Annotated in this window: 55 protein-coding genes (1 of these 55 only partly in view); 19 read left to right on the top strand and 36 right to left on the bottom strand. The window is 61.4% G+C overall.

Translation table 11 applies throughout. From position 1 onward, the window contains the following. The 8 genes from NJC38_RS25855 to ppsA form a co-directional block, all read right to left on the bottom strand. Positions 1-152 carry the beginning of an OmpA family protein gene (locus NJC38_RS25855; protein WP_253117765.1) on the bottom strand. Its footprint begins 886 nt before the window's first position, so 152 of the gene's 1,038 nt are visible here — the first part of the coding sequence; its start codon is at positions 150-152; its stop codon lies off the left edge, out of view. Between the two features lie 108 nt (positions 153-260). Then, positions 261-851: an RNA polymerase sigma factor SigX gene (gene sigX / locus NJC38_RS25850; protein ID WP_144403324.1), complete on the bottom strand. Its 591-nt coding sequence runs from the start codon at positions 849-851 to the stop codon at positions 261-263. A gap of 91 nt (positions 852-942) precedes the next feature. Continuing rightward, a complete protein-coding gene (locus tag NJC38_RS25845; RefSeq protein ID WP_045491921.1) occupies positions 943-1,767 on the bottom strand; it encodes a mechanosensitive ion channel domain-containing protein in 825 nt (274 codons plus the stop codon). A gap of 2 nt (positions 1,768-1,769) precedes the next feature. Then, a complete protein-coding gene (locus NJC38_RS25840) occupies positions 1,770-2,018 on the bottom strand; it encodes a hypothetical protein (protein WP_045491924.1) in 249 nt (82 codons plus the stop codon). A 156-nt stretch (positions 2,019-2,174) separates the two neighbouring features. Next, positions 2,175-3,170, bottom strand: coding sequence for a zinc transporter ZntB (locus NJC38_RS25835; protein ID WP_253117763.1), 996 nt, complete (start codon positions 3,168-3,170; stop codon positions 2,175-2,177). Positions 3,171-3,180: 10 nt separating this feature from the next. Continuing rightward, the gene (gene rraA / locus NJC38_RS25830) at positions 3,181-3,669 is read right to left on the bottom strand and encodes a ribonuclease E activity regulator RraA (RefSeq protein ID WP_253117761.1); all 489 of its coding nucleotides are present in this window, start codon (positions 3,667-3,669) and stop codon (positions 3,181-3,183) included. A 249-nt stretch (positions 3,670-3,918) separates the two neighbouring features. Then, positions 3,919-4,917, bottom strand: a complete 999-nt coding sequence (locus NJC38_RS25825; protein WP_253117759.1) for an alpha/beta fold hydrolase — start codon at positions 4,915-4,917, stop codon at positions 3,919-3,921. 130 nt (positions 4,918-5,047) lie between these two features. Continuing rightward, the gene (gene ppsA / locus NJC38_RS25820) at positions 5,048-7,423 is read right to left on the bottom strand and encodes a phosphoenolpyruvate synthase (RefSeq protein ID WP_253117758.1); all 2,376 of its coding nucleotides are present in this window, start codon (positions 7,421-7,423) and stop codon (positions 5,048-5,050) included. Between the two features lie 159 nt (positions 7,424-7,582). Here ppsA and NJC38_RS25815 point away from each other — a divergent pair, with 159 nt between their 5' ends. Both NJC38_RS25815 and yfcF read left to right on the top strand, forming a co-directional pair. Continuing rightward, positions 7,583-8,401 (top strand): pyruvate, water dikinase regulatory protein, encoded by an 819-nt coding sequence (locus NJC38_RS25815; protein ID WP_045491931.1) that lies wholly within the window; start codon positions 7,583-7,585, stop codon positions 8,399-8,401. A gap of 137 nt (positions 8,402-8,538) precedes the next feature. Continuing rightward, a complete protein-coding gene (gene yfcF, locus NJC38_RS25810; protein ID WP_253117757.1) occupies positions 8,539-9,174 on the top strand; it encodes a glutathione transferase in 636 nt (211 codons plus the stop codon). A gap of 21 nt (positions 9,175-9,195) precedes the next feature. On the opposite strand, the gene prpF is transcribed toward yfcF, so the two are convergent. The 5 genes from prpF to NJC38_RS25785 all read right to left on the bottom strand — a co-directional run bounded on the left by prpF (position 9,196) and on the right by NJC38_RS25785 (position 16,199). After that, positions 9,196-10,386, bottom strand: a complete 1,191-nt coding sequence (prpF, locus tag NJC38_RS25805) for a 2-methylaconitate cis-trans isomerase PrpF (RefSeq protein ID WP_253117755.1) — start codon at positions 10,384-10,386, stop codon at positions 9,196-9,198. A gap of 55 nt (positions 10,387-10,441) precedes the next feature. After that, positions 10,442-13,027, bottom strand: a complete 2,586-nt coding sequence (gene acnD, locus NJC38_RS25800; RefSeq protein ID WP_253117754.1) for a Fe/S-dependent 2-methylisocitrate dehydratase AcnD — start codon at positions 13,025-13,027, stop codon at positions 10,442-10,444. A 65-nt stretch (positions 13,028-13,092) separates the two neighbouring features. Then, on the bottom strand, positions 13,093-14,220 hold the full coding sequence (prpC, locus tag NJC38_RS25795) for a 2-methylcitrate synthase (RefSeq protein WP_253117751.1): 1,128 nt from the start codon (positions 14,218-14,220) through the stop codon (positions 13,093-13,095). A gap of 369 nt (positions 14,221-14,589) precedes the next feature. Continuing rightward, positions 14,590-15,483 carry a methylisocitrate lyase gene (prpB, locus tag NJC38_RS25790; RefSeq protein ID WP_253117749.1) on the bottom strand — a complete coding sequence of 298 codons (894 nt, stop codon included), beginning with the start codon at positions 15,481-15,483 and terminating at the stop codon, positions 14,590-14,592. Beyond that, on the bottom strand, positions 15,480-16,199 hold the full coding sequence (locus NJC38_RS25785) for a GntR family transcriptional regulator (RefSeq protein ID WP_253117748.1): 720 nt from the start codon (positions 16,197-16,199) through the stop codon (positions 15,480-15,482). The genes prpB and NJC38_RS25785 overlap by 4 nt, the downstream gene beginning before the upstream one ends. 252 nt (positions 16,200-16,451) lie before the next feature. Here NJC38_RS25785 and NJC38_RS25780 point away from each other — a divergent pair, with 252 nt between their 5' ends. The 4 genes from NJC38_RS25780 (at position 16,452) to pabB (ending at position 20,944) form a co-directional block, all read left to right on the top strand. Next, positions 16,452-16,982 (top strand): ATP-dependent zinc protease, encoded by a 531-nt coding sequence (locus tag NJC38_RS25780; protein WP_144403325.1) that lies wholly within the window; start codon positions 16,452-16,454, stop codon positions 16,980-16,982. Positions 16,983-16,986: 4 nt separating this feature from the next. Further along, a complete protein-coding gene (locus NJC38_RS25775; RefSeq protein ID WP_253117746.1) occupies positions 16,987-18,525 on the top strand; it encodes an inactive transglutaminase family protein in 1,539 nt (512 codons plus the stop codon). Further along, a complete protein-coding gene (locus NJC38_RS25770; RefSeq protein WP_162484360.1) occupies positions 18,525-19,499 on the top strand; it encodes an alpha-L-glutamate ligase-like protein in 975 nt (324 codons plus the stop codon). Before NJC38_RS25775 ends, NJC38_RS25770 begins: the two co-directional genes overlap by 1 nt. 101 nt (positions 19,500-19,600) lie before the next feature. After that, the gene (pabB, locus tag NJC38_RS25765) at positions 19,601-20,944 is read left to right on the top strand and encodes an aminodeoxychorismate synthase component I (protein ID WP_253117744.1); all 1,344 of its coding nucleotides are present in this window, start codon (positions 19,601-19,603) and stop codon (positions 20,942-20,944) included. Positions 20,945-20,999: 55 nt separating this feature from the next. Here the strand turns inward: pabB and thrH are convergent, their stop codons facing one another. Beyond that, positions 21,000-21,617: a bifunctional phosphoserine phosphatase/homoserine phosphotransferase ThrH gene (gene thrH, locus NJC38_RS25760; RefSeq protein ID WP_045491954.1), complete on the bottom strand. Its 618-nt coding sequence runs from the start codon at positions 21,615-21,617 to the stop codon at positions 21,000-21,002. Positions 21,618-21,819: 202 nt separating this feature from the next. Between thrH and NJC38_RS25755 the strand changes: the two genes are divergently transcribed. Continuing rightward, positions 21,820-22,554, top strand: coding sequence for a phosphoadenylyl-sulfate reductase (locus NJC38_RS25755; RefSeq protein WP_253117743.1), 735 nt, complete (start codon positions 21,820-21,822; stop codon positions 22,552-22,554). Between the two features lie 118 nt (positions 22,555-22,672). On the opposite strand, the gene cysB is transcribed toward NJC38_RS25755, so the two are convergent. The 4 genes from cysB to NJC38_RS25735 all read right to left on the bottom strand — a co-directional run bounded on the left by cysB (position 22,673) and on the right by NJC38_RS25735 (position 25,742). Continuing rightward, positions 22,673-23,647 carry an HTH-type transcriptional regulator CysB gene (gene cysB, locus NJC38_RS25750; RefSeq protein WP_045491959.1) on the bottom strand — a complete coding sequence of 325 codons (975 nt, stop codon included), beginning with the start codon at positions 23,645-23,647 and terminating at the stop codon, positions 22,673-22,675. A 135-nt stretch (positions 23,648-23,782) separates the two neighbouring features. Continuing rightward, on the bottom strand, positions 23,783-24,271 hold the full coding sequence (locus NJC38_RS25745; protein WP_253117741.1) for a universal stress protein: 489 nt from the start codon (positions 24,269-24,271) through the stop codon (positions 23,783-23,785). Between the two features lie 103 nt (positions 24,272-24,374). Further along, positions 24,375-25,355 (bottom strand): putative 2-dehydropantoate 2-reductase, encoded by a 981-nt coding sequence (locus NJC38_RS25740; protein WP_253117739.1) that lies wholly within the window; start codon positions 25,353-25,355, stop codon positions 24,375-24,377. Positions 25,356-25,379: 24 nt separating this feature from the next. After that, positions 25,380-25,742, bottom strand: coding sequence for a thioredoxin (locus NJC38_RS25735; RefSeq protein WP_144403405.1), 363 nt, complete (start codon positions 25,740-25,742; stop codon positions 25,380-25,382). A 181-nt stretch (positions 25,743-25,923) separates the two neighbouring features. Here NJC38_RS25735 and NJC38_RS25730 point away from each other — a divergent pair, with 181 nt between their 5' ends. Then, positions 25,924-27,000 (top strand): 3-deoxy-7-phosphoheptulonate synthase, encoded by a 1,077-nt coding sequence (locus NJC38_RS25730; protein ID WP_253117738.1) that lies wholly within the window; start codon positions 25,924-25,926, stop codon positions 26,998-27,000. Positions 27,001-27,067: 67 nt separating this feature from the next. Here the strand turns inward: NJC38_RS25730 and NJC38_RS25725 are convergent, their stop codons facing one another. Then, the gene (locus NJC38_RS25725) at positions 27,068-27,361 is read right to left on the bottom strand and encodes a GNAT family N-acetyltransferase (RefSeq protein WP_253117736.1); all 294 of its coding nucleotides are present in this window, start codon (positions 27,359-27,361) and stop codon (positions 27,068-27,070) included. Between the two features lie 182 nt (positions 27,362-27,543). Continuing rightward, on the bottom strand, positions 27,544-27,726 hold the full coding sequence (locus tag NJC38_RS25720; protein WP_253117735.1) for a hypothetical protein: 183 nt from the start codon (positions 27,724-27,726) through the stop codon (positions 27,544-27,546). A 167-nt stretch (positions 27,727-27,893) separates the two neighbouring features. Between NJC38_RS25720 and oprI the strand changes: the two genes are divergently transcribed. Continuing rightward, positions 27,894-28,145, top strand: a complete 252-nt coding sequence (oprI, locus tag NJC38_RS25715) for an outer membrane lipoprotei OprI (protein WP_045491971.1) — start codon at positions 27,894-27,896, stop codon at positions 28,143-28,145. Positions 28,146-28,289: 144 nt separating this feature from the next. Here the strand turns inward: oprI and NJC38_RS25710 are convergent, their stop codons facing one another. The 3 genes from NJC38_RS25710 to NJC38_RS25700 all read right to left on the bottom strand — a co-directional run bounded on the left by NJC38_RS25710 (position 28,290) and on the right by NJC38_RS25700 (position 30,300). Then, complete coding sequence (locus NJC38_RS25710; protein WP_045491974.1) at positions 28,290-29,267, bottom strand: L,D-transpeptidase family protein; 978 nt, start codon at positions 29,265-29,267, stop codon at positions 28,290-28,292. A gap of 85 nt (positions 29,268-29,352) precedes the next feature. Then, entirely contained in the window at positions 29,353-29,634 is a 282-nt protein-coding gene (locus tag NJC38_RS25705) for a hypothetical protein (protein WP_045491976.1), read from the bottom strand. Between the two features lie 57 nt (positions 29,635-29,691). Further along, positions 29,692-30,300 carry an arylesterase gene (locus NJC38_RS25700; RefSeq protein ID WP_045491979.1) on the bottom strand — a complete coding sequence of 203 codons (609 nt, stop codon included), beginning with the start codon at positions 30,298-30,300 and terminating at the stop codon, positions 29,692-29,694. Between the two features lie 10 nt (positions 30,301-30,310). Here NJC38_RS25700 and NJC38_RS25695 point away from each other — a divergent pair, with 10 nt between their 5' ends. Then, the gene (locus NJC38_RS25695; RefSeq protein WP_253117734.1) at positions 30,311-30,994 is read left to right on the top strand and encodes an ABC transporter ATP-binding protein; all 684 of its coding nucleotides are present in this window, start codon (positions 30,311-30,313) and stop codon (positions 30,992-30,994) included. Next, complete coding sequence (locus NJC38_RS25690; protein ID WP_253117733.1) at positions 30,994-33,510, top strand: ABC transporter permease; 2,517 nt, start codon at positions 30,994-30,996, stop codon at positions 33,508-33,510. Before NJC38_RS25695 ends, NJC38_RS25690 begins: the two co-directional genes overlap by 1 nt. A 48-nt stretch (positions 33,511-33,558) precedes the next feature. On the opposite strand, the gene NJC38_RS25685 is transcribed toward NJC38_RS25690, so the two are convergent. After that, on the bottom strand, positions 33,559-34,116 hold the full coding sequence (locus NJC38_RS25685; protein ID WP_253117732.1) for a thioredoxin: 558 nt from the start codon (positions 34,114-34,116) through the stop codon (positions 33,559-33,561). 57 nt (positions 34,117-34,173) lie between these two features. After that, on the bottom strand, positions 34,174-34,926 hold the full coding sequence (locus NJC38_RS25680; RefSeq protein ID WP_045491985.1) for an SDR family NAD(P)-dependent oxidoreductase: 753 nt from the start codon (positions 34,924-34,926) through the stop codon (positions 34,174-34,176). 92 nt (positions 34,927-35,018) lie between these two features. On the opposite strand from NJC38_RS25680, the gene NJC38_RS25675 reads away from it, so the two are divergent. After that, complete coding sequence (locus tag NJC38_RS25675; protein ID WP_257106648.1) at positions 35,019-35,768, top strand: helix-turn-helix domain-containing protein; 750 nt, start codon at positions 35,019-35,021, stop codon at positions 35,766-35,768. A 27-nt stretch (positions 35,769-35,795) separates the two neighbouring features. Here NJC38_RS25675 and NJC38_RS25670 read toward each other — a convergent pair whose 3' ends face one another. Further along, the gene (locus NJC38_RS25670) at positions 35,796-37,679 is read right to left on the bottom strand and encodes a methyl-accepting chemotaxis protein (RefSeq protein ID WP_253117729.1); all 1,884 of its coding nucleotides are present in this window, start codon (positions 37,677-37,679) and stop codon (positions 35,796-35,798) included. 254 nt (positions 37,680-37,933) lie between these two features. Here NJC38_RS25670 and greB point away from each other — a divergent pair, with 254 nt between their 5' ends. Then, positions 37,934-38,422 carry a transcription elongation factor GreB gene (gene greB, locus NJC38_RS25665; RefSeq protein ID WP_045491992.1) on the top strand — a complete coding sequence of 163 codons (489 nt, stop codon included), beginning with the start codon at positions 37,934-37,936 and terminating at the stop codon, positions 38,420-38,422. 16 nt (positions 38,423-38,438) lie between these two features. Here the strand turns inward: greB and NJC38_RS25660 are convergent, their stop codons facing one another. The 3 genes from NJC38_RS25660 to NJC38_RS25650 all read right to left on the bottom strand — a co-directional run bounded on the left by NJC38_RS25660 (position 38,439) and on the right by NJC38_RS25650 (position 40,941). Next, positions 38,439-38,750: a hypothetical protein gene (locus tag NJC38_RS25660; protein WP_045491994.1), complete on the bottom strand. Its 312-nt coding sequence runs from the start codon at positions 38,748-38,750 to the stop codon at positions 38,439-38,441. A gap of 219 nt (positions 38,751-38,969) precedes the next feature. Continuing rightward, complete coding sequence (locus NJC38_RS25655) at positions 38,970-39,410, bottom strand: DoxX family protein (RefSeq protein WP_253117728.1); 441 nt, start codon at positions 39,408-39,410, stop codon at positions 38,970-38,972. A 103-nt stretch (positions 39,411-39,513) separates the two neighbouring features. Then, positions 39,514-40,941: a transglycosylase SLT domain-containing protein gene (locus NJC38_RS25650; RefSeq protein ID WP_253117727.1), complete on the bottom strand. Its 1,428-nt coding sequence runs from the start codon at positions 40,939-40,941 to the stop codon at positions 39,514-39,516. A gap of 209 nt (positions 40,942-41,150) precedes the next feature. Between NJC38_RS25650 and NJC38_RS25645 the strand changes: the two genes are divergently transcribed. The 3 genes from NJC38_RS25645 (at position 41,151) to NJC38_RS25635 (ending at position 44,043) form a co-directional block, all read left to right on the top strand. Further along, a complete protein-coding gene (locus tag NJC38_RS25645; protein WP_253117726.1) occupies positions 41,151-42,005 on the top strand; it encodes a TatD family hydrolase in 855 nt (284 codons plus the stop codon). Between the two features lie 62 nt (positions 42,006-42,067). Continuing rightward, a complete protein-coding gene (locus tag NJC38_RS25640) occupies positions 42,068-43,543 on the top strand; it encodes a methyl-accepting chemotaxis protein (RefSeq protein WP_253117724.1) in 1,476 nt (491 codons plus the stop codon). A gap of 137 nt (positions 43,544-43,680) precedes the next feature. Then, entirely contained in the window at positions 43,681-44,043 is a 363-nt protein-coding gene (locus tag NJC38_RS25635; RefSeq protein ID WP_253117723.1) for an Mpo1-like protein, read from the top strand. A 165-nt stretch (positions 44,044-44,208) separates the two neighbouring features. Here the strand turns inward: NJC38_RS25635 and NJC38_RS25630 are convergent, their stop codons facing one another. From NJC38_RS25630 to NJC38_RS25605, 6 genes are all read right to left on the bottom strand, one after another. Continuing rightward, positions 44,209-45,006, bottom strand: coding sequence for a thioesterase family protein (locus NJC38_RS25630; RefSeq protein ID WP_045492006.1), 798 nt, complete (start codon positions 45,004-45,006; stop codon positions 44,209-44,211). 187 nt (positions 45,007-45,193) lie between these two features. Next, a complete protein-coding gene (locus tag NJC38_RS25625; RefSeq protein ID WP_253117722.1) occupies positions 45,194-45,961 on the bottom strand; it encodes a CHAD domain-containing protein in 768 nt (255 codons plus the stop codon). Between the two features lie 15 nt (positions 45,962-45,976). Beyond that, complete coding sequence (locus NJC38_RS25620) at positions 45,977-47,977, bottom strand: DUF3488 and transglutaminase-like domain-containing protein (protein ID WP_253117720.1); 2,001 nt, start codon at positions 47,975-47,977, stop codon at positions 45,977-45,979. Then, positions 47,974-48,930: a DUF58 domain-containing protein gene (locus NJC38_RS25615; RefSeq protein ID WP_253117719.1), complete on the bottom strand. Its 957-nt coding sequence runs from the start codon at positions 48,928-48,930 to the stop codon at positions 47,974-47,976. The genes NJC38_RS25620 and NJC38_RS25615 overlap by 4 nt, the downstream gene beginning before the upstream one ends. Further along, entirely contained in the window at positions 48,927-49,844 is a 918-nt protein-coding gene (locus NJC38_RS25610) for an AAA family ATPase (protein ID WP_045492016.1), read from the bottom strand. Before NJC38_RS25610 ends, NJC38_RS25615 begins: the two co-directional genes overlap by 4 nt. Positions 49,845-49,966: 122 nt before the next feature. Beyond that, positions 49,967-50,245 (bottom strand): hypothetical protein, encoded by a 279-nt coding sequence (locus NJC38_RS25605; protein WP_045492018.1) that lies wholly within the window; start codon positions 50,243-50,245, stop codon positions 49,967-49,969. A gap of 124 nt (positions 50,246-50,369) precedes the next feature. On the opposite strand from NJC38_RS25605, the gene NJC38_RS25600 reads away from it, so the two are divergent. Continuing rightward, a complete protein-coding gene (locus NJC38_RS25600; RefSeq protein ID WP_253117717.1) occupies positions 50,370-51,404 on the top strand; it encodes a patatin-like phospholipase family protein in 1,035 nt (344 codons plus the stop codon). Between the two features lie 10 nt (positions 51,405-51,414). Here the strand turns inward: NJC38_RS25600 and NJC38_RS25595 are convergent, their stop codons facing one another. Then, positions 51,415-51,969: a TetR/AcrR family transcriptional regulator gene (locus NJC38_RS25595; RefSeq protein WP_045492022.1), complete on the bottom strand. Its 555-nt coding sequence runs from the start codon at positions 51,967-51,969 to the stop codon at positions 51,415-51,417. 193 nt (positions 51,970-52,162) lie between these two features. Between NJC38_RS25595 and NJC38_RS25590 the strand changes: the two genes are divergently transcribed. Both NJC38_RS25590 and NJC38_RS25585 read left to right on the top strand, forming a co-directional pair. After that, a complete protein-coding gene (locus NJC38_RS25590; protein WP_253117769.1) occupies positions 52,163-53,323 on the top strand; it encodes an efflux RND transporter periplasmic adaptor subunit in 1,161 nt (386 codons plus the stop codon). Between the two features lie 21 nt (positions 53,324-53,344). Then, entirely contained in the window at positions 53,345-56,470 is a 3,126-nt protein-coding gene (locus NJC38_RS25585; protein WP_253117716.1) for an efflux RND transporter permease subunit, read from the top strand. Positions 56,471-56,625 lie beyond the last annotated feature (155 nt).

Genomic DNA, 56,625 nt, shown 5'->3' with positions numbered 1-56,625 from the left:
CCATCGTTTTTGAAGTCACGAGCGCTGTCGTAGTATTCTTTTTTGGCAAAGCCTTCGATTTCGACTGCGCCTTGACCCTGTGCCAGCGCGCCGAACGAAGTTGCGGCAACGATAGTACCAATGGCCAAGCCCAAGGTGTTTTTCAGTTTCATCCGTTAAATCCCCATCTGGTGATGTGTGAAGCGACCCCATAAAAACGGGGACAACTCGTAGGCAAGTCTATCAGAACATGCCGGTTTGTTAGAGGTATTTGCGCCGAGTTAAGTTTCGGCAATACCTGCAAATTTTTCACGAAGCTTATCCAAAGCCCGCTTGTAGCGCATTTTCGTTGCGCTCAAGCCCATGTGCATGATGTCTGCGATCTCCTGGAACTCCAGCTCTGCGACAAAACGCAGCACCAGAATTTCCCGATCGATCGGGTTTACATGCACAAGCCAGCGATCGAGCCCGCCCTTTTCTTCGGTCTTCGGCGTCTTGTCTTCCGACGCTTCCTCGACCGGGTCCAGGCTCAAAGCGTCCATCAAGCGACGCTTACGCCGTTCCTTTCGGTACTGAGTGATGCATTCGTTATAGGTGATGCTGTAGAGCCAGGTTTTGAATTTCGATTTACCTTCGAAATTTTTCAAGCCATACAACACCTTAAGCATCACCTCCTGACAGACATCGTCCGCGTCGCGATCGTTCCCTAAATATCGTGCGCATACGTTAAAAAGTGTCCGCTGGTAGCGACGCATCAGTTCTTCGTAGGCTCGCGTCACGTGAAACAGTTCATCATGGGCGCGCGCGACCAGCTCCTCGTCGGAGAGATCCCGTGGTTCATAGCGCAGCGATAGCGGAGAGGGTGTATTCAAAACGAGTCGTGCCGACAGTCAGGTCATAGGCCGCCATCGCCTGCGCAGGTGCAGACGATTTTTGGGCGGCACATATTAGCAAATCAGCCGCTTAACGGCTGCTTACTCGTTGTTCAAGAAGAATACGGTTGGAGAACGACACCAGCTCGCCATCATCGGTCAGCAGGGTAGTTTTCGCGGTGCCGATTTCCTCGATTTGCCCCTCGATATCGCCGACCTGAATGAACTGGCCAACCTGATAGAGCTCACGCACATAAATACCCGCCAGGATCTGCCCGGCGATTTCCCGGCTGCCCAGGCCCATCGCCAATGCTACCGCCAGACCCACCGTGATCAACACAATGACAATCACGTGGTTGAGCAGGTCGGTTTTCACTTCCAGCTGACTGATGGCAACCGAGATACTGATGATGATCACCAGACCCTGGGCAACGCGTCCCAGCCCTGCAGCATAGTCGACACCTACGCCTTCTGCTGCGCCACGTACCAGACCATTGGCCAATTGTGCCAATAAAACCCCTACCAGCAGCACCAATGCTGCGCCAAATACCTTCGGCAAGTACAGCGCAAGCATGTCCAGTGTCGCGGAAACCCGCTGCAGGCCCAGCGATTCTGCCGCCGAAACCAGAAAAATCAACAGGACGAACCAGTAGACGATTTTGCCGATCAGGGTCGAAATCGGCACTTTTACGCCGGCCCGGCTGATCAGCTTGGTCAGCCCGGTGCCGCCCATCAGGCGATCCAGACCCAACTTGGCCAGCAGCCGTGACAGCAGCGCGTCCAGCAGTTTGGCCACCACAAAGCCCAACAGCACGACAACCAGCGCGCCGAACAGGTTAGGTATGAAGTTAGCAATTTTGGTCCACAACGCAGTCATTGCGGTCACGAGACTCTGGGTCCAGAGATCCAATTCCATGTTCAATCAGCCTTATCGACAGGGCGAGCATTAGGTTTGGCACGACGCGAAACCGGGGAAACGTGGGCACTGCCGCTGTTCACGGCAATCATCATGGCTTGCGTCCAGCGGCCCAGCAGACCGAACAGCACGCCCGCACCGACCTGGCGGTTGGCGGTTTTCAGGACACGGCCCAGACAGGCATCGTCGTCGCGCACGGAGGACGACGCCTTGAGCATGTCACGCAGTGATTCTTCGAACGGATCGTGCATCGGACACCTCATCGCAATGTCACACAGAGACGAGACCTTGGGTCAACGAGTCACAAACCGCTTGCAGGCCACATCCGGCCGCTGCAACTGGCAACTACCCTACCCCAGGCTTGCTGACCGCCGGCTGTCGGCAACGCCGATATTACCGGCTGCCCGTCACAACCAGCGAAGACGCCGGTACAGCCACCACTGCCCCACCGCCAGCGCCACGATCAGTGCGCAGGCAACCAGAAACCCCTGCGAATTGTCCGCCCCCGGAATGCCACCGACGTTGATCCCGAGCAGACCGGTCAGAAAACTCAGCGGCAGAAAGATCCCGGTGATCACCCCGAAGCGATACATGGTGCGGTTCATCCGCTCGCTCAAACGCCGGTCTTCGGCATCAAGCAGCAGCCCGACGCGCTCACGGGTCAGCTCCAGTTCTTCAAGATAGCGGGTCATGCTGTTGTTCAGCTCGTTCCAGTAGTCGGCATCGTCGTCGACGAACCACGGCAATTTGCTACGCGACAGCTGGCCGAAGATATCTCGCTGAGGGGCCAGAAAACGCCGCAAACCGGCCGCCCGACGGCGAATCTGCAACAATTTGCCGTGGTCGGGGTTATAGCACTCGTCGGCGTCGTTCTTTTCTTCTTCCTCGTCGGTCGCCTCGCTCAGGTCGGTCACCAGGTCCTGCAACTTGTCGGTCATAAACTGCGACAACCACAGAATCAGCTCTGAAGCCGTGCGCGGGCCGCGGCCCTCGAGCAACTGTTCAATCAGTTCGTCCGTGGCCCGTAGCGGTCGCAGACGCAGGGAGATGACCCGCTGAGCCGCGGCAAAAATGCGCACCGAGACCATGTCTTCCGGTTCAGCGCCAGGGTTGAGATTGACCCCGCGCAAAAACAGCAGCAACTCCTGATCCGGCAACGACAGCAGACGCGGCCGGGTGTTTTCTTCAAGTAACAGGTTGCAGTTGAACTCCGACAGGCCACTGTCCTGGCGCAACCAGGCGTGGGTCTGCGGGTGACCACGATCCCAGTGCAGCCACAGGCTTTGTTGCGGTTGTAACTGCAGGTCGTCAAGTTCGGTGCGGGCGATCAGCCGCGCACCGCCCTGACCATCCAGCACGAGGGCATGCACCAGCCCCCACTGCGCGTTGGCTTCATCAAACATGGAGGTTCGCTTACTCGGGCATTTGCAAGGCAGAGGCAGAAATGATCACGCCGTTGTTGTCGGCATAGAGATAGTGTCCTGGGTGGAAGGTCACACCAGCGAAAGTGACCGGCACATCGACATCGCCAACCCCACGGCGTGTCGACCGCATCGGATGACTGGCCAACGCCTGGACGCCCACGTCAGTCTGGGCAACCACGTCGACGTCACGAATACAGCCGTAGATCAGCAACCCTTCCCAGCCGTTTTTGGCCGCCTGCTCGGCGAGCATGTCACCCAGCAGCGCACAACGCAGCGAGCCACCACCGTCAACCACCATCACCTTGCCTTTGCCATCCTGGGCCACCAGTTCCTTGACCCGCGAGTTGTCCTCAAAGCACTTGACGGTGACAATCTGGCCGCCGAACGAATCGCGGCCGCCAAAATTACTGAACATCGGTTCCAGCGCAGTGACCTGTTCAGGGTAGGCATCGCACAGGTCGGGGGTGATGTAGTGCATGGGGTAACTCCTGTCAGTGGAACAGCTATGGGCACCTCTAAAAACTACCTGCGTTGCCATCGCTGCGTTAAAAACAGGCTCACAATGCTCATTTACAATCCGTAAACTCCGCTTGCTCGCCTGTTTTTGCCTTACGCTGGCTGCCTCGCCTACGTTTTTAGAGCCACCCTATCAGGATCAGAGCGGCAAGCTGCAGCCCTGACACGACCGTACCCAGCCGGGTGCGGTTGTGCAAGCGCCGCCAACCTTTCAGACCTGCTCTGCGACCACTTCGTGCCCTGCCACAGGCAACGACTCGCCCACCGGTTGGCGTTGCAGCCATTGCAGCGCCTGTGGCCAGACTTGCTCCTGGGCCGCCTGGCTGACAACCATGCGCACGTGATCGAAGTCTTCCGTGAACCCCTGCTCGCGGCTCAGGCACAGAAACTGCCGCTGCGCAGAACCAAAACGCTCCAGCAGCAAACGGCAGGCCCAGGGCGGATCCTGATGATCGCCAGCGGCGGCCACGGCCAGCACCGGTACGCGCACCTCAGCCAGGCCGCTCCACCAGTTATTGTCGCGTTCGCCAAAACGGCCGAACAAGCCGTGCCAGCGCATGCTTTCCAGCGCCACGCCAATTGGCTCGTCCTCCGGGCCACGCTTGAAACGCGAACCGGAAATGTGTTCGAACGGTTTGAGCAGCAGCCTTCCGGACCACTGCACCGGCGGCAGTTTGAGCGGCCAGTAAGTGCGGCTGACCTGGCTGCCGAACAGCGCCACCGAGGCCGCACTGTCCTGATCCAGATACTGCCCGCCAAGGGCCGCCGCCAGGGTCGTCCCGCCCAGCGAATGACCGATCCAGTGCGGTATCTGGCTACTGAGTTCCTTGACGAAGCTGGCGATCGCCGGCAGGTCATAGCGGGCGTAATCCGCGACCCGGTTGTAGCGGTAGCGCTGGTTGCGTACCGACAACCCGTGACCGCGCATTTCCGGAATCCACACATCAAAACCGGCCCGTGCCAGATAAGGCCCAAGACCAATCCCCTTTGGCGAATACCAGAAGCGTCGGTTGGAAAAGCTGCCGTGGAGCAGAATCACCGGCGTGCCCCGCACCTCGGGGCCATCGACCCGCCCCAGCCGGGTCACGACCAGTTCCACACTGGAGTCGGGGCTGTTGCCCGGTTTGAGCCGATAGACGTCCTCGACCAGATCGCCACGACGCTCGGCGCTCATCAGGGCAACCGGAAAAAGAGAGCTGCTGCTTTGCATAATGTTCTTGATCGGTGAGACAAAATGACGGGAAAAGCGATCGTAAAAAAAGGCGGCCTCCGAGAGCACCGCCTTTTCCCAACGAGTCCTGAACCAGATAGACGGCTCAGTGGCTCATCGCATCACATCATCAGGCCTGATCCTGACCTTCCGCGAGGAAGAACCAGGTCTCCAGCACCGAATCAGGGTTGAGCGAAACACTCTCGATGCCCTGCTCCATCAGCCAGCGGGCCAGATCCGGATGGTCCGAAGGACCCTGACCGCAGATGCCGATGTACTTGCCAGCCTTGTTACAGGCCTGGATGGCATTGGACAGCAGCTTCTTGACCGCCGGGTTGCGCTCGTCGAACAGGTGCGCGATGACGCCGGAGTCGCGGTCCAGGCCCAGGGTCAACTGGGTCAGGTCGTTGGAGCCGATCGAGAAACCATCGAAATACTCAAGGAACTCCTCGGCGAGAATGGCGTTGGATGGCAGCTCGCACATCATGATGATGCGCAGACCGTTCTCGCCACGCTTGAGGCCATTGGCCGCCAGCAGCTCGATCACCTGGCTGGCTTCGCCCAGGGTACGGACGAACGGCACCATGATCTCGACGTTGGTCAGGCCCATGTCTTCACGCACGCGCTTGAGGGCACGGCATTCCAGCTCGAAGCAGTCGCGGAAGTTTTCGCTGATGTAACGCGAAGCACCACGGAAGCCCAGCATCGGGTTCTCTTCTTCAGGCTCGTACAGCTTGCCGCCGATCAGGTTGGCGTACTCGTTGGACTTGAAGTCCGACAGGCGCACGATGACCTTTTTCGGGGTAAAGGCGGCGGCCAGGGTGCTGATGCCTTCAACCAGCTTGTCGACGTAGAAGCTCACCGGGTCGCTGTAACCGGCTACCCGCTTGTCGACGCTGTCCTTGATGTCGGCCGGCAGGTCGGCATAGTTGAGCAACGCCTTGGGGTGCACGCCGATCATGCGGTTGATGATGAACTCCAGACGCGCCAGGCCCACACCTTCGTTAGGCAACTGAGCGAAGTCAAAGGCACGGTCGGGGTTACCGACGTTCATCATGATCTTGAACGGCAGCTCAGGCATGGCATCGACCGAGTTGGTCTTGATGTCAAAGCCCAGTTCGCCTTCGAAGATAAAGCCGGTATCGCCCTCGGCGCAGGAAACGGTCACGCCCTGGCCTTCCTTGAGCAGTTGGGTCGCGTTGCCGCAACCGACCACTGCCGGAATACCCAGCTCACGAGCGATGATCGCCGCGTGGCAGGTACGGCCACCACGGTTGGTAACGATGGCGCTGGCGCGCTTCATCACAGGTTCCCAGTCCGGGTCGGTCATGTCGGAAACCAGCACGTCACCGACCTGGACCCGATCCATCTCGGAGACGTCCTTGATGATCCGCACCTTGCCGGCGCCGATGCGCTGGCCAATGGCACGGCCTTCGACCAGCACGTTGCCTTTTTCCTGAAGCAGGTAGCGCTCCATGACGTTGGCGTTGCTGCGGCTCTTCACGGTCTCGGGACGCGCCTGGACGATATACAGCTTGCCGTCGTCACCGTCCTTGGCCCACTCGATGTCCATCGGCGCCTTGTAGTGCTTCTCGATGATCACCGCCTGTTTGGCCAGCTCGGTGACTTCGGCTTCGGTCAGGCAGAAACGGGCACGATCAGCGGCATCGACGTCAACGGTTTTCACCGAACGGCCGGCCTTGGCTTCATCGCCGTAAATCATCTTGATCGCTTTGCTGCCCAGATTGCGGCGCAGCAGCGCAGGCCGACCAGCGGCCAGGGTGTCTTTGTGAACGTAGAACTCGTCGGGGTTGACCGCACCCTGCACCACGGTTTCGCCCAGGCCGTAAGCGCCGGTGATGAACACCACGTCACGGAATCCGGATTCGGTATCGAGGGTGAACATCACCCCGGCAGTGCCGGTTTCCGAGCGGACCATGCGCTGCACGCCCGCCGACAGGGCAACCAGCTTGTGGTCGAAGCCCTGGTGAACACGGTAGGAAATGGCCCGGTCGTTGAACAGCGAGGCAAAAACTTCCTTGGCCGCACGGATCACGTTGTCCACGCCACGGATGTTGAGGAAGGTTTCCTGCTGGCCGGCGAACGAGGCGTCAGGCAAGTCTTCAGCGGTGGCTGAAGAACGCACGGCCACGGCCAGGTTGGGGTTACCGGCCGACAGGGCAGCGAAAGCCTCACGGATTTCAGTGTTCAGGCGCTCGGGGAATTCGGCTTCCATGATCCATTGGCGAATCTGGGCACCAGTTTTGGCCAGGGCATTGACGTCATCGACGTCCAAAGCATCCAGAGCAGCGTGGATCTGATCGTTCAGACCACTCTGCTCAAGGAAATCACGGTAGGCCTGGGCCGTGGTGGCAAAGCCACCAGGTACCGAAACGCCAGCACCGGCGAGGTTGCTGATCATTTCGCCTAGGGATGCGTTCTTGCCTCCCACGTGCTCCACATCATGGACGCCGAGCTTATCGAGGGAAACTACGTACTCTACCAAGGTGATCTCTCCACTAACTGTTATGCGTTGTTCGGAAAAGCTCATATGCCCGGGCGCTTGTGGCCCAAGCCTGGAAAAAGCGAGAATGCGGGCCATCTGGGCCAGCAAACGCGCCTATCATATCCAAGAATCGTCATCAGCTTAAGGCTAACGTCGCAAATGAAACGATCCGCGTTCTTTATCTCCGACGGCACAGGCATCACCGCCGAGACCCTGGGGCAAAGCCTGTTGGCGCAATTTGAAAACACGCCGTTCAACAAGTTCACCCGGCCGTATATCGACAGCGTCGAAAAAGCCCGGGCCATGGTCCTGCAAATCAATCAGGCCGCTGAACGCGACGAAGCGCGGCCGATCATTTTCGACACCATCGTCAACCAGGAAATACGCGAGATCCTGGCCACCTCAAATGGCTTCATGATCGACATCTTCTCGACCTTTCTCGCCCCGCTGGAACAAGAGCTTAGTTCACACTCCTCGTACTCGGTGGGCAAGTCGCACTCCATTGGTCAACACTCCAATTACATGGAACGCATCGAGGCGGTGAACTTCGCGCTCGACAACGACGACGGCGCCCGCACGCATTATTACGACAAAGCCGACATCATTCTGGTGGGCGTGTCGCGCTGCGGCAAAACCCCGACGTGCCTGTACATGGCCATGCAGTTCGGCATCCGCGCAGCCAACTATCCGCTGACCGAAGACGACATGGAACGCCTGCAACTGCCCGCCGCACTGAAGAACCATCGCAACAAGCTGTTCGGCCTGACCATCGACCCTGACCGGCTGACTGCAATCCGCCATGAACGCAAACCCAACAGCCGTTATGCCAGCTACGCCCAGTGCGAGTTTGAAGTGCGCGAAGTCGAGAACCTGTTCCGCCGTGAAAACATCCCGAACCTCAACTCCACGCACTTCTCTGTAGAAGAGATCTCGGCCAAGGTGCTGGTAGAAAAAGGCGTTGAAAGACGCTTCAAGTAAGCAACTGGCGCGACACTATGCCGCAGCCGACGGGTCACTTTGATATTCCTGCCAGGAATGGCGGCATAGAAATTCAGAATTTTATTTATAGGTGACGCTCGCTTAGTGTGGACTCTCAATTCATAAGGAGATGCCCCGTGAGCGACGACCACCTGCTGCTACATGTCGACAGCCATTACACCAGCCCATGGGCCTTGGCCGTTTTCGTGACATTGCGTGAGAAGCACCTGCCCTTCTCGTTGCGCACACTCGACCTGGACCGCGGCGACCATCAGGCGCCAGACTACATAGACCTGTCGCTGACCCGCCGCGTCCCGACCCTGGTGCAGGGCGACTTTGCGCTCTCGGAATCCTCGGCAGTCATTGAGTACCTGGAAGACAGCTTCGCTGAACACCCGGTATTGCCCACCGATCGTCAGTTGCGTGCCAGGGCACGGCAGATTCAGGCCTGGCTGCGCAGTGACCTGCTGCCCATTCGTCAGGAGCGCTCGACCCTGGTGGTGTTCTACGGCCAGAAGGTCGCGGCCCCGTTGTCAGCCAATGCGCAGGCTGCGGCCGACAAGCTGATCAAGGCCGCCCAGAGCCTGCTGGCCGATGGCCGGGAGTATCTGTTCGGAAACTGGTCGATTGTCGACGTGGAATTGGCAGTCACCCTCAACCGCCTGATCCTTAACGGCGACCCGGTGCCTCAGGCGCTGGTGGACTACGCCAAACGCCAGTGGCAGCATCCGGCCGTACAGGAGTGGGTCAACCTGCAGCGGCCCGCGCTGTAGCCGCTGCCAGGTTTTCGCGGCTTAAGCCGCTCCTGCGGGCACCCGCACCCAGCCTTCCATCAACACCCTCGCGCTGCGGCTCATGATGGCCTTGGTCACCTGCCACTGGCCGTCGACCTCGACAGCCTCGGCACCGACCCGCAAGGTGCCGGACGGATGACCAAAACGCACCGCCTGGCGCGGCTGGCCGCCGGCGGCCAGGTTCACCAGGGTGCCGGGCACCGCCGCGGCGGTGCCGATGGCCACCGCCGCAGTGCCCATCATCGCGTGGTGCAGCTTGCCCATCGACACGGCCCGCACCAGCAGGTCGATGTCCTGGGCGCGGACGGTTTTACCACTGGAGGCGCTGTAGTCCGCCGGCGGTGCCACGAAAGCCACCTTGGGGGTGTGCTGGCGCTGCGCCGCTTCGCTGAGCTGACTGATCAGGCCCATGCGCAGCGCGCCTTGGGCACGGATGCTTTCCAGCAACGCCAGAGCCTTGGGGTCAGCGTTGATATCGACCTGCAACTCGGTGCCGCTGTAGCCCAGATCCTGAGCATTGATGAACACCGTGGGAATACCGGCGTTGATCAAGGTGGCGTTAAGACTGCCCAGCCCCGGAATCTGCAACTCGTCCACCCGGTTACCGGTGGGAAACATCGAACCGCCCTCGCCGTCTTCATCGGCGGCCGGATCGAGAAACTCCAGCTGCACCTCAGCCGCCGGGAAGGTTACCCCGTCGAGTTCGAAGTCACCGGTTTCCTGCACCAGGCCTGCGCTGATCGGAATATGGGCAATGATGGTCTTGCCAATATTGGCCTGCCAGATCCGCACGATCGCCACCCCGTCATGGGGGATGCGGCCCGGCTCGACCAGCCCGCGGCTGATCGCGAAGGCCCCCACTGCGGCAGAAAGATTGCCGCAGTTACCGCTCCAGTCGACGAAGGGTTTGTCGATCGCCACCTGACCGAACAGGTAATCGACGTCGTGGCCCTCGCGCTGGCTGCGCGAGAGGATCACCGTCTTGCTGGTGCTGGAGGTCGCCCCACCCATGCCGTCGATCTGTTTTTCATAAGGGTCGGGGCTGCCGATTACCCGCAGCAGCAGCGCGTCGCGGGCCGGCCCTGCCTCCTGCGCCGCTTGCGGCAGGTCATCAAGGACGAAAAACACCCCCTTGCTGGTACCGCCGCGCATGTAGGTGGCGGGAATTCTGAGTTGCGCCGGATGAGCCATCAACAGGTCTCCTGAAATCGTGGCGGACTTGTCCGCGAAACATTACAACCGGGCATCAAGCCACCTCGCCGGCCAGGAAATCCTGGGCAAAACGCTGCAATACCCCGCCCGCCTCGTAGATCGACACTTCTTCTGCAGTATCCAGACGACAGGTCATCGGCACCTTCAGGCGCTCGCCGTTACGCCGGGTAATCACCAGGGTAAGGGTCGCCCGCGGCGTACGCTCACCCACCACGTCGAACACTTCAGAACCGTCGATGCCCAGGGTCAGACGGGTGGTGCCGGGTTTGAACTCCAGCGGCAGTACCCCCATGCCCACCAGATTGGTGCGGTGGATACGCTCGAACCCCTCGGCGGCGATGGCTTCGACGCCAGCCAGGCGCACCCCCTTGGCGGCCCAGTCGCGGGACGAGCCCTGACCATAATCGGCGCCGGCGATGATAATCAGCGGCTGCTTGCGCTGCATGTAGGTTTCGATGGCCTCCCACATGCGGGTGACCTGGCCTTGCGGCTCGATACGCGCCAGCGAGCCTTTCTGGACCTTGCCGTCCACCACCGCCATTTCGTTGACCAGTTGCGGGTTGGCGAACGTTGCCCGCTGCGCGGTCAGGTGATCGCCGCGGTGCGTCGCATAAGAGTTGAAGTCCTCTTCCGGCAAGCCCATTTTCGCCAGATATTCACCCGCCGCGCTGCTGGCCATGATGGCGTTGGACGGCGACAGGTGGTCGGTGGTGATGTTGTCAGGCAACACCGCCAGCGGGCGCATGCCCTTGAGGGTGCGTTCGCCGGCCAGCGCCCCTTCCCAGTACGGCGGGCGACGAATATAGGTGCTCATCGGCCGCCAGTCGTACAACGGCGCGACTGCGGTTTGATCCGCCTCAATGGCGAACATCGGGATGTAGACCTGGCGGAACTGCTCGGGTTTGACCGAGGCGCGCACCACAGCGTCGATTTCCTCGTCGCTGGGCCAGATGTCCTTGAGGCGAATGTCCTTGCCGTCGGCCACCCCCAGCACGTCGTTCTCGATATCGAAACGGATCGTCCCGGCGATGGCATAGGCAACCACCAGCGGCGGCGACGCCAGAAAGGCCTGCTTTGCGTAAGGGTGGATACGCCCGTCAAAGTTGCGATTGCCGGACAACACCGCCGTGGCATACAGGTCACGGTCAATGATTTCCTGCTGGATCTGCGGCTCCAGCGCACCGGACATACCATTGCAAGTGGTGCAGGCAAACGCCACCACGCCAAAACCGAGTTGCTCCAGTTCGGATGTGAGCCCGGCCTCGTCCAGATACAGCGCCACTGTTTTGGAGCCCGGCGCCAGGGAGGATTTGACCCACGGTTTGCGGGTCAGCCCCAGCCGGTTGGCGTTACGCGCCAGCAGCCCGGCCGCGATGACATTGCGCGGGTTGCTGGTATTGGTGCAACTGGTGATCGCGGCGATGATCACCGCGCCATCGGGCATCTGCCCGGGCACTTGCTGCCAGGCACTGGCAATACCCTTGGCGGCCAGATCAGTGGTCGCGACCCGCGCATGAGGGTTGGAGGGGCCGGCCATGCTGCGCACCACACTGGACAAATCGAAGCTCAATACCCGCTCGTACTGCACCTCGGCCAGGCTGTCGGACCACAGGCCGGCAATCTTCGCGTAGTGCTCGACCAGTTGCACTTGCTGTTCTTCACGCCCCGTGAGGCGCAAATAGTCCAGCGTCTGCTGATCGATGGAGAACATCGCAGCGGTGGCGCCATATTCCGGTGCCATATTGGAGATGGTCGCGCGGTCGCCCAGCGTCAGGCTGGAGGCACCGGCGCCGTAAAATTCCAGGTACGCACCGACCACCTTTTGCTGGCGCAGGTATTGGGTCAGGGCCAGCACCACATCGGTGGCAGTAATGCCCGGCTGACGGCTGCCAGTCAGTTCGACACCGATGATGTCCGGCAAGCGCATCCATGACGCACGGCCCAGCATCACATTCTCGGCCTCCAGACCACCGACGCCAATGGCGATCACCCCCAGGGCATCGACGTGCGGCGTGTGGCTGTCGGTGCCGACCAGGGTGTCGGGGAACGCCACACCGTCAAGCACCTGCACCACCGGCGACATTTTCTCCAGATTGATCTGGTGCATGATGCCGTTGCCGGGCGGGATCACCTCGACGTTCTTGAACGCCTTTTTGGTCCAGTCAATGAAGTGGAAGCGATCCTCGTTGCGGCGGTCCTCGATGGCACGGTTCTTTTCGAACGCCTGCGGGTCATAGCCGCCGCATTCCACGGCCAGCGAATGGTCGACGATCAGTTGCACCGGCACCACCGGGTTGACACGCGCCGGGTCACCGCCCTGATCAGCGATCGCATCGCGCAGCCCGGCCAGATCCACCAGTGCGGTCTGGCCGAGAATGTCATGACACACCACCCGCGCCGGGAACCACGGGAAGTCCAGGTCGCGGCGACGCTCGATCAATTGGCTCAATGACGCACGAAGGCTGGCTGGCGCGCAGCGGCGCAGCAGGTTTTCTGCCAGCACCCGCGAGGTGTATGGCAGCCCCGCCCAGGCACCGGGGCTGATGGCCTCCACCGCTTCACGGGCATCGAAATACTCGAGCGCGGTACCAGGCAGAGGTTTGCGGTATTCAAGATTCATGGGGCGCAGACTCGGTCACGGTAGGATTTAAGGGTGGGAGGCTCATGGTTGGCCTCCCTGCCCGTTCAGCGTTGCTCCAGCGCCACGAAAGGCCGCTGCGCGACGCCGGTATATTCCGCGCTGGGGCGGATGATGCGGTTATTGGCCCGTTGTTCGAACACATGCGCGGCCCAGCCAGTCAGCCGCGAGCAGACGAAGATCGGCGTGAACAGCTTGGTCGGGATGCCCATGAAGTGGTACGCCGAGGCATGGTAGAAGTCGGCGTTGGGGAACAGCTTCTTCTCGTCCCACATGACCTTGTCAATGGCCTCGGACACCGGGAACAGCACGGTATCGCCTGCTTGCGCGGCCAGTTGCCGTGACCAGTCCTTGATCACCTCGTTGCGCGGATCCGAATCACGGTAGATCGCATGGCCAAAGCCCATGATCTTTTCTTTACGGGCCAGCATGCCGAGCGTGCCTTCAGTGGCCTCTTCTGCCGAGCCAAAGCGCTGGATCATTTCCATTGCAGCTTCGTTGGCACCGCCATGCAGCGGGCCGCGCAACGTGCCGATCGCAGCCGTGACACAGGAGAACAGGTCCGACAGGGTCGAGGCACACACCCGTGCGGTAAAGGTCGAGGCATTGAATTCGTGCTCGGCGTACAGAATCAACGAGACGTTCATCACTTTGCGATGCAGCTCGCTGGGGCTCTTGCCCGAGAGCAGACGCAGGAAATGGCTGGCCAGGTCCGGCTCATCGCTGCTGCAGTCGATGCGCTGAGCGTCGTGACTGAAGCGATACCAGTAGCACATGATCGCCGGGAAGGCCGCCAGCAGGCGGTCGGTGGCGGCGCGTTGCTGGTCGAAACTCTGCTCCGGCTCAAGGGTACCGAGCATCGACGCGCCCGTGCGCATTACGTCCATCGGATGGGTGCTGGCCGGGATACGCTCAAGCACTTCTTTCAAGGCTTGCGGCAGGTCACGCAGGGTCTTCAGGCGCTGCTGGTAATCGGCCAACTGCGCCTGAGTCGGCAGTTCACCGTCCAGCAGCAGGTAAGCGACCTCCTCGAAACTGGCGCCTGCGGCCAATTCACGTACATCGTAACCACGGTAGGTGAGTCCGGCGCCGGACTGGCCGACGGTGGACAGGGCAGTCTGGCCGGCGACCTGACCACGCAGGCCGGCGCCACTCAATACTTTTGCTTCAGCCATGACATTCTCCGGTTATCTGTTTTTTCTGGGAATGGGCAATCTTTTCGGGTTGTTCACGGTATTGCAGACAATCGCCCGTAGGAGCAGCTTTAGCTGCGAAGGCTTCCCGGCTAAAGCGGATCGCCGCCCGGCCGGTCCTACGGGGGTAATGCCAATCAGTAAAGCAATTATCAAACCTTGCTCGGTCCCGGTGGGAGCGGCCGGCCGGCGCTCCGGTTGCCGGCGAAAGGGCCAGTAAAACCGGCACATCTTCTGTGAATTTACCGCAGCATTCGTCGGCTGAGCCGACTCCCACCGGACCGCGTTGCCCTTAACTGATCCGCATTAGTCCTACGAGGTTAGCGCGAGGCCGCGGCAGCGGGCGATCTCCTAACCCTTCTTCTGGGCAAACAGCGCATCAAGCTTCTGCTCGAAGCGGTGGTAATCGATCGCGTCGTACAGCTCCATGCGGGTTTGCATGGTGTCGATCACGTTCTTCTGCGTGCCGTCGCGGCGGATGGCGTTGAATACGTTTTCTGCGGCCTTGTTCATCGCGCGGAACGCCGACAGCGGATAAAGCACCAGGCCTACGCCCACTTCACGCAACTCGTCAGTGCTGAACAGCGGCGTGGCACCGAATTCGGTGATGTTGGCCAGGATCGGCACGCCGACCCGGCTGGCGAACTGCTGATACATGGAAAGCTCGGTGATCGCCTCCGGGAACACCATGTCGGCCCCGGCTTCAATGCAGGCCGCCGCGCGTTCCAGCGCCGCGTCCAGGCCTTCAACCGCCAGTGCGTCGGTGCGTGCCATGATCACAAAGCCAGGATCGGTACGGGCATCCACTGCGGCCTTGATGCGGTCGACCATCTCCTGCTGGGAGACGATTTCCTTGTTGGGCCGGTGGCCGCAACGCTTGGCGCCGACCTGGTCCTCGATATGAATGCCGGCGGCACCGGCCTTGATCATCGAGCGTACGGTCCGCGCCACATTGAAGGCCGACGAGCCGAAGCCGGTGTCGGCATCCACCAGCAGCGGCAGATCGCAGACATCGGTGATACGCCGCACATCGATCAGCACGTCTTCAAGACCCGAAATCCCCAGATCCGGCAAGCCCAGCGAACCTGCCGCCACCCCGCCACCTGACAGATAAATGGCTTTGAACCCGGCACGCTGGGCCAACAGGGCGTGGTTGGCGTTAATGGTGCCCACCACTTGCAGGGGCTGCTCGCTGGCCACTGCATCGCGCAGGCGCTGGCCGGGACTGGTATGGACGTGACTCATGCTTCACCTCGGTCGGGGGCGGCCTGGTAATGCCGCTCGATATTGCGTCGGGAGGCGCCGATATGGCGGCGCATCAAAAGTTCGGCCAGCTCGCCATCACGGTCGGCGATCGCATCGAGAATGCGATGATGCTCGGCAAAGGCCTGGCGGGGACGATTGGGTGTCGTGGAGAACTGAATGCGGTACATGCGCACCAACTGATACAGCTCGCCGCACAGCATCTGGCTCAGGGTCTGGTTGCCGCTGCCCTGAATGATCCGGTAGTGGAAATCAAAATCGCCCTCCTGCTGGTAGTAGCCCAGCCCGGCCTGGAACGCTGCGTCGTGCTCATGGGTATGCAGCACGTCGCGCAATTGCTGGATCTGCGCCTCGCTCATCCGCTCGGCCGCCAGCCGACAAGCCAACCCTTCCAGCGACTCACGGATCTGGTACAGCTCGATCATCTGCGCATGGGTAAGCGACACTACCCGCGCCCCGACGTGCGGCACCCGCACGACCAGCCGCTGGCCTTCGAGCCGGTGAATCGCCTCACGCAGCGGACCACGACTGATGCCGTAGGTGCGCGCCAGTTCCGGTTCAGAGATTTTGCTGCCAGGGGCAATTTCGCCGCTGATAATAGCGGCCTGGATACGCCGGAACACATTCTCGGAAAGTGTTTCAGTTTCTTGCCCGGCAGGTACGCCGGCTGGCGGCAACGGCTCAACCACATCCAGCATATTGTCGACACCTTTGATTTCACATACCTGACAATCTAGCCACTGACAGAAAATACGTCAAAGCAAATCCATGGATTGTCGACAATCGTCTAATACCGGACGAAACAATGATAGCTGGCAGTTGGCTGGCGTCATAAAGGCTTCATGTTAGAATGCCCGGCGTTTTTTGCCCCTCTTTACATGACCTGCGAACCCATAGCCCCGCTGCGGGTCTGAGGCTGTCACCGTTTTTCTCCGATGTACCAGGACCCAATGACCCGCTTTTTTCTGTTCTGCCTGCTGATACTGCCCCTACCCGCACTCGCTGCCGACCGATCGGTCTACGGCCTGAACGAATACGCCCGGCTGCCGGAAATCGACCTTGATGTGCCCGCCAAGCTCGACACCGGTGCTGTCACCGCCTCACTGAGCGCCCGTGACATCTCGTATTTCACCCGTGACGGGCAACGCTGGGTGCGCTTCTACCTGGCCATCGACAAGGCTCATGCCCACCCCATCGAGAAACCGCTGCTGCGGGTCGGCCAGATCAAGCGCCGCGCCGATGATATGGGCGCCAATAAAGAACAGCAGTACAGCGCCAGGCCGGTGATCAGCCTGGACGTCTGCCTGGGTGAAGATTTACGTCACCTGGAAGTGAACTTGACCGACCGCCGCGCTTTCCAATACCCGCTTTTGATTGGCGCCGACGCGCTCAAACGCTTCAACGCGATGGTCGACCCCAGCTTGAAATACGCCGCCGGCAAACCTGCCTGTGCCGCCAAAATCGCTCAACACGCAGAGTAATCCCATGCGCGCTCTTACCCTTCACCTGAAAATCCTGATCGGCGTCCTGGTCACCTTGGGCCTGGCGATCACGGCCTGGCAGGTATTGGTGCTCGGCATCCCGATGACCGAAGACGAAACCGACGACCTGTGGAATATCGACGCCAAGATCGAATTCCTCGCCAACGCCAAAGAGTCGGTCAAAGTGCAGATGTTCGTTCCGCCGCTGAACCAGGACTACATCAGCCTCAACGAGAGCTTCATCGCCAATAACTATGGGGTCAGCGTCAATCGCGTCGACGGCAACCGCAAGGCCACCTGGTCATCGCGCCGCGCCAACGGTAACCAGACCCTGTACTACCGGCTGGTGCTGACCAAACGCTACAGCGCTGACAAACCCAAGCCCAAAGGCCCGATTTTCCGCGACAGCCTGCCGGTAGAAGGGGCCGAGAAGATCGCCGCCGACGCCCTGCTGGCCCCCATACGCCAGCACTCGGCGGATGTCGAAACCTTCGTCAGCGAGGCGATCAAGCGGGTCAACAACAGCAACGACGATAACGCCAAGTTGCTGCTCGGAGGCGATCCGTCGCCGGCCCGCAAGGCCCAGGTGGTCGACCTGCTGCTGTCGATCGCGCATGTGCCAATGGAGAAGGTACACACCATTCGCCTCGAAGCAGGCACCCCGCAGACTCCGGAACTGTGGCTGCGCAGCTTCAACGGCAAGGATTGGCTGTATTTCAACCCATTGACCGGTGAGTCCGGCCTGCCGGGCGATCGCCTGCTGTGGTGGACTGGCGACGAGCCGCTGGTCAGCGTGGATGGCGCCCGCAAGGCCACGGTGAGCTTCACCCTGAGCAACAGCGAGATGAACGCCATCCGCCTGGCCCAGCTCACCGATGAAAACACCGACGCCGACTTTCTTTCCTACTCGCTGTACGGCCTGCCGCTACAAACCCAGCAGAGCTTCATGATCATGGTCATGATTCCCATCGGCGTGCTGGTGATTCTGGTGCTGCGCAACCTGATCGGCCTGCAGACCCTGGGCACCTTCACACCGGTCCTGATCGCCCTGGCCTTTCGCGAGACCCAGCTGGACTTCGGCATCCTGCTGTTTACCGTGATCACCGCGCTGGGCCTGTCACTGCGCTCTTACCTTGAGCATCTCAAGCTACAGATGCTGCCGCGCCTGTCGGTGGTGCTGACCTTCGTGGTGGTACTGATCGCGGTCATCAGCGTGTTCAGTCACAAGCTGGGCATCGAACGCGGCCTGTCGGTATCGCTGTTCCCGATGGTGATCCTGACCATGACCATCGAACGGCTGTCGATCACCTGGGAAGAGCGCGGCGCCAGCCATGCCATGAAAGTCGGGGTGGGCACCCTGTTCGCCGCCTCGCTGGCCTACCTGATCATGACCGTGCCGGAGCTGACCTACTTTGTGTTCACCTTCCCGGCCATCCTGCTGGTGCTGGTCGGCTTCATGCTTGCCATGGGTCGCTACCGCGGTTATCGCCTGACCGAGCTGGTTCGTTTTCGCGCCTTCCTCAAAGAGGAAGACGCCAAATGATTGGCTGGTGGAAGACCTGGAAGGAACTGCAAGCGCGCGGCATCATGGGCATCAACCGGCGTAACGCCGACTACGTGCTCAAGTACAACAAGCGCAGCCTGTACCCGATTGTCGATGACAAGATCATCACCAAGGAGCGCGCCATCAGCGCCGGCATTCATGTGCCGCAGATGTACGGCGTGATCTCCACCGAGAAGGAAATCGACCGTCTGGACGAGATCATCGGTGGCCATGATGATTTCGTCATCAAGCCGGCCCAAGGTGCCGGTGGCGACGGCATCATGGTCATCGCCGACCGTTTCGAGGACAGCTTTCGCAGTGTCTCCGGGCGACTGGTCAGCCGTTCGGAGATCGAGCACCAGATTTCCAGCATCCTCACCGGCCTGTATTCGCTGGGCGGCCATCGCGACCGGGCGCTGATCGAATACCGGGTAATTCCCGACACCATCTTCAAGAGCATCAGCTATGAAGGTGTGCCCGACATTCGCATCATCGTGCTGATGGGCTATCCGGTGATGGCCATGCTGCGCCTGCCGACCCGTCAGTCCGGCGGCAAGGCCAACCTGCACCAGGGCGCCATCGGCGTGGGCGTCGACCTGGCCACCGGCATCACCCTCAAAGGCACCTGGCTGAACCGCATCATCAGCAAACACCCCGACACCGCCAATGCGGTGGATGGGGTGCAACTGCCCTACTGGGACGGGTTCATGAAGCTGGCGGCCGAATGTTACGAGCTGTGCGGCCTGGGCTATATCGGCGTCGACATGGTGCTGGACCAGGAAAAAGGCCCGTTGATTCTCGAACTCAATGCTCGCCCCGGCCTGAACATCCAGATTGCCAATGACTGCGGCCTGACCCTGCGCACCCATGCCATTGAAGCGCATCTGGAAAAGCTGGCGCTCAACGATGAACAACAAACCCCGGAGCAACGGGTAAGGTTCGTTCAGCAGCTGTTTGGCCACGTGCCCGCCTGACCCGCATACTTCGCACGCCAGCCAGACAACGACAGGGGTCTGTCCTGATAGGGCGTCGGTGATTACAATCAGCGCCTTTCCGTCGTTGATCGTAGTCACGCATGCCAACCTGCACGCTGCACCCTTTGCCGTACTCCCCTGATCCGGGTGTCTATTTCGCCAGGATTCGCCAGGCGCCCGGCGCCGTGTTGCTCGACAGTGGTCGGCCGACGGCGCAGCGCGGCCGCTTTGACCTGTGCAGCGCCTGGCCATTGGAAACCTTGCAATGCCAACAGCAGGAAACCGGCGCGGCCTTCCTGCAACGCCTGCGCCTGGCATTGACCCGACTTGGCAGCGCCAATCTGCCGACAGGCTGCGAACTGCCTTTCGCAGGCGGCTTGATGGGCTACCTGGGCTATGACTTCGGCCGTCGCCTGGAAACCCTGCCGGGCCAGTCGGTGGACGATCTGCAACTGGCAGACGCCCAATTAGGGCTGTATGCCTGGGCACTGATCAGCGACCATCAGGCCGCTACCAGCCAACTGATGTTTCATCCCGCCCTGGCCAGCACCGAGCGCCAGCGGCTGATTGAGCTATTCAGCCAACCGGGCGATAGCCGTGTCGACACCTTCCGGCTGCACAGCCCGTTTGCCGCCAACCTCAGCGCCGACCAGTACCGCGCAGCGTTCACCCGCCTGCAGCACTACATTCAGGCAGGCGACTGCTATCAGGTCAACCTGACCCAACGCTTCCAGGCCACCTGCTCAGGTGATCCGTGGGCGGCCTATACCGCTCTACGCGAAGCCTGCCCGACGCCCTTCTCGGGCTATATGCCGTTAGCCGAAGGTGCTGCGCTGCTGAGCGTATCGCCGGAGCGCTTCGTCCAGGTGCACCAGGGCCAGGTTGAAACCCGCCCCATCAAAGGCACCCGGCCACGCAGCCTGGACGCTGCCGAAGACCGGCGGCTGGCCGATGAGTTGCTGGCCAGCCCGAAGGATCGTGCAGAAAACCTGATGATCGTCGACCTGCTGCGCAACGACATGGGCCGCAACTGCCGGACCGGCTCGGTGCGGGTGCCGGAGCTGTTCAGCATCGAAAGCTACCCCAACGTGCACCACCTGGTCAGCAGCATCACCGGCGAACTGGCCGCCGACCGTGACGCCCTGGACTTGCTCGGCGGCAGCTTTCCCGGCGGTTCCATCACCGGCGCCCCCAAGATCCGGGCCATGCAGATCATCGATGAACTCGAACCACAGCGCCGCGCGCTGTACTGCGGCTCGCTGCTGTATCTGGACGTGCGCGGCGAAATGGACAGCTCGATTGCCATCCGCAGCCTGCTGGTCAAGGATGGCAAGGTGTCCTGCTGGGCCGGCGGCGGCATCGTTTCCGACTCGGAATGTGAAGCGGAATATCAGGAATGCTTCACCAAAGTCGGTGTGCTACTGCGTACCCTGGAGAGCCTGTAGGAGCCGCTTCAGCGGCGAAAGCTTGCGCCACTGAAGAAGCCCGGCGATGCCCGCCCTACAGGCTCAACTCACGATTCGACGCCTTGATGAACTCTTTCTTCAAGTCCTCAAAGCTATGCACCGCCGGGAACTGCGGGAATTCGCGAATCACGTTGTCCGGCGCATGGAACAGAATTCCGGCGTCGGCTTCCCCTAACATGGTGGTGTCGTTGTACGAATCGCCGGCCGCGATCACTCGGTAGTACAGGCTCTTGAAGGCCAGTACCGACTGGCGCTTGGGGTCTTTCTGGCGCAATTGATAGCTGATCACCCGATCCGTCTCGTCAGTGATCAGGCGATGGCACAGCAGGGTCGGGAAGCCCAGTTGACGCATCAGCGGCTGCGAGAACTCGTAGAAGGTATCCGAGAGGATAACCACCTGAAAGCGCTCGCGCAGCCAGTCGACGAACTCCACGGCGCCGTCGAGCGGCTTGAGGGTGCCGATCACTGCCTGAATATCGGACAGCTTCAGGCCATGCTCGTCAAGAATGCGCAGGCGCTGCTTCATCAGCACGTCATAGTCGGGAATGTCCCGGGTGGTTGCCCGCAGGGCTTCGATACCGGTTTTTTCGGCAAAGGCGATCCAGATTTCCGGAACCAGCACACCTTCCAGGTCGAGACAGGCAATTTCCACAGAACACTCCTTGAATGGATCTTGAGAGAAGCGGCACTTTAGAGGCTAATGTCGCCACAGCGCAAGCTGACGTCGCATCCGGAAAAAACCTCGCCACTGTGAGGCTCCACGCAGGGCGACGCGCTCACACTCAGACAGTTTTTGTTACCATGGCCGCCACCACGAGCGCTTAAGCGCCACCTCAGTACTAGGAACACACCTGATGAGCCAACCATTCGACGTTGCCGAACTGGCTGCGGCGTACGCCAACAAATCCCCCCAGGACATCCTCAAACTGGCCTTTACTCACTTCGGCGATGAACTGTGGATCTCGTTCAGCGGTGCCGAAGACGTGGTGCTGGTGGACATGGCCTGGAAGATCAACAAGAACGTCAAGGTCTTCAGCCTCGACACCGGCCGCCTGCATCCGGAAACCTACCGCTTCATCGACAAGGTGCGCGAGACCTACGCCATCGACATCGATATCGTTTCGCCGGATCACAGCAAGCTTGAGCCTTTCGTACGCGAAAAGGGCCTGTTCAGCTTCTACAAGGATGGCCACGGTGAATGCTGCGGTGTGCGCAAGATCGAACCGCTGCGCCGCAAGCTGAGCACAGTGAAAGCCTGGGCCACCGGCCAGCGCCGCGATCAGAGCCCTGGCACCCGCAGCCAGGTTGCCGCCCTGGAAATCGACGGCGCGTTCTCGACCCCAGAGCGCCCACTGTACAAGTTCAACCCGCTGGCACAGATGAGCAGTGAAGAAGTGTGGGGCTATATCCGCATGCTGGAACTGCCCTACAACAGCCTGCACGAACGCGGCTTCATCAGCATCGGCTGCGAACCCTGCACCCGCCCGGTGCTGCCGAATCAGCACGAGCGCGAAGGCCGCTGGTGGTGGGAAGAGTCGACCCAGAAAGAATGCGGGCTGCACGCTGGCAATTTGATCAGCAAGGCTTGAGCAAGCTGGCGTAGGAGCGACCTTGGTCGCGAAGATTGGCCAGACGCCGCAAATGCGGAGGCTGTATCGGCTCTTTCGCGACCGAGGTCGCTCCTGCAGTTGTTCACTTTGGTATTTGTCAGTGAACAGGCAATTCCACGCCGGCGAACAGCTCTTCAAGCTCTTGCTTGTTATGGCAATGAATGGCCTTGGCCATCATTTCACGGGTCAGGTGCGGGGCGAATTTTTCGATAAAGTCGCACATGAAGCCGCGCAGGAAGGTACCGCGACGGAAGGCGATCTTGGTCACGCTCGATTCGAACAGATGGCTGGCATCCAGCGCCACCAGATCCTTGTCCAGTTCTTCATCGACCGCCATGTGCGCGACGATCCCCACCCCCAGGTTCAGCCGTACATAGGTTTTGATGACGTCGGCGTCAGCCGCAGTGAACACAACCTTGGGCACCAGGCCACGATTGCTGAATGCTTCGTCGAGCTTTGAACGGCCAGTGAAGCCGAACACGTAGGTCACGATCGGGTACTCGGCAAGCAATTCCAGGGTCAGTTTCGGCGCCTTGGTCAGCGGATGCCCCTGCGGCACGACCACACAACGGTTCCAGCGATAGCACGGCATCATGATCAGATCACCGAACTGCTCCAGCGCTTCGGTGGCAATCGCAAAGTCCACCGTACCATCAGAAGCCATCTCGGCGATCTGTGTCGGTGACCCCTGGTGCATGTGCAAGGCCACATCCGGATACTGCTTGATGAAACTGCCAATGATCGGCGGCAAGGCATAGCGCGCCTGGGTATGGGTCGTGGCAATCGAGAGGGTGCCTTTCTTCTCGTTGGAGAATTCCTGGGCAATCTGTTTGATGCTCTCGACCTTGCGCAGAATCTCGCCTGCGGTCGTGATGATCCGCTCGCCAGCCGGGGTGACCCGGGTCAGGTGCTTGCCGCTGCGGGCAAAGACTTCCACGCCCAGCTCGTCTTCGAGCAGGCGAATCTGTTTACTGATTCCCGGCTGGGAGGTGTACAGGCTCTGGGCCGTCGCGGAAACGTTGAGGTCGTGGTGCGCCACTTCCCAGATATAGCGCAGTTGTTGAAGCTTCATAGGTATCCCTCAAGCAGATGGGCATCAGCGACGGTATATAACTGTATTAATGGTCTGAGTTAGAAAGCTAGAACTTTTTATCACCTTTACGCCGTAATGGCACGCGCGATTTCACTCAGGCCATCAATTTTTTCATCACTGCCTGCTCTGCATCATGGGCACCATGTAAACCGGTACAACCGAATACTGCAAAACCCGGGCAACGGTACGCCCGATCGGCGCGCCCTCCCCGACCATTCGGCTGTGACTGCCGATGACCAGCAGGTCAACAGCCAGTTCACGTGCCTGTTCGAGAATCACATCGCAAGGATCGCCCTGCACGACTCGCACCGTGCGGATGAAGGACAGGTCCTGATGCCCTTCGCCCAGCTCTTCACGAAACCCGTCGAGCATCCGTTGCTCTATGCCTTCCATGAATGTACTCACGCCTTTGCCGTGCAACTGCCGGAGTGCTTCATCACCCAGATAGCTCTGTAGCACCGACTCGGCGAACAGCCCCAGCGGCTCGACAACATGGATGACGTGCAGCCGCGCATTGAAGGTTCGAGCCAGTGCCAACGCATGTTGCGTCACGTAAGGCGCGTACAGACCGAGATCTGTGGCATACAGCATCGAACGAATCATACGACCTCCTGAACTGCCAGAAATGGCGGAGATTGATTGAGCTTAGCAGCGCCCTACCAATGCGGCGGCGAACCTGGCACCGGTCCGCCATGCCCGTATCAGCTTATGCCAGGGCGGCTGGCACATCCGCCCGTTGACGACGATCGATGAATGTCAGCGCCTGATACAGCATGCGCACCTGTGGCATGTCGAATCCGGCGGCACGGGCGGCGTTCAGCGGTGCTTCGTAAATGGCCTGTAGCTCCAGCGGGCGCCGCTCACGGTAATCGAGGTACATGCTCGGCCAGTAGTCGGGCATTTTTTCGGTAAAGCTGAACAGGGTCTGGGCATACTGCTCCGGCAGCATATGGCCACAGGCAGCAGCGCCCTGAATCACTTCATTCATCAGGCTGACAATCAGCTCGCGAACAGCCGGGTCATTCATCAGTGCCCCGGTGCCCGCCTGCAGCACCACCGACAACCCGTTATAAGGCACGTTCCAGACCAGCTTCTGCCAGCGCGCCTGCTGCAGATCTGCCATGGCCTGGCTGTCCACCCCGGCAGCGCGCAGTAATGCTGCGCCCTCCTCGACCACCGCCTGACGCTGCGCCGACTCGCTTGCCGGACCACTGTGATAGCCCAGATTGACCGCACCACCGGACTGATGCACGACGACCCCGGGCGCCTGGCGGTACACCGCGATGAAACACAGCCCGCCAAGAATATGCAGGGTCTCGGGCAGCAAGGCACGTAACTGGTCTTCGACACCGAGACCGTTCTGCAACAGCACAATCCGCGCGCCAGGCGCGGCGGCCTGGGCGATCAACGGAGCCAGGTCAGCGTTAGAGGTCGACTTGGCGCCGACCAGCAACCAGTCACAAGGCGGCATGTCGGCAGCGCTGCGATGGGCATTGACCGGTGCAAGCAGCAAGCGGCCGTGTACCTGGCTGTCGACCCGCAACCCCTGCCGGCACACGGCAGCGAATTCGCTACGCAGTAAAAAATGCACGTCGAAGCCGGCGCGCGCCAGCATCAAGCCATAAAAACCGCCGATCGCACCGGTACCGATGATGCCGATGCGCGGGCGTTGAGTCGTTAAGGTCATTGGCACAGATCCTTGTTGGCAGGCTCAGGGCAGCTCGTCAGGCTGCTGGGCGAAGGCCTTCTCAAGCGCCTGAGTGAGCATTACCCGGTTCAGGGAGGAACGTATCGCACCATAAAACTGGCCGTCACACACCACAAACAAGGCCGGCAAATGAAACACTTCATAACGCGCCACCGCACCGCCGTTACGTTCAGCGTCGATCCAGCACAACCGTTCAAGCGGCAAGCTCATGTGTGGCAGTTGCTCGTAAGCCCACCGGCAACTGGCACAGCCTTGTCCGGTGAACAGCAACAGTGAGCGGCCTGGCAAATCCAATAGCTGACGGTCAATATCAAGGTCAGTGAGCTGCAATTGCTCCACGCGGTACGCTCCAGAACGACAAGGCATGAGTTTATCGAGATTTGCGTCACTGTTCATATGCCGCTCATGGGCGGCGCAGATTGGCCAGCGCACGGTAACGCCAGCTTGTAGAAACACGCGCTAACGCGATAAGGTTCGGCACCCGCAACGCTCAATATGCTGGGACCGCCCGCCGGCGGCCAGCCACCGTGACCAGATGAGTAAACCGATGGCCGATTTACCGATTGACGACCTTAACGTCGCTTCCAACGAGACACTGATCACCCCGGATCAGCTCAAGCGCGAGATTCCCCTGACTGCTGCGGCGCTCAAGACCGTAAGCGAAGGCCGTGAGGTGATCCGCAACATTCTCGATGGCAAGGATCATCGCCTGTTCATCGTGATCGGCCCCTGCTCGATCCACGATCTGAAGGCAGCCAAAGAATACGCCGAGCGCCTCAAGGCGCTGTCCGCTGAAGTGTCGGACACGCTCTATCTGGTCATGCGCGTGTATTTCGAAAAGCCACGCACCACGGTGGGCTGGAAAGGCCTGATCAACGACCCGTACCTGGACGACTCGTTCAAGATCCAGGACGGCCTGCACATTGGTCGGCAACTGCTGCTGGATCTGGCCGAGATGGGCCTGCCTACCGCCACCGAGGCGCTGGACCCGATCTCGCCGCAGTACCTGCAGGACCTGATCAGCTGGTCGGCGATCGGCGCCCGCACCACCGAATCGCAGACCCACCGGGAAATGGCCTCGGGCCTGTCTTCGGCAGTGGGTTTCAAGAACGGCACCGATGGCGGCCTGACCGTAGCGATCAACGCCCTGCAGTCGGTTTCCAAGCCGCACCGCTTCCTGGGCATCAACCAGGAAGGCGGCGTGTCCATCGTCACGACCAAAGGCAATGCCTATGGCCACGTGGTGTTGCGTGGCGGCAACGGCAAGCCCAACTATGATTCGGTCAGCGTCGCACTGTGCGAGCAAGACCTCAGCAAGGCCAAGATCCGCCCGAACATCATGGTCGATTGCAGCCACGCCAACTCCAACAAGGACCCGGGCCTGCAGCCACTGGTCATGGAGAACGTGGCCAACCAGATTCTCGAAGGCAACCAGTCGATTATCGGTTTGATGGTTGAAAGCCACCTTAACTGGGGTTGCCAGTCGATTCCGAAAGACCTGGCAGAGCTGCAATACGGCGTATCGATCACCGACGCCTGCATTGACTGGTCGGCGACTGAAAAGACCCTGCGCAGCATGCATGCCAAGCTCAAGGACGTATTGCCCGCGCGTAACCGCGGCTGAGGCTCAGCGCCAGAGCACAATGCAAAACGCCGGGCAAAGCCCGGCGTTTTCAATTCTGGGTGACCGATCAGCCAATCACATCCTGGGCGCCGCTACGGCGCTGATGGCGCTCCATGTAACGCTCGACGTACGAGCACGATGGAATCACGGTATAGCCGCCCTGGTCAGCAAAGGCCAGCGCATGCTCAGTCAGCGCTGCCGCAATACCGCGACCGCGCAGGGCATCAGGCACGAAGGTGCGATAGAAATCCAGGGTCTGCTTGCCCAGGTCCATGTAGGTCAAATAGGCGCGATGGCCGTCGATCTCGACTGCAAACTGATGTTTGGCCTGATCATGTTCAATGGACAACGCCTCGCTCATCATTACTCCTAGCGGGTCTTGGAATTGGACCCCTACCTTACCGATGTTTTTCCGGCGAAGGAACCTCTATGCCGCCCTGTGTTGTACAGGTAACGACCGACACATCGCCTATCAACCTGAACAGCACTACCAAATAGTAGGCGTGATTGTCCAATCTACTCAAGCAAACCGTCCGTTAAAAATCAGACCCTGCAATCTGCTGTTTGATAATGGAACCTGACACTGTCGCAAGTTGTCCATTGAGACGCCTTGATGACCGCTAAAGTCACTGTGACATCACGCCACAGGCTGCCCAGGCTTTTGCAAAGACCCTGAACAGCAATCAACAACAGCTCGTCCGTCAGGCCGAAGTGGATAGTTTTCATACAATCCACTTGAGAAGTATGACGAAAGACTTTCAGCGACAAGAATTTTGTGGGTATCTTGCGCTTCGTCCGTTTACTTACTACAAACAATGAGTACTATGTACGCCAGTCATTTTCTCACTTTCGAGAGATGACGAATTTGAAATAAGTCCTTGAAGGGGAACACGATGAACAACGTTCTGAAATTCTCTGCTCTGGCTCTGGCCGCCGTTCTGGCCACCGGTTGCAGCAGCGTCTCCAAAGAAACCGAAGCTCGTCTGACTGCTACTGAAGATGCAGCCGCACGTGCACAAGCTCGTGCTGACGAAGCCTACCGTAAGGCTGACGAAGCTCTGGCTGCTGCTCAGAAAGCTCAGCAAACTGCCGACGAAGCCAACGAGCGTGCTCTGCGCATGCTGGACAAGGCTAGCCGCAAGTAATAGTCCCTTCGGGATTGTGAAAAGGCCGACCCGCTCGCGGGTCGGCCTTTTTTATTGCCTGGGGAACCGGCGGCGCAGGAGCGGCTTCAGCCGCGAACGGTTCAATTTAGCGCAATAGGCTTCCCTGCCCAGCGCTTTCATCAATTACTGAAACACCGCCTGCACATTGTCCTGCACAGGCACCGCCGGGGTATTGGCGGCCGGCACGGCGATTTCGGTCGGGATGCCGTCTTCCGCCGCTACGACGTCACGCACCAGATCCCAGTTGGTGCGCATGTTGTTGGCCAGGTCCTCGTGCTTGAGCAAGCTATTGATCACCGCAGTGTGCTTGTCGACGACCGAAGGGTTGCCTTGCTCATCGAGCGGGGTGTGGGCTTCAAGGTAGACCTTGCCGCCGCTGACACCGAATTTGTAAGGTTCGTTGATGATGCGCACCGAGGTGCCAACCGGGGCCATGTCAGCCAGGGTCAGGACGTCGTTGTTGTACATCCGAAAGCAGCCGTGGCTGGTGCGCATGCCGATGCCGAACTTTTTGTTCGAGCCGTGGATCAGGTAGCCAGACATACCCAGGCCGAACTTGAACGGTCCTAGCGGGTTGTCAGGGCCGGCAGGCACTACGGCGGGCAGGATATCGCCATCGGCCGCATGTTCGGCGCGGATCGACGCTGGCGGTGTCCAGGTCGGGTTCGGCGTTTTGGCAACGATGCGGGTATTGCCGATTGGCGACCCCCAGCCCTCGCGACCGATGCCCAAGGCGTAGGTGTAGACCACGTTCTTGCCCTTGGGGTAGTAATACAGGCGGTATTCGGCCAGGTTGATCACGATGCCTTCACGCGGGCCGGGTGGCAGGATGAAGCGGGTTGGCAGCGTGACCCTGGTACCGGCGCCAGGCAGCCAGGCATCGACGCCGGGGTTGGCGGCGATCATTTCCAGGTAGCCCAGGCCATAGCGGGTGCCCAGATCGGCGAAGGTGTCTTCGTACCTCGCATCGATGACCTGCACCTGGCCGACGATATCCTCGCCTGGCGGCGGCAAGGGCAGTTCGGTGGCCTGGGCAGAACAGGCGACCCACAGGGCGGCAAGCGACAGACAGCGGGCAACGACAGGAATGCGCGACAACATCCGGTGAAATCCTTCGGCTAAACACGGTAGAAATCGCAGTGTACACCCGGCTTGACGCGACCGGGAGCCTGCTGGCTCGCGCCGCTTACAGTTCCGGCCAGATCGGGTGCATGCCACGCCGCTGCGCGTCAAGGATGGCCTTGCACAGCGGGCACAGGCGCTCTTGCTGAAGTATTTGTGTCTCAACCTGTAACAGGCGCGGCTGAGCCGGCAGCAACGTACCGCACAGCGTCCGGTCGGCGGTGCCTCCCAGCACCAGTTGTCGGGCGATCAAATGGACCCTGGCTTCCTGGCAGGCGAACAGATCGAGCTGTTCGTCAGGTTCGATCATCTGATAAGCAAAAAGGGACCAGGCAGGGCGCGGCATGGAGGGCTCCAGTGAGGGGGGCGCAACATTAGCCGAAAGCGCCCCGCTGGAAAAGCCTCAAAGCAAGGGTTTCAGGGTCGGCCAGACGTTTTCCAGCAACGTGTTCTGGGCCGCGGCGGCAGGGTGGATGCCATCAGCCTGCATCAGCGCAGGCACCCCGCCTACCCCTTCAAGGAAAAACGGCACGAACGGCAACTGTTTCTCCCTGGCCAGATCAACATAGGCGGCTTCGAATGCCTGGGTATAGCGCGGCCCGTAGTTAGGCGGGATCCGCATGCCCAGCAACAGCACCTTGGCACCGGCCTTTTGTGACTGATCTACCATGCTGGTCAAGTTTTGTTGCAATTGCGCGGGCAGTTGTCCACGCAGGCCATCGTTACCGCCCAACTCAAGCACCACCAGTTGCGGTTTATGCTCTGCAAGCAGCGCAGGCAGCCGCGCGAGCCCGCCGGCGCTGGTGTCGCCACTGATCGACGCATTGACCACCTTGCTGTCGAAACCCTGCTCCTGCATGCGTTTTTGCAACAGACTCACCCAGCCCACACGGGTATCCAGGCCGAAAGCCGCGCTGATACTATCCCCAACGATCAACACTGTGCCCGCCGCTGCGCCCTGTGATAGCAGCAACAACGACCCCAGAGCAGCATTCAATAACCACGCACGCATCGGATTCTCCATGAGTGAAAGTATTCTCAGTGCCCAAAACCTCAGCAAAGTGGTCCCCAGCACCGAAGGTGACCTGACTATCCTGCACGAACTCTCCCTTGAACTGAACAAGGGTGACACCCTGGCCATCGTCGGCGCTTCGGGTTCCGGCAAGTCCACCCTGCTCGGCCTGCTGGCCGGCCTTGACCTGCCCAGCGCCGGCAGCGTGATTCTTTCGGGCCGCAATCTCAGCCAGCTGGACGAAGACGAACGTGCCAGGGTTCGCGCCGAGCACGTCGGTTTTGTCTTCCAGTCGTTTCAGTTGCTCGACAGCCTCAATGCGCTGGAAAACGTCATGCTGCCGATGGAGCTCGAAGGCCGCAAGGACGCCCGCGAACAGGCCCGGACCCTGCTGGAGCGGGTCGGCCTTGGCAAGCGCCTGACCCACACCCCGCGCCAGCTGTCCGGCGGTGAGCAGCAACGGGTCGCCATTGCCCGGGCCTTTGCTGCCGACCCGGACGTGCTGTTTGCCGACGAGCCGACCGGCAACCTCGACAGCCACACCGGTGAACGGATCAGCGACCTGTTGTTCGAACTGAACAAGGAACGCAACACCACCCTGGTGCTGGTCACCCACGACGAGCGCCTGGCACACCGTTGCCGCCGCCTGATCCGTCTTGAAGCCGGGCGCCAGGTCGCCCCTCTGGAGCCTTGATGGCACGTATGCCCCTGACGCGTCTGTTCAGCCTTGCACTGCGCCAGTTACAGCGCGATGCCCGCGCCGGTGAACTGCGCGTACTGTTCTTTGCCCTGATGGTGGCGGTGGCCGCCAGTACCGCCATCGGTTACTTCGGCGCCCGGCTCAATGCTGCCATGCTGCTGCGCGCCACCGAGTTTCTTGGCGCCGACCTGATTCTGGAAGGCTCCAGCCCTGCCACTGACGAGCAGCGCGCTGCCGGCTTGCAGGCGGGACTCAAGCACGGCCAGATCGTGATTTTCTCCAGCGTGATCGCCACCGACGACGGCATTCAGCTGTCGAGCATCAAGGCCGTCGACGACGCCTACCCGTTGCGCGGCGAGCTGAAAAGCGCGCCTGACCTCTATCAGGCCGACCAGGCCGGTAAAGGACCGGCACCGGGTGAAGCCTGGGCCGAAGCGCGGTTGCTGCCGGCAGTCAACATGAAAGTCGGCGATACCATTGATGTCGGGGCCAAGCCATTGAAGCTGACCCGCATCCTGACCTATGAACCGGACCGCGCCGGCAACTTCTACAGCCTCACCCCCCGCGTGATGATCAACCTGCAAGACCTGCAGGCCACCGGCGTGGTCCAGCCCGGCAGCCGGGTGACATACCGCGAGATGTGGACCGGCTCGCCCCAGTCGCTGGCCGCCTACCGCCAGGCCATTGAGCCGGGCCTGCAACCGCACCAGGAAATCAAGGACGCCCGCGACGGCAGCCAACAGATCGGCGGAGCCTTGGGCAAGGCTGAGCGCTATCTGAATATGGCCAGCCTGGTGGCGGTGTTGCTTGCCGGGGTCGCCGTGGCGATGTCGGCAGCGCGCTTTGCGGCCCGGCGTTTCGATGCCAGCGCCCTGTTGCGCTGCCTGGGCCTGTCACGCCGCGAAGCACTGCTGCTGTTTGGTATGCAACTGGCGGTCATCGGCCTGGCGGCCAGTGCCAGCGGCGCATTGATCGGCTGGCTGGCACAGCTGGGCCTGTTCAGCCTGCTGCATAACCTGCTGCCGGCCACCGTGCCACCCGGCGGAGTGATTCCGGCCCTGGCAGGGATCGGCACAGGCCTGGTGGCCCTTGCCGGCTTCGCCCTGCCGCCGCTGGCGGCACTGGGCCGGGTCCCGCCGCTGCGGGTCCTGCGCCGCGACATGCTGCCGGTACCGGCCAGTTCCTGGCTGGTCTATGGCGCGGCCATCGTCGCGCTGGGGCTGATCATGTGGCGCCTGAGCCTCGACCTGGTGCTGACCTTCGCATTGCTGGGTGGCGGTATTCTCGCTGCCGTGGTGTTCGGTGCTCTGCTGCTGATCGGCCTCAACAGCCTGCGCCGGCTGTTGGCCGGGGCGCCACTGCCCTGGCGCCTGGGCCTAGGCCAGCTGTTGCGCCACCCGCTGGCGGCCGCCGGACAGTCGCTGGCCTTCGGGTTGATTCTGTTGGCGATGGGCTTGATCGCCTTGTTGCGCGGTGAACTGCTCGACACCTGGCAGAATCAGTTGCCTGAAGATGCTCCGAACTACTTCGTCCTCAATGTCCTGCCTGCCGACAAGGATCGCTTCAGTCAGACCCTCACCGGCCTGTCGAGCCACGCAGCGCCCCTGTACCCAGTGGTGCCGGGACGCTTGATGACGATCAACAGCGAGCCGGTCGGCCAGTTCGTCACCAAAGACTCGCGGGGCGAAAACGCCACCCGCCGCGACCTGAACCTGACCTGGGCCGCTGCCATGCCCGAGGGCAACAGCATCACGGCCGGCCGCTGGTGGGACAGCAACGCCCCGGCACCGGCCACCGATGCCGTGCCCGGTGTCTCGGTGGAAGCCAAGCTGGCCGACAGCCTGAACATCAAGCTTGGCGACCGTCTGGGTTTCAACGTCGGCGGCCTGACCCGCGAAACCGTGGTCACCAGTCTGCGCGATGTCAACTGGGACACCTTCCAGCCGAACTTCTTCATCATCTTCCAGCCCGGCACCCTCACCGACCTACCAACCACCTACATGACCAGTTTCTATGTGCCGGCGGGTCATGACCGGCAGATCGTCGAGCTGTCGCGCGCCTTCCCGTCAATCAGCATCCTCGGCGTCGAGGCACTGCTGGCACAGGTGCGCAGCATTCTCGATCAGGTGACCCTGGCCGTGCAGTTCGTCTTGCTGTTCGTGTTGGCGGCGGGCGTGGCGGTGCTGTTCTCCGGCTTGCAGGCGACCCTGGACGAACGCATTCGCCAAGGTGCATTGCTGCGCGCACTGGGCGCCGGCCGGGCCCTGCTGATCAAGTCACGACGCATCGAGTTCGGTCTGCTGGGCGCCGCCAGCGGCCTGCTGGCCGCGCTGGGCTGTGAACTGGTGAGCTTTGCCTTGTACCGCTTCGCCTTCGACCTGCAATGGGCACCGCACCCGTGGCTGCTGGTACTGCCGTTGATCGGTGCCGTGCTGGTCGGGGGCGCCGGGGTCTACGGCACGCGCCGGGCACTCAACGCCAGCCCGCTGAGCGTGTTGCGCGAGGGTTGAGTCACCGCGCCGGCCGGTCTGTAACGACCGGCCGGCGCCACGCGGGTGTCAGATATTCGCCTTGGCGATCCACTCGGCCGGCTTGTCTCTGCTCCCAATCGCATCGTGCACCACCCCATCGACCATGAAAGTCGGCGATACGTGAATGCTGTTCTGGCGGGAGTATTTGCAGTGCCATTTGATGGCATGTTCCAGTTGCGGCTGAGCGAACGCCTCGGCCAGCTTCACACCGCTATAGCCTTCGAGCCGGGCAATGATCTGATTAGGCGTGGCGTCCATGTTCGGGCCGCTGGCATGGTGATCGAACTCGAACTCCTCACGGTGCGCAGCAATTGCCGCCATCACCCTTCTGGCCGTGTCCTTGCCGCCAGGCAAGGTCGAGGCGGCCAGGATGCAACGCACCAGCACCCCGGAAAACATATGCCAGGGCTGCGAATGCAGGCGGATTTTAAGGGTTACCCGGTCCTCACCCGCTTCGGCGAGAAAGTCATCGAGCTTGTTCAGGGCCCTTATCGAAAACGGGCACGTCGGCTCCAGAAACACTTCGAACGTACGCGGACCGTGGCCCCAGATCAGGGGATCGGCATTCCAGACAGCAGTTTCCATGATTTCTCCATGATGGATCGGCTTGATCAGTATCGACCGCAGGCGGCCGACGGGTGTTCAGAACTGCACGCCACGGCTCAGGCCACCATCGACCAGCAAGGTGGTGCCGGTAATGAAACTGGCGGCAGGACTGGCGAGAAACACGGCAGCCCGTGCCACCTCCTCCGGCCGGCCCATGCGCCCAAACGGGTTGGCCGCCAGGCATTGGGCGAAGGTCTCTGGCTGCTCGCGCTCAATGGTGCCCCAGACACCGTCCGAAAAATACACATTGCCCGGCGAAACGGTGTTGACCCGGATGCCCTCCCCGGCATGCCGCGCCGACAAGGTCTTGCCGTAATGCGTCAACGCCGCCTTGAGCACCCCGTAAGGCTCAGCGAACTGATCGACTTCGCGTCCTGAAACGCTGGAAATCAGCACCACCGCGCCCGCCCGAGACGTCCTCAACCAGGGCAGCGCGGCGCTGACCAGGCTGACCGTACCCAGCAGGTCGGTGTCGAATGCCTTGCGCCACACCTCAGCCTCGCTGCCGGCCGCCAATGCGCTGACGTTGGGTACCACGATATCGATACCCCCCAGCCGTTGGGCGCTGCTGGCGACCCAGTCGGCCACCTGCGCGGGCCTGGTGATATCCAGCGCGAAGCCACAACAATCCCGCCCAAGCGCAGCTTCGGCAGCCCGCACCTCGTCTTTGTTCCTGGCACAGAACGAAACCTGTGCGCCTTCAGCCAGAAAGCTTTCCACGATCGCCCGGCCGATACCACGGGTGCCGCCGCTGACCAATACCCGCTTGCCTGTGAGTTGAAGATCCATAATCTGCTCCAGCAAAATGAAAACGCAGGTACTCTATCGAGCCTCACGCACTGCTCGTGAGGTTGCTCAAGCAAAACAGGGAAATTCCGGCAATGCCGAAAAATACGCCAGAGGACAGCAGGCCGAACCCGCGAAATCGCGCTATCCAGTCGCTGGAGCGCGGCATGAGCTTGCTCGAACAGCTCAAGATCAAGCCTCAGGGTGCGCGTCTGCAGGAGCTGTGCGCCGCCACCGGGCTGTCCTGCAGCACCGGCCACGGGCTACTCGACACACTGGTCGAGCTGGGCTACGTGAACCGCTGCGGCACGCACTACAGTCTGGGCCTGCGTATGGGGGCACTGGCCGAGTCCGGCACCGCGCCTGCCAGCCGCCTGCGCGAACTGTTCAATCCTGCGCTGCGTGCCTTTAACGAACTGTGCGAAGAAAATTGTGTTTTGGCCGTACCTGGCGGCACCCGCAACTACCTGGCGCTGGCGGCCCTGGACCGTCACGGCAGGCCACTGGAGTGGAGCGCCGATGCACGCCGCGACAGGCTGACCACCTCCGCAGTGGGCAAGGTATTTCTCGCCAACGACCCGGCGTTGCTGCGCAGAATAAGACGCAAGCAGGCACTGGGCCCGGTACTGGAGCAGGAACTGGCGCAGATTGGCAAAAGCGGGTTTGCGCTGGACCTGCAAAACTCCGAACAGGGCCTGCATTGCATGGCAATCCCGCTGCGCCTGAACGGCAGACTGGTCGGCGCGCTGGGCACCGGCGCACCGGCCGGACGCCTGCAATCGGCGGTGATGAGCCGCCTGGCCCGGCGGGCGATGCGCGATCTGCTGCATTTGGCCAGCGCCTGAACGGCCAGTTCAGGCGCGAACTCAGACTCAGACGTTGAAGCGCCCCAGCAAGCGACCCTGCTCGCCCACCTGCTCAACCATCAGCGCACATTGACGCACCTGCTCCTCGGCACCGGCAGCCACTTCGTGGCTGATGTCGCGGATATTGGTGGTGTTGCGATTGATCTCCTCAGTGGTCGCGCTCTGCTCTTCGGCTGCGGTGGCGATCTGGGTGTTCATGTCGTTGATGTGCACGATGGCCTGGCGAATACGCGCCAGCATCTCGTTGGCTGCGCCTGCTTCCTCGGCGGTCTTGCTGGCGCTGTCGCGGCTTTTTTGCATCCGCGACTCGGCCTGACGCACGCCGGCCTGCAACTGATCGATCATCTGGCGGATTTCCTGGGTCGACTGCTGAGTGCGCGAAGCCAGGGTGCGCACCTCATCGGCCACCACGGCAAACCCGCGCCCTGACTCACCGGCCCGCGCCGCCTCGATGGCAGCGTTCAACGCCAGCAGGTTGGTCTGCTCGGCAATGCTGGTGATCACCCCCAGAATCGACTCAATGTTATCGCTGAACTGCGCCAGCTCCAGAACCGCCTGCCCGGCGTCTTCCATTTCACCGGCCAGCCGCTTGATCGCCTCTGTCGAGCGCAACACCACCCGCTCGCCGCTTTCGGCCTCCTGGTTGGCCGCCAGCGCCGCCTGGGCCGCCACCTGGGCATTGCGCGCGACGTCCTCGGCAGTCGACGACATTTCCTGCATGGCAGTGGCCAGTTGATCGAGTTCCTGCAACTGACGCTGCAGCCGCTCATCGGCCTGGGTGGCCTCGTGGGAGGTGGCCGCAGTGCTGGTCCGTACCTGGCTGGAGGTGCCGAGAATCTGGCTGATCAGGCTCTGCAGGCTTTGCAGGAAATCGTTGAACTCTCTGGACACGGTCGCCACTTCATCTGTGCCGTTGGCCGGCAGTCGGCGGGTCAGGTCACCCTCGCCGCTATTGACCTCCTTGATCGAACGTTGCAGCAGATCCAGCGGTTTGAGTAGATGGCCCATGAACGTGCCGAGCACCAGCAGGCTGAGGACCACGCCCAGCACGGTGGCGATGATGGCGCGCCACGTCAGGCTGTCGGCCTCGGCCATGACGATCTTCTCGTCAAGCACCACACCAATGTACCAGTCGGCGCCGCGCAGATTGCTCAACGGCGTGAAAGACACCAGCAGATCCTTGTCGCCGGCATGAATATCCTGCAAGCCGCCGGTCAGCGTTGGCTGCTGGCCGGCAAACAGTTCGCTGTAGTTCTTGCCGTTCATCTCGGCCTTGGGGTGAGAAATGATCGTACCGTTTTTGCTCAACAGGAAGGCGTAGCCGGCCTTGTTGAAGTCCAGGGTATTGACCGCATCGACTACCACTTTCAGGCGCAGGTCACCGCCCAGCACACCCATGAACTGCCCGCCATTGCGGATCGGGGTGACCGCAGAAATCAGGTTCTCGCCGGTGATGCCATCGACATAGGGCTCTGTGAGCACCGTCTTGTCAGCGGCCTTGCCCTGGGCATACCAGGGCCGCACACGACCGTCCCAGTCCGGCTTGGGCTGCCAGGAATCGAGGTTCTTGAGGGTTTTGCCGTCGGCGTCCAGCGAGCCGAAGATCATGATGAACTCATCTTTGAGCACTTGGCTGTTAATGCTCAGGTTGATCTGCTCAAGGCTGTAACTGGCGGCGATATTCTGCGCCATCAGGTCCATCAGCCTGAGTTTGGCATTGAGCCAGTTCTCGATCTGCCGGGCCAGCGCACTGCTGGACTCGCCGATGCTTGCAGAGGTTTGCTTATACAGGGTGTCGCGCACCTGAGTGATCTGCGACAACGATAACAGGCTGGTCGTAAGAAACAGCACGGCAGCCGCGGCCAGGCTGACCTTTCGCACGATTTTCACAGGCACGCTCCAGAATAATTTGTAAGAATATTTTTACAGGTACTGCAATAGCTAAATGACGGCACATCAAGCCAATACGCCATTTGTATCGTTGTTTCTCATGGTTTCTGAAGCCTTTTCGGCCAAAAGAGTAGTAAATAATTTACACCTTCTTTCCATGTACCTTCCCGTCCCCCGACACGGCCCGTTATATTCAGCGCCTGTCCCTGGCTGGGCGCCGTCCAGCCCTTGATCAACCTGCCAACGGAGGCGGCTTGGCGACCAACATCATCACCCGCGAAGGCCACGACAAGCTCAAGGCCGAACTCGATCACCTGTGGCGGGTTTATCGCCCGGAAATCACCCAGAAAGTCTCCTGGGCGGCGTCACTGGGCGACCGCAGCGAAAACGCCGACTACCAGTACAACAAGAAATTGTTGCGCGAAATCGATCGCCGCGTGCGCTATCTGCGCAAACGTCTGGAAGATGTAAAAGTCGTGGATTACTCGCCGCAGCAGGAGGGCAAAGTGTTCTTCGGCGCCTGGGTCGAAGTCGAAAACGATGACGGGCAGACCATGAAGTTTCGCATTGTCGGCCACGACGAGATCTACGGCCGCAGCGACTACATCTCCATCGACTCGCCCATGGCACGGGCGCTGCTCAAGAAAGAGCAAGACGACGAGGTGGTGGTGCAGATCCCCGATGGCCAGGCGACCTGGTACATCAACAGCATTGCTTATCGGCTGGCGGATCAAGGCAACTGATCCGCCCGCGCAACCTTCAGCCCAGGGTAATAAGCCCCTGGCGGGCAATCCGGGTCAGGTCGCGGATCACCGCCGGCGCACTATCGGCATCCGGGGCATGGATCACCGCCAGATCGAACTGGTCATTGGCGTAGCCGGACAACGGCTGGCGGGTATCGACGAACTGCAACAGAAAGGCACTGGCCTTGCCGCCTTTACGCGGCCAGCCGTCCAGGTAACGCAGCAGGGTCGGTTGGTGCACACCACCGAGCAGGATCCGCGGGTTCTTGCGGCCGATATAGGCGGTGACGGGGGAAATACGCAGGGGGCGGCGCTGGGTCTGGCTCATGCTCTGGGTCTCTGCCTCACTGATTCCGCTGGGCAGCGGTGGGAGGCAACACCGAACCAACGTTTTAGCGGTATTTCGGCTTGAGCCGGGCGCCCCGCAAGTAGTTGTTAAATCGGCGCAGGTGGCCATCTTAGGGCCAGTAGTGAGGGCAACGCAAGCACAGTAACGCCCAAGACCGTGCAATGCACGGTCCTGGCAGCGTCGATCAATTCAGTGGCTTCAGACTCGCGCGGCAATCGCCCGGTCAACCGACAGCTTGCCTGCCCCTTCGATCAGCACAGCCACCGCGCCGCCCAGCAGCGCCAGGGCAAATTCGTAGCCGTTGTTGGCCATGAACAGGCCGTTGGCCAAATGCACACTGATGATCGCCACACCCAGCAGGAAGATCAGCACCGCGGCGGCCGGACGGGCCAGCAGACCGATGACGAAGGCCACACCGCCGAAGAATTCGGCACTGCCAGACAACAGCGCCATCAGGTAGCCAGGTGTCAGGCCAATGCTTTCCATCCACTGGCCGGTGCCTTCCAGACCGTAGCCACCGAAGGCGCCAAACAGCTTCTGGCTGCCGTGGGCGATGAAGATAATACCGACGATGACGCGGATGACCGTGATGCCCAGGCCGGCACGGGTAGACAGAACAGTGTTGATCAGATTTTTCATTTCGGTGATTCCAATTGAGTGATAAGCGGGAATGGCGCCATCATAATCGAATCAATAAATATGAAAATCGCAAAAAACTCGGCATTACAATCGAATAAATCGATCAATTTCTCGTCGCGTACTTTCTCGCGCCTGGCCCACGCTCCAGTGCATCGCGTTGCCGGTCAAAAGCCAGGTAGTACTTGTTGACGCTGTTGACGAACGTCACCACGCCTGCGCCCTTCTGTTCCATGGCGATGCGTTCGGTCTGGAAGAACCACTGGTTGGGGTTCAGGCCGCGTTTGCGCGCTTCCTGGCGCATGCTCTGGACCCGCTCCGGCCCCAGGTTGTAGGCAGCAAGCACAAACGCCATGCGCTCGCGCTCGTTGATTTGCGGGCTGGCAAAGAACTTGCGCTGAATCAGCGCCATGTAGCGTGCCGCCGCCTGCACGTTGCCATCGGCGGTGTGAATGTTATTGACCCCGACCCGCCGTGCAGTCGACGGGGTGATCTGCAACAGCCCGGTTGCGCCGCCGCTGCCTTTAGCCGTGGCATCGAGCTTGGACTCCTTGAACGCCAGCGCGGCCAGGTCCAGCCAGTCAATGCCGTGAGCATCGCCATGGCGTTGCAGGATCGGTCGCAGCTCTTGCAAGCGTTGCAGATTACTGCGCGCCAATGGGTTATTGACCCGGTACATTTTTTTGAAGGCTTTTTCGAACACCAGATCCTGGTTGGCCGGCGCCTTGTAGGTGGCCAGAAAGCCATTGATGCTGGCCTGCAACAGCGGCGCGTCTTCACGGACGAACCAGCCGATATTGCCGTGGCTTTCAAGCTTGAGGTTGCGCTCGACGCGCAGCTTGGGCATGACCCGCGCCCAGCGCTCGGCAATCGGCTGCTCGACCAGGGTCAGCGGATAAATCCCGGCCTGGACCATCTCCAGCACATCCTCTACCGACAGGCTGGGGTCGACCCACTCGATGTGCACCGGGGCCAGCTTGCGCTGCGTCAGGCGCAGGTTGAGGTCATGCACCGCCGCATCGGCGACACTGCCGGCCGGCAGGCTCAGGGTACGCCCGGCTAACTGCTCGATGTGCTTGAAACTGCGCTGGCCACGGCCAGTGACCACCACCAGCGGCACGTCGGCAACGATCGGCCGGCTGGCGCTGACGCCTTTGCCAGCAGTTTCAAGCAGCTCACCGGGCGCAATCAGGTCACCTTCGCCGCGCAGCAACGCGGCCAGCAACTGACTCTTGGCCTTGGGAATGATTTTGAAGGTGACCTTGCCGCCATGCTGGCCATTGAGGTGCTTCTCAAAGGCTTGCAAGCGTTCGTACTCGACGCCGACTTCCTGCCCCTTGATATCCCCAGAGCTGTTGCGGCTCTGGTTGACCAGTACGCGCAACACCTTGCTGCTGCGAATGGCCGGCAGGTCGCGAACCTGGGCCCGTTTTTGCACCGCCTGGGGACCGTTGTGGGCGACCTTGCGCGGCTCAGCCGATAACGGCGCGGCAAACGCCAGACAAACAATGGACAATAGCGCGGCTCGGATCATTCGCTCTCCGTGGGGCATTCTGGATCAGCCAAAAAGCCAGGTAAGACAGACAGAAAAAGGTCCCTTATGACCCGTACGGTGACGGTAAGGTCCCTTCAGGTGTTGCCAAAAGCGTTGAACCGCGAGGTCCAAGGTATTGAATGCACAGCATTTTCGGGTACTGCGACAGGCTCTGTTATGCTCAGCGGCATCAGGCCAGAGGTGGAACCATGCAATTGATCGACATCGGCGTCAACTTGACTAACGCCAGCTTCACGTCCGACCGACAGGCGGTATTGCAACGCGCGTTCGACGCCGGCGTCACCCAACTGGTGCTCACCGGCACCGATCTGGCGTGCAGCGAACAGAGCCTTCAGCTCTGCCACGAACTGGATGAAAGCGGCCAGCAACTGTTCTGCACCGCCGGTTTTCACCCCCATCATGCCAGCGACTGGGGCCACGAAAGCGAGCGGCAACTGAGCGCCCTGCTGGGCGAGCCACGGGTGCGCGCCGTCGGTGAATGCGGCCTGGACTTCAACCGCGACTTTTCACCCAGGTCGCAGCAGGAGCGCGTGCTGCACGCACAACTGGCTCTGGCTGCGCAGTTGCAACGCCCGGTTTTTCTCCATGAGCGCGACGCCAGTGAACGGTTGCTGGCTATTTTGCGCGACTACCGCGATCACCTGCCGGCCGCCGTGGTGCATTGCTTCACCGGTGACAAGCAGGCGTTGTACCGCTACCTGGACATGGACCTGCACATCGGCATCACCGGCTGGATCTGCGACGAGCGCCGTGGCACCCATCTGCACCCGTTGATGCGTGACATTGCTCGCGGCCGCTTGATGCTCGAAAGCGACGCACCATGGTTGCTGCCGCGTACATTGCGGCCCAAGCCGAAAAATGGCCGCAACGAGCCGGCCTTTCTGCCCGAAGTGCTGCGCGAAGTGGCGCTGCACCGTGGCGAAAGCACCGACGACCTGGCCAGGCATACCAGCGAGTGCGCACGCAGCTTCTTTGGTCTGCCAGTGCTAGCGGGAGATGAAACCTCGGATTTTGTTGACACAAATCAACGGCCCTGGGGATGAATAAGGCAAGGTGATATCACCTTGCTGAATACCTTCCACTACGACCATAAAGAAGACCACTCATGGGCTCATGGCTTAGCAACCTCTCTTTGAAGTACAAGTTCTGGGCCGTCAACACGGTGGCCTTCTTCACCACCTTGATGCTGGTGCTGTACGCCCTGCAACTGGAGCAACAGAGCCGCCAGCTCAGCGCCCAGCAGGCCGCGCAAAGCCAGGCCCGGTTGCTGACAGCGTGGCCGGCCGGGCAGCCGCTGCCGACCGGCATCGATGTGCTGGCGTACCCGGCCGGCCAGACGCCTTCGGTGAATGGTCAGGCACTGCCAGCCCTGGCGTCAGGGCGTGGCTGGGTCGAGCTTGATCTGCCGCTCAATGAGCGCAGCTTGTACGGTGCCCAGGTGGTCGAGCGCAATGACGGTCAGCGCCTGGCCGTGCTCGCTTATGCACCGTCCTTCAAGGCCGTGCTGCTTGAGCGCTTTGGCCAGTACGCCATTGCGGTATTTCTGTTGATGACCCTGATGCTTTGCGCTTCGCAATTGCTGATCCGGTTTCTGCTCAGCCAGCTCAACGCCCTCAAGGATGTGATGCTGCATGTCGAGCGCAGCGGAGACCTCTCGGTACGCGCCCCCAGTGGCGGTGAAGATGAGGTCGGGCAGATGGCCAAGGCCTTCAATGCCATGCAGGCCGGCTATCAGCGCGTCGTCAATACCGTGTCGCAGACCGCCGCACGGCTGGACGCCGGTGCCGCCAATCTGGCCAGCGGGATGAGCGAAGTGCGCCACGGCATGCTCGGCCAGCAGAGTGAAACCGATCAGGTCGCCACCGCGATCAACGAGATGTCAGCCACTGTCCACCATATCGCCCAGCACGCCAGCACCACCCGCGACCAGTCGCAGACTGCTGACACCTTGGCCGGCAGCGGCAAGCAGGTGGTGGATCGGGTCCAGGTGTCGATTGCCGGCCTGTCCAGCGGCGTGCAGCAGACCGCCGAGATGATTCAACGCCTGGCCGAAGACAGCCAGAAGATCAGCGGCGTGGTCAATGTGATCCACAGCATTGCCGAACAGACCAACCTGCTGGCCCTCAACGCGGCCATCGAAGCGGCACGGGCCGGCGAGATGGGTCGTGGTTTTGCGGTAGTCGCCGACGAAGTGCGCAACCTGGCAAAGCGCGTGCAGACCTCCACCGACGAGATCACCAATATGATCGAAGCCCTGCAGTCTGGCACCCGCGACGCGGTGGACTTCATGCAGGACAGTTCGTTCAAGGCCGACGAATGCGTGCAGCAGGCCCAGGAAGCCGGTCAGGCGCTGGCCGCCATCGCCGATGCCGTAGCGCAGATGCGCGAGAGCAACACCCAGATTGCCGTGGCGGCGCAGCAGCAAAGCCAGGTGGCCGAGGAGATGAACCGTGCGGTGGTGAGCATTCGCGACGTGACCGAACGCACCGTGACCCAGACCGTCGATTCGGCCTCCACCAGCAGCGATCTGGCGACCCTGGCCGGTGAACTGAACAGGTCGATTGGGCAGTTGAAGTTGTAAGCGCAGCGGGTCGCCCCTGGCAGCCCGCTATGAGGCCGATAGTCAGCCTCGATTCGCCGCCTGCCGTTGGTCAGCCTAGACTTCAGACACTGGACCGCAGTTGCCGCTGCGGTGATGTTTCTGAACAGGAGCGCCACATGGCCAAGCGACTTCCCAACCTGCACAGCTGGCAATGGCGTGGCTATGCGGCCACGCACCGCCATCCGACCAACCTGACTCTGCACCTGCTTGCCGTACCACTGTTCATACTCGCGGCGCTGTTGCTGCTGGACGGGGTGTTGTCCTGGAGCCTGACCTCCATCGCCATCGGCGTGATTGGCCTGGTGGCGGCGCTGGGCCTGCAACGGCATGGGCACCGGCTGGAAAAACAGGCGCCAGAACCTTTCGCCAATCGCAGTGATGCGGTCAGTCGGCTGGTGATGGAGCAATTCGTGACCTTTCCGCGCTTTGTGTTCAGTGGCGCCTGGTGGCGCGCCTGGAAGGACCGGCATCGGCATTGATCGGCCCCTTGCAAAGTCCCCTTCCCGACCAGGACGGATTGCCGCCCTGTCACCCCCACCCCGACCCTGACCTGAAATACAGTGGGAACGAGTTCGCTCGTGAAGAGGCCAGACCAGACACACCCGGCACCATAGCCTTCGCAGCTAAAGCTGCTCCTACGGGGGTTAGCCAAACACGGTCACGGTCTGGCGGCTGATGGCGATCAGCTCGCCGTCCGGCGCGCGTAGCGTGGCGGCCACATGGCCGTAGCCGGCCGCCGCCTGTTCAACCTGTGCATGGTAACGGCACCAGTCCAGTGTGGTGATTTGCGGTTGCGGGTGGATGAACTCGATGGTCCAGGTCAGTGAGCTGTGCGGCGCCGGTTTGCTCAGCCAGCCGAGCAGGCCGGGCGGCCATGCATCGACCAGTGCCAGAATATGGGCTTCGGTCAGCGGCTGTGGCTGAGCATCGCGCAGCCGTACGTAACCACCAATGGCCGGTGCCGGGGTGCCGCTGTACGGCAACCCGCCCAACCCCCACTGGATGTCCAGGTGCTGGAAGAAATCCGGCATGACGCCTTTGATAAATGGCAGCGCGGTGCAACGTTCGAGCGGCGGCACGTCGGTGCTCATCGGGGCCGGCGCGAAGCTTACTATCGAGTCGCGTGCAGCGCCGAAGCTGCCCTGAATCAGGGTCGTGACTGCGCCGTTTTGCACGGTGCGGCCCAGCACCTGGGTGACTGCTGAGCCTTGACGCAGGATGTCTGTTTCAAATGCGACCGGCACGTCAGGGGCCACCGGGGCGACAAAGGTGATTGCCAGCGAGCGCAGTTGTCGGCTGGCCTCGACCTGGGTGCGCATGGCCTGGTACTGCAGCGCTGCCACCAGGCCGCCAAAGCTGGCCCGGCCTTGCGCCCAGTGCCCGGGGATGGTCAGCGAATGAGGGTTATCGGCTACGGCGGCGAGCAATTGGGCAAAGGTCATGGAGGCTCCGTTCAGGTTCAGGATTTACAGATCGCCGCAGGCCCCGTGCCGACAGGTCTGGGCTGGCACCGAGATGTGTGTACTTAACAGAACAGGGTTGGATCTGGCGCAAGGCAGCCCGGCCAGCTTACTCAGTTCTGCAGGCCCGGGAAAAAGGCATTTGCGCCATAGAGCCGGTCGATATGCCTTATTCCGGGAAGCATGCCTGGGTCAGTCGCTGCAAGGCCGATTCGCCTTTGCTTTCGGCGCGGCTTATACAGGTCTGCCATAGCGCTACACAAGGCGCCAGGTCAGCGTGCTGGTCGGCCAGCGCCAGCCATTGCAGGTGGTCGTGCCAGTCGCCCAGGGCGCCTTGGGCGTCCTTGAGGCGTTTGCTCATGCCCTTGGGCTGGTGACTGAGGTCGGGATAGACCTCGGCGGCGTAGCGCACCCGTTTGATCAACAGGCGCAGGTGGTGGCGATCGTGTTCAGGGTCGGCAATGGCGTCGCGCAGTTTGCGCCACTGTTTATCCATGACTTTCTCGATGCTGCGGCGCAGACCGTGCACCAGCCCGGCACGCTGCTGCTCACGCAGTTGCTCCGGGAATTTGCCCAGCCGCTCGAACAACCGCTTGAGTTGCGGACTGCCCGCCACCCGTGGGCAGGCATCGTCCAGAAACGCTTCGCGGGGTCGGGCCAGGGCATGCCAACCGTTGTCGTGCAGCTGCGCGCAAAGCACTTGCTGATCACGCAGTGGCGTGGTCAGGCGGCCGACTTCCCGGGCCGCGTCTTCCAGCTCGTCGACCCCGCGAATCCCGCGCAATGGTCGCAGCAGGCTGCGCAGCCGCCTTACGGTGGTACGCAGGTCGTGCAGTGCCTCGCTGTCAGTGGATACCGCCAGGCGTGCCTGACAGGCATACAGCCGCACTTCCAGCGCCAATACTTCGGCAATCAGATGGCTTACCATCGATGTCATGGTTGTTCCCCAAAGTCACGGATATCGGTTCTTCGCGCTCGCCAGACGCCAGGGCAACTGACGACGCAGATTCTTCAGGGCGCGCCGCAGGCCATGCAAGGAGGTCGAAGGTGCAGCATAGCGCTGGGCGATAAACTGCACGATGAAATCCTCGATGGCCAACGCCTGCTGCGGAAACCGCAGCGCGGCACGCTCACCGAATGCCTGAGCCCCCTCGCCCGGCAAGCGTCGCAGCCCATGGCGCGCCAATAACCGTTCGAACGCATTGAACAGACGAAGTTGCGCATCGCTTTCGCGCTGCCAGGGCTTGAGTACCCACAACACCCCCAGCGCCAATGCCAGCAGCAAGGCAACCACGAACGCCGGCACCTGCCAACCCGAGAACCAGCGATCGAGCACTTGCAACTGCTGCTGGCCCTGATAGCCCAGCACCCAGCGCTGCCAGCCGTAGTTGAGATTGTCCCAGCCCAGACGCAAATCGTTGAGCCACGGTACATGGCGGTAGCGCAGCGCCGACATCGGTGCGTCAGCCAGAAACGCTTCATCGGCGGCCAGGGCCTGCTCCAGCCCTTGCTCGATACGCTGTGGCGCCACCGCAGCAGTCGGGTCGACAGAGCGCCAGCCGATTTCTGGCTGCCAATATTCGACCCAGGCGTGGGCATCGTACTGGCGCACGGTCAGGTACTCCCCAGCGGGGTTGAATTCGCCGCCCTGATAGCCGGCCACCACCCGGGCCGGAATGCCCGCCGCGCGCAGCACGAAAACCATCGCGCCCGCGTAGTGCGCGCAAAAGCCTTGACGGCTGGCAAACAGAAAGTCGTCGACACTGTCGGGCCCCAGCACCGGTGGCTTGAGGGTGTAATGAAAGGCCTGCTCACTGAACTCGCGCAGCAGCGCCTCGGCCAGCCTGTCTGGCTGCCGGTAGCGGCGTTGTAAGTCAGCCGCCCACTGCCGGGCCTGCGGGTTGCCCTTGGCAGGCAATTGCAGCGCCTGTTGCTGCAGGTAGGCATTGGACTGCACCTCACGCAACGCCTGCGGCCAGGCCTGGGCGGCGTACATCAACGACTGGCTGACCGGGCGGCGCCGTTGCAGGCGAAAGTCGCTCATCAGGCGCACATCGCCCTGATCGCTCTGACTGACATCCAGGCTGGGTAACCAGGGCTTGCCGCTCGGCTCCATCACGATGCTGTAACCCAGCGGCTCGCCCTGCTTTTGCCACTGCGCCAGTTGCACGCCTTGGGTCGGTGCCGACTGCGACCAGCGTCGGCCATCGAACTGATCGAGGGTCAGGCTGCGCCAGTACAGACGGTTACGCACCGGCAGCTCGCCGTCGAAGCTGGCGCGAAACACCAGTGCTGGCGAGCGACTCAGCTCAGCCATGTCCCCCGGCGCCATATTGTCTGAAAGCCCTGTCATGCCTTTGTTGCCCGGCTGTGGCAGCGACCAGATCGGCTCCAGCCGTGGAAAGAACAGAAACAGCACCAGCATCAGCGGTACCGCCTGGAGCATCAGCTTGCCGGCCAGACGCAAGGTCGCGCCCGGATTGCTCTGCGGGTCACTCTGATTCAGGCCAATCAGCGCCGCCAGCAAAGCGCCGACCGGCAACAGGGTGAACAGCCCCCAGAACAGGTTGCTCTCAAACAGGTAGCCCACCACCACACAGAAGAAGCCGAGCAGAATCAGTACCAGCGCATCGCGCCGGGTGTGCATTTCCAGCATTTTCAACACAAAGGCGGCAATCAGCAGTGCCGCACCGGCTTCCAGCCCTATCAGGGTGCCCCGCGCCAGATAAACGCCGCCCGCCGTGCCAATCAACAGCGCGACCTTGACCCAGGCACTGGGTATCCGCGCGCGCATGCGAAATACCTGGATGCGCCACAACGTGCACACCAGCCACAGGCCGATCAATGGCGGCGGCACATGCATGACAAAAGGCACGATGATCAGCGCCTGGGCCAATAACAGCCAGGTCAGGGCGATGCGGCTGATGGGCAGGGAAAGCTCGGCTTTGCTCATCCGCGCACTCCGTACAGTGCCAGCGCGCGCAAGCAGGTCTCACGATGACGATCGCCGCTGTCGATGGCCACTTCAAAACCGGGCAGGCGCATGGCGAACGGCTGCTGCCGCTGTGACAATTCCAGCACCCAATAACACAGCCGCGACAGCCGCTGCTCGATATCACCATCAAGCACGGTGAAATCCAGGCACAGGTCATGGCCGCTGAGGTCATTGAAATCCTTGACCAGCAACCCCTGCCCCCGCGACCAGGCTTTCCAGTGCAGACGCCGCAGGTTATCGCCGGGCTGGTAGCTGCGCAGACCTTGATAATCGTCCACCCCCTGGCCGCGGGTAAGTTGACCATCGTCTTCGGCATGCGGCTGCACCCCGGCCTGTAATGGCATGCGCCCGGCGACCGGCTGCGGGTAGATCAGCACCGTCTGCTCCAGGTCGAGCCAGGTCCAGGCGCGCAACAAACCCAATGGAAACACGCTCTCGACCCGCAGCCGCGGCGCGCGCAGCCAGCCGCGGGCCTGGGCCGGCAGGCTTAACTCCAGCTCGCTGTTGCCGGCGGCGGGCACATTGCTTCTAAATAGGCTCAGCGCATCCCAGCCCACGCCAACGCACTGGTGGGCCGGGCCGGAGCTGTCCAGGCGCAGGCGCAGTAACACGGTCTCACCGACAAATACCGCGCGGGCGGCGCCAGCGCTGATGATCAGGCCACTGAGGTTGCGATAGGTATGGACGATGCCCAGCAGCCCCACCGACAACAGCAGGAACGTCAGGCCATAGGCCAGGCTGTTCTGATAATTGATGCCCACCAGCAGCATCAACAGCAATAGCCCGGCAAACGCCGCGCCATTACGAGTCGGCAGGATAAAAATACGCCGGTGATCGAGCACGATGCGCGTCGCCGCCGGAATGCGCCGCACCAGCCAGCGTTGCCAGACAGGCTTGAAGCGTTCGATCACAGCGCTGGCACCTCACGCAGCAACCACTGCACCAATGCATTACCGCCATGCCCGGTCGGGTCACTGCGCTCACGCAGCCGATGGCCGACCACCGCAGGCAATACTGCCTGGACATCTTCCGGAATCACATAATCGCGGCCCGCGATCAACGCCCAGGCCCGCGCTGCCGCCAGCAAGGCCAGGCTGGCACGGGGCGACAGGCCAAAAGCGAACTGCGGCTGGCTGCGCGTGGCATCGACCAGCCGCAGGACGTAATCGACCAACGCATCACTGACCCGGATCTGGCGCGCCTGAGCCTGCAACAAACCCAGCTCGGCATGATCAAGCAGTGGCTGGATCTGCGGCAACAACAGACGCCGCGACTGCCCCAGCAGCAAGGCTTTTTCGGCTGTACGGGCCGGATAGCCCATCGAAATACGCATCAGGAACCGGTCCAGTTGCGACTCCGGCAAGGCGAAGGTGCCGCCGGAACTGAACGGGTTCTGGGTCGCGATGACAAAAAACGGGTCAGGCAGCAGCCGCGTGGCGCCTTCGATAGACACCTGCCCCTCTTCCATGGCTTCAAGCAGCGCGCTCTGGCTTTTCGGGGTGGCGCGGTTGATTTCATCGGCCAGCACCAATTCGGTGAAGATCGGCCCCGGATGAAAGGTGAACTGCCCGGTTTCACGGTCGAACACCGAGGTGCCAAGGATGTCGCCCGGCAGCAGGTCGGAGGTGAACTGAATACGTTGATAGCTCAGACCAAGCACCCTGGCCAGGGTATGGCTCAGGGTGGTCTTGCCCATTCCGGGAAGGTCTTCGATCAGCAGATGGCCGCCTGCCAACAGACAGGTAACAGCCATTCGAACCTGGGCTTCCTTGCCCAGCACGACCTCATTGATCGCGCTCAGACAGGCATCGAGTTTTCTCCCCATCACACAACCTCTCTTGACAGCTGATGGCCATTGCTGTGCCACAAGTAAGACACACTACGAGTAGCGTAGGTCTTTTCAGCATAGAGATGGTTTGATTCAAATGCTTTCTGTTAATTGGTGACTCAGCGACCTGCACGCGACTCACGGATATAGAACCGGGCTTTCTCGGCCTTTTCAGTGCAGCCTTCGAAGGCTTCGAACTGTTGCTGGGTCTTGGCACCGGTCAACAATGACAGCGCCTTGGAGTAACTGACAGTGCCGGCAAAACCTTCGGCCTTGGCCAGATCCAGCTCTTTCCAGGCGGCGTCGAGCTGGTTGCCACAACTGGCCCGATAGCTGGTCTTGCCTGCACAGCCAGCCAGCGCCACGATAATCAAGGGCAGACAGATCCAGGCTTTCATGGGATGTTTCCTCAAACGTATTAGGGGGTAGCTGTTGGACGATGCCGTGCAGTGAAAGTGCCATGACCATCTCTCGAAAGCGTAACCGTTTTTGTAGTCATTTGAGACCACAGAGGGTGTTGTCATGAGCAAAAGAATCGCGCTGGTACTGGGCTCCGGTGGCGCACGGGGTTATGCGCACATTGGGGTCATCGAAGAACTGGAACGCCGCGGCTATGAGATCGCCTGCATTGCCGGCTGCTCCATGGGCGCGGTGGTCGGCGGCATCTACGCGGCCGGCAAGCTGGGTCATTATCGCGACTGGATCGAAAGCCTCGATTACCTCGACGTGCTGCGGCTGGTGGATGTGAGCTTTCGGCTGGGCGCAATTCGCGGCGAGAAAGTCTTCGGACAGATTCGCGAGATCGTCGGTGACATCAACATCGAAGACCTGGCGATCCCCTATACCGCCGTCGCCACCGACCTGACCAACCAGCAGGAAATCTGGTTTCAGGAAGGCTGCCTGCATCAGGCGATGCGCGCCTCGGCGGCGATCCCCAGCCTGTTTACCCCGGTCATGCAGGGCTCGCGCATGCTGGTCGACGGCGGCCTGCTCAACCCGCTGCCCATCGTGCCGGTGGTATCGAGCCATTGTGACCTGATTGTGGCGGTCAACCTCAACGCCACCCACCAGCAGCCTTACAGCCTGCCGGTCATCGAGCGCCCGCCAGCGGTGAAAAAACGCTTCGACCTGCTGCTCGGTTCAATCGGTTCGCGCCTGCCGTTTCGGCGTCGCCTCGAAGGCAACGAGCAGCCGCTGGCCGGCGAGGACCAAACCCAGGCATTCAACCCATGGCTGAATGAACCCAGTGCCGACCCGCAGGGCCAGCAGGCCGCAGCGGCCCCGGAAAAACCCGGCGCGCCGAAGTCCGCAACCGGCGCAATCGTCATCGACAACGTCGGCCCGGCGTCGCTGCTCGACCTGATCAACCAGAGCTTCGAGGTGATGCAGACCTCCCTGGCGCAGTACAAGATCGCCGGTTACCCGCCGGATATCCTGATCAACGTGCCCAAGCGGGTGTGCCGCTTTTTCGAGTTCTACAAGGCCCCGGAGCTGATCGCGCTGGGCCGGCAAATCGCCCGCGACACGCTGGATCGTTATGAGGGTGAGGGGCGCTGAAACAGTGATTTCAGGCCTTGCCCGCACCTTCGAGAAAGAACTTCAGCAACACCCCCGGCATCGCCGCACGGGCCACCCGGCCACGCCGCTCGGATTCGACCAGGCCGAAGATCATTGAACAGAACAACTCGGCCAGCACCGGCGCACTGATGTCGATACGAAACACCCCGGCATGCTGACCACGCAAAAAGAACGCATCCAGCGCATCGGAGTACGGCATCCAGCGGCGCATCTCGGCATCTTCCTGCATGCAGTCGGGGCGCCATTCGGCCATCATGAAGATCAGCATTTCCCGATGGGTCAGGTGCCCCTCGATCAGACGTTGCAAGGCCGTCAGGGGCGGTGCGTTTTGCAGGTCGGCATCGACAGTGGTCTGCAACATCAGCCTGGAACTGTGCTCGTGTAGCATTTCGACAAGATTTGCCCGAGTGCCGCAGAAGCGATTGAGGGTCGCCTTGCTGACCCCGGCGGCCTGAGCAATGTCTTTGAACGTGCCACTCTGGTGATCGACCACGGCAACCGCCAGGGCCTTTAAAAACTTGGTGTCTGAAGCAGGTAGATCCATGAGACGGGACTTCACTCGACAAGAACAGCGTGGGCGCCATTGTGCAGAAATGGCTCACAATCACAATGAATATTGCAAAATTGCTCACACAAGCATCACATGAGTCAATATTGACTCATATAGCACAAAGCTAGATCATTGCCAGCTTATTGAAAAGGACTATGGGCGCTGCCCCGGGTGAGTGATGAGCAAAATGCACAGAGGGCGGATCGCTACGGCGGTGGCGCTGGTGGCCGTGTTGGGCCTGAGCGGATGTGATCAACAGCCAGCGGGACACGCACCGGGTGCAGGCGGGCCGCGCGAGGTCGAGGCCCTGACAGTCAAGGCTGAACCGTTCACGGTCATCAGTGAACTGCCTGGCCGGGTCGAACCGGTGCGGGTCGCTCAGGTGCGGGCCCGGGTCGCCGGTATTGTGCTGAGCCGCAACTTCACCGAAGGCAGTGACGTCAAGGCCGGTCAGGTGCTGTTCCAGATCGACCCGGCGCCCTTCAAGGCCGCGCTGTCCAAAGCCCAGGGCGACCTGGCGCGTAGCGAAGCGACCCTGTATGACGCCCAGGCCACCCTCAAGCGTTACGAGCCGCTGGTGAAGATCGAAGCGGTCAGCCAGCAAGCCTTTGATACCGCCAAAGCCGCCATGCAGAACGCCCAGGCGGCGCGCCGGGCAGCCCAGGCCGATGTCGAGACCGCGCAGTTGAACCTTGGCTATGCGACGGTCAAGGCACCGATTTCCGGACGGGTCGGGCGTGCCGCTGTGACCGAAGGCGCACTGGTCGGCCAGAACGAAGTCACGCTGCTGGCCACTATCCAGCAACTGGACCCGGTGCATGTCGACTTTACCCAACCGGTCGCCGATGCCCTGCGCATGCGTGCTGCCATGCAGGACGGCCGGCTGCCCAAAGGCGGTGAAGAGGCCTTGACCCTGAAAGTCGAGGGCACTGACTACCAGAGCCGCGGCACCCTGCTGTTCACCGATGTGGATGTCGAGCGCAATACCGGCCAGGTGGCCTTGCGAGCGCGCTTCAACAACCCGGACGGTCTGCTGCTGCCAGGCATGTTCGTGCGGGTCCAGGCCCCGCAAAGCGTCGACCCGCAGGCCATTCTGGTGCCGCAGCGGGCCGTGCAACGCAGCGCCGACGGCAATGCCCGGGTGATGGTGATCGGTACTGACGGCACCGCCCAGGCGCGCCCGGTACAGACCGGCGCGATGCAGGATTCACGCTGGCAGATCACCGCCGGCCTGCAGGCCGGTGAGCAGGTCATTGTCGGCGCCATGAACGGCCTCAACCCCGGTGACAAAGTGAGCGTCAAGGCACCCGATCACGTGCAAGCACAGGCCCAGCCTGCCGCCCGCTAAGCCTGACTACGAGGAACCGTCATGTCAGAGTTTTTCATCAAGCGGCCCAACTTCGCCTGGGTCGTCGCCATCTTCATCCTGCTGGCGGGGTTGATCGCCCTGCCCTCGCTGCCCGTGGCCCAGTACCCCAACGTGGCACCGCCGCAGATCACCATTACCGCGACCTACCCTGGCGCCTCCGCCAAGGTGCTGGTCGACTCGGTGACCAGCGTGGTCGAGGAAGAGCTCAACGGCGCCAAGGGCCTGCTGTACTACAACTCGACCAGCAACGCCAACGGCATTGCCGAGATCAACGTGAGCTTCCAGCCCGGTGTCGACCCGGACCTGGCTCAGGTCGAAGTCCAGAACCGCATCAAAAAGGCCGAAGCGCGTCTGCCCCAGGCGGTATTGACTCAGGGCCTGCAGGTCGAACAGGCCAGCGCCGGCTTTTTGCTGATCTACGCCTTGAACTACAAGGGTGATACCGCAGGCCGCAGCACCGTGGCGCTGGCCGACTACGCCGCACGCAACGTCAATAACGAGCTGCGCCGGGTTCCCGGTGTCGGCAAGCTGCAGTTTTTTGCCTCTGAAGCGGCCATGCGGGTATGGATCGACCCGCAGAAGCTGGTCGGCTACGGGCTGTCGATCAGTGACGTGACCGCCGCGATCAGTGCCCAGAACGTCCAGGTGCCGGCTGGCAGCTTCGGCTCCAGCCCCGGTGCGCAAGGCCAGGAACTGACCGGCGTACTGGCCGTGAAAGGCACCCTGGACAACCCGGACGAGTTTGCCCGGATCGTGCTGCGCGCCAACCCGGACGGCTCCAATGTCACCCTTGGCGACGTCGCGCGCCTGGCTGTCGGCAGCCAGGATTACAACTTCGACGCGCGCATGAACGGCAAGCTGGCAGTGGCCGGCGCGGTGCAACTGTCGCCGGGCGCCAACGCTATCGCCACCGCCGAAGCGGTCAAGCAGCGCCTGCAAGAACTGTCGGCCAGCTTCCCCGATGACGTGGAATTCTCGATTCCCTACGACACCTCCAAGTTCGTCGATGTCGCCATCCAGAAAGTGATCTACACCCTGGTCGAGGCCATGGTCCTGGTGTTTCTGGTGATGTTCCTGTTCCTGCAGAATATCCGCTACACCCTGATCCCCAGCATCGTGGTGCCGGTGTGTCTGGCCGGCACCCTGGCAATCATGTACCTGCTGGGCTTCTCGGTGAACATGATGACCATGTTCGGCATGGTCCTGGCCATCGGCATTCTGGTCGATGACGCCATCGTGGTGGTCGAGAACGTCGAGCGGATCATGGCCGAAGAAGGCCTGTCGCCGGCCGCAGCTACGGTCAAGGCCATGGGCCAGGTGTCTGGCGCGATTGTCGGCATCACCCTGGTGCTGTCGGCGGTGTTCCTGCCGCTGGCGTTCATGGGCGGTTCGGTGGGCGTGATTTATCAGCAGTTCTCGCTGTCGCTGGCGGTGTCGATTCTGTTCTCGGGCTTCCTGGCCCTGACCTTCACCCCGGCGCTGTGCGCTACCCTGCTCAAGCCCATTGCCAAGGGCCATCATGAAAAGACCGGTTTCTTCGGTGGTTTCAACCGCCGCTTCGGGCGCCTGACCGAGCGCTATACGGCGCTCAATTCGAGCCTGCTGCGACGCGCCGGGCGCTACATGCTGATCTATGTCGGCATCGTCGCCCTGCTGGGTTTCTTCTACCTGCGCCTGCCGGAGTCCTTCGTCCCCATCGAAGACCAGGGCTACACCATCGTCGATGTGCAGTTACCGCCCGGCGCGACACGGGCACGTACCGACGCGACCGCCCAGCAACTGGAACAGTGGCTGATGAATCGCGAAGCCACCGATGCGGTGACCATGATTCTTGGCTTCAGCTTCTCTGGCATGGGCGAGAACGCCGCGCTGGCCTTCCCGACCCTCAAGGACTGGTCAGTGCGGGGCGACGGCCAGTCAGCCGCCGATGAAGCTGCTGCCTTCAACCAGGCGTTTGCCAGCATCAACGACGGCGCGGTCATGGCGGTCACGCCGCCGCCCATTGAAGGCCTGGGCACCTCCGGCGGTTTCTCGTTGCGCCTGCAGGACCGTGGCAGTCTTGGCCGTGAAGCACTGATCGAGGCACGCAACCAGTTGCTTGGTCAGGCCAACGGTAACCCGCTGATTCTCTACGCGATGATGGAAGGTCTGGCCGAGGCGCCACAGTTGCGTCTGGATATCGACCGGGAAAAAGCCCGTACGCTGGGGGTGAGCTTCGAGTCGATCAGCAATGCACTGTCCACCGCCTTCGGCTCGGCCACGGTTGGCGATTTTGCCAACGCCGGGCGCCAGCAACGGGTGGTGGTGCAGGCCGAATCCGCCTCGCGGATGACCCCGGAGAGCGTACTCAAGCTGTTCGTGCCCAACAGCAGCGGTACACCGGTGCCGATGGGCGCGTTCATCACCACACGCTGGGAAGAAGGCCCGGTGCAGATCGCCCGCTACAACGGTTACCCGTCGTTCTCGATTGCCGGTGACGCCGCACCCGGCGTCAGCACCGGGGCGGCGATGGCGGAGCTTGAGCGGATCATGGCGCAGTTGCCCGAGGGCATCGGCTATGAATGGACGGGCCTGTCGTACCAGGAAAAAATCGCCAGCGGCCAGGCGACGACCCTGTTCGTACTGGCGCTGCTGGTGGTGTTTCTGCTGATGGTGGCGCTGTATGAAAGCTGGGCGATTCCGCTGGTGGTCATGCTTATCGTACCGGTCGGTGCCTTGGGTGCGGTGCTGGCGGTGACTGCGGTCGGGCTGCCTAACGACGTGTACTTCAAGGTCGGCCTGATCACCATCATCGGTCTGGCGGCGAAGAACGCCATCCTGATCGTGGAATTTGCCAAGGAAGAGTGGGAAAAAGGCAAGCCGTTGCGTGAAGCAGCGCTGGAAGCGGCACGCCTGCGCTTCCGACCGATCGTGATGACCTCGCTGGCGTTCATTCTCGGCGTGGTGCCGCTGACGCTGGCGACCGGGGCCGGGGCCGCCAGCCAGCGGGCGCTGGGTACCGGAGTGATCGGCGGGATGCTCAGCGCGACCTTGCTGGGGGTGATTCTGGTGCCGATCTTCTTTGTCTGGGTGCTGTCAGTGCTGCGACGCAAACCGCATGCGCATGAAGAGCGTCAGGAGGCGTAGCAGCAGCTTTAACCGCAATACTTCCCCGGTGGGAGCCAACTGTCTTTCATCATCCCCCGATGAATGGGCATTTTATAATGCCATCGCGGATAGATTCCGCGATGGCGGGCAAAGCCCGCCCCCCATTCAAACCACGTGATCACGCCATGGTGTTC

Source organism: Pseudomonas sp. 21LCFQ010, assembly GCF_024129905.1.
Taxonomy (GTDB): domain Bacteria; phylum Pseudomonadota; class Gammaproteobacteria; order Pseudomonadales; family Pseudomonadaceae; genus Aquipseudomonas.
This window is presented reverse-complemented; position numbering and strand designations above follow the sequence as displayed.

Coding starts and splice junctions, on each gene's coding strand:
- NJC38_RS25645 (WP_253117726.1), top strand. CDS start 41,151: ATGCAATTGATCGACATCGGCGTCAACTTGACTAACGCCAGCTTCACG.
- NJC38_RS25610 (WP_045492016.1), bottom strand. CDS start 49,844: ATGGGGAGAAAACTCGATGCCTGTCTGAGCGCGATCAATGAGGTCGTG.
- NJC38_RS25600 (WP_253117717.1), top strand. CDS start 50,370: ATGAGCAAAAGAATCGCGCTGGTACTGGGCTCCGGTGGCGCACGGGGT.
- rraA (WP_253117761.1), bottom strand. CDS start 3,669: ATGCACTACATCACCCCCGACCTGTGCGATGCCTACCCTGAACAGGTC.
- NJC38_RS25840 (WP_045491924.1), bottom strand. CDS start 2,018: ATGCACGATCCGTTCGAAGAATCACTGCGTGACATGCTCAAGGCGTCG.
- NJC38_RS25815 (WP_045491931.1), top strand. CDS start 7,583: ATGAAACGATCCGCGTTCTTTATCTCCGACGGCACAGGCATCACCGCC.
- cysB (WP_045491959.1), bottom strand. CDS start 23,647: ATGAAGCTTCAACAACTGCGCTATATCTGGGAAGTGGCGCACCACGAC.
- prpF (WP_253117755.1), bottom strand. CDS start 10,386: ATGGCTCATCCGGCGCAACTCAGAATTCCCGCCACCTACATGCGCGGC.
- NJC38_RS25630 (WP_045492006.1), bottom strand. CDS start 45,006: ATGACCTTTGCCCAATTGCTCGCCGCCGTAGCCGATAACCCTCATTCG.
- NJC38_RS25705 (WP_045491976.1), bottom strand. CDS start 29,634: ATGCCGCGCCCTGCCTGGTCCCTTTTTGCTTATCAGATGATCGAACCT.
- NJC38_RS25735 (WP_144403405.1), bottom strand. CDS start 25,742: ATGCCTTGTCGTTCTGGAGCGTACCGCGTGGAGCAATTGCAGCTCACT.
- NJC38_RS25680 (WP_045491985.1), bottom strand. CDS start 34,926: ATGGATCTTCAACTCACAGGCAAGCGGGTATTGGTCAGCGGCGGCACC.
- NJC38_RS25700 (WP_045491979.1), bottom strand. CDS start 30,300: ATGCGTGCGTGGTTATTGAATGCTGCTCTGGGGTCGTTGTTGCTGCTA.
- NJC38_RS25755 (WP_253117743.1), top strand. CDS start 21,820: ATGAGCCAACCATTCGACGTTGCCGAACTGGCTGCGGCGTACGCCAAC.
- NJC38_RS25635 (WP_253117723.1), top strand. CDS start 43,681: ATGGCCAAGCGACTTCCCAACCTGCACAGCTGGCAATGGCGTGGCTAT.
- NJC38_RS25690 (WP_253117733.1), top strand. CDS start 30,994: ATGGCACGTATGCCCCTGACGCGTCTGTTCAGCCTTGCACTGCGCCAG.
- NJC38_RS25620 (WP_253117720.1), bottom strand. CDS start 47,977: ATGAGCAAAGCCGAGCTTTCCCTGCCCATCAGCCGCATCGCCCTGACC.
- NJC38_RS25590 (WP_253117769.1), top strand. CDS start 52,163: ATGCACAGAGGGCGGATCGCTACGGCGGTGGCGCTGGTGGCCGTGTTG.
- NJC38_RS25605 (WP_045492018.1), bottom strand. CDS start 50,245: ATGAAAGCCTGGATCTGTCTGCCCTTGATTATCGTGGCGCTGGCTGGC.
- NJC38_RS25845 (WP_045491921.1), bottom strand. CDS start 1,767: ATGGAATTGGATCTCTGGACCCAGAGTCTCGTGACCGCAATGACTGCG.
- NJC38_RS25585 (WP_253117716.1), top strand. CDS start 53,345: ATGTCAGAGTTTTTCATCAAGCGGCCCAACTTCGCCTGGGTCGTCGCC.
- oprI (WP_045491971.1), top strand. CDS start 27,894: ATGAACAACGTTCTGAAATTCTCTGCTCTGGCTCTGGCCGCCGTTCTG.
- NJC38_RS25725 (WP_253117736.1), bottom strand. CDS start 27,361: ATGAGCGAGGCGTTGTCCATTGAACATGATCAGGCCAAACATCAGTTT.
- NJC38_RS25695 (WP_253117734.1), top strand. CDS start 30,311: ATGAGTGAAAGTATTCTCAGTGCCCAAAACCTCAGCAAAGTGGTCCCC.
- NJC38_RS25595 (WP_045492022.1), bottom strand. CDS start 51,969: ATGGATCTACCTGCTTCAGACACCAAGTTTTTAAAGGCCCTGGCGGTT.
- NJC38_RS25720 (WP_253117735.1), bottom strand. CDS start 27,726: ATGAAAACTATCCACTTCGGCCTGACGGACGAGCTGTTGTTGATTGCT.
- NJC38_RS25740 (WP_253117739.1), bottom strand. CDS start 25,355: ATGACCTTAACGACTCAACGCCCGCGCATCGGCATCATCGGTACCGGT.
- NJC38_RS25675 (WP_257106648.1), top strand. CDS start 35,019: ATGCCGAAAAATACGCCAGAGGACAGCAGGCCGAACCCGCGAAATCGC.
- NJC38_RS25785 (WP_253117748.1), bottom strand. CDS start 16,199: ATGCTGGATGTGGTTGAGCCGTTGCCGCCAGCCGGCGTACCTGCCGGG.
- NJC38_RS25730 (WP_253117738.1), top strand. CDS start 25,924: ATGGCCGATTTACCGATTGACGACCTTAACGTCGCTTCCAACGAGACA.
- NJC38_RS25835 (WP_253117763.1), bottom strand. CDS start 3,170: ATGTTTGATGAAGCCAACGCGCAGTGGGGGCTGGTGCATGCCCTCGTG.
- acnD (WP_253117754.1), bottom strand. CDS start 13,027: ATGAATCTTGAATACCGCAAACCTCTGCCTGGTACCGCGCTCGAGTAT.
- NJC38_RS25655 (WP_253117728.1), bottom strand. CDS start 39,410: ATGAAAAATCTGATCAACACTGTTCTGTCTACCCGTGCCGGCCTGGGC.
- NJC38_RS25745 (WP_253117741.1), bottom strand. CDS start 24,271: ATGATTCGTTCGATGCTGTATGCCACAGATCTCGGTCTGTACGCGCCT.
- NJC38_RS25660 (WP_045491994.1), bottom strand. CDS start 38,750: ATGAGCCAGACCCAGCGCCGCCCCCTGCGTATTTCCCCCGTCACCGCC.
- NJC38_RS25780 (WP_144403325.1), top strand. CDS start 16,452: ATGACCCGCTTTTTTCTGTTCTGCCTGCTGATACTGCCCCTACCCGCA.
- prpC (WP_253117751.1), bottom strand. CDS start 14,220: ATGGCTGAAGCAAAAGTATTGAGTGGCGCCGGCCTGCGTGGTCAGGTC.
- NJC38_RS25710 (WP_045491974.1), bottom strand. CDS start 29,267: ATGTTGTCGCGCATTCCTGTCGTTGCCCGCTGTCTGTCGCTTGCCGCC.
- NJC38_RS25685 (WP_253117732.1), bottom strand. CDS start 34,116: ATGGAAACTGCTGTCTGGAATGCCGATCCCCTGATCTGGGGCCACGGT.
- prpB (WP_253117749.1), bottom strand. CDS start 15,483: ATGAGTCACGTCCATACCAGTCCCGGCCAGCGCCTGCGCGATGCAGTG.
- NJC38_RS25775 (WP_253117746.1), top strand. CDS start 16,987: ATGCGCGCTCTTACCCTTCACCTGAAAATCCTGATCGGCGTCCTGGTC.
- NJC38_RS25825 (WP_253117759.1), bottom strand. CDS start 4,917: ATGCAAAGCAGCAGCTCTCTTTTTCCGGTTGCCCTGATGAGCGCCGAG.
- pabB (WP_253117744.1), top strand. CDS start 19,601: ATGCCAACCTGCACGCTGCACCCTTTGCCGTACTCCCCTGATCCGGGT.
- NJC38_RS25625 (WP_253117722.1), bottom strand. CDS start 45,961: ATGACATCGATGGTAAGCCATCTGATTGCCGAAGTATTGGCGCTGGAA.
- NJC38_RS25650 (WP_253117727.1), bottom strand. CDS start 40,941: ATGATCCGAGCCGCGCTATTGTCCATTGTTTGTCTGGCGTTTGCCGCG.
- NJC38_RS25640 (WP_253117724.1), top strand. CDS start 42,068: ATGGGCTCATGGCTTAGCAACCTCTCTTTGAAGTACAAGTTCTGGGCC.